The following is a 57,671-nucleotide window of genomic DNA, read 5'->3' on the forward strand; positions in this document are numbered from 1 at the left end:
GACCTTAGTACGAGGACCTTAGTACGAGAGGACCGGGTTGGACGGACCGCTGGTGAACCTGTTATGCCGCCAGGTGTACGGCAGGGTAGCTACGTCCGGGATAGATAAGCGCTGAAAGCATCTAAGTGCGAAACTAGCCACGAGATGAGACTTCCTCATAAGGGCCGTCGGAGATGACGACGTTGATAGGCCACAGGTGTAAAGGTTGAGAGACCAAAGCCGAGTGGTACTAATAACCCGAAGCTTTCCAATGCGGATAGTACTGTTGTCCTCTCTCTTTTTTGATCCTTTCTTCCAATAACATGTCAATGCCTGCCGGCATTGACAGTAGTATTTAGTATTTAGTAGTTAGTATTTAGACTATTGCATGCGTGGTACAGTGTCAAGTGTAAAAGAACAATATCTCATAAGGATCTTCAGGTGCCTATATCGGCGGTGTCCACCTCTTCCCATTCCGAACAGAGAAGTTAAGCCCGCCAGAGCCGATGGTATTGCCGTAACAGGTGGGAGAGTAGGTCGGCGCCTAATTTTACAAAGGAGCCCCGTTATCGATAGATGACGGGGCTTTCTGTTTTTATGCGTTTTTTCGTATATTCGGAGGGCTTTGAAGACCGCCACGCGTCATTGCGAGGAACGAAGCAATCTTCCCGCATGTCATGCTGAGCGGAGTCGAAGCATCTACATGTGGTACCCGTACAGATCCTTCGACTGCGCTCAGCATGACAAAGGTTCGATCACAGCATTACAAAGGGCGCCGCATATCCAAAGATTGCTTCCTCGTACCTCCTCGCAATGACGTAGGGCGCCATAGGTCTAACTACTAAATACTAATTACTCAATACTAAAAACTAATTACTAAATAAAATGAAACACCTTTTCTTTTCCATGTTGGCCGTATGTTTTATCTCCATAACACATGCCCAACGTATTCCCTTAGCTGATTCCGCGGTAACCACCAAACACCAGATCACCGCTAATGGACAAAAATTTTCCTATACAGCCAAAGCAGGCACCCAACCCGTTTGGGATAATGCCGGAAAAGTTTTAGCAACTGTTCACTATACCTATTACTACCGCGATGATATCCAAGATCGCAATAAAAGACCATTGGTAATTTCCTTCAATGGTGGCCCAGGTTCTGGCTCGGTATGGATGCATTTGGCCTATACCGGTCCACGGTTATTGAATATCGATGATGAAGGTTATCCCTTACAGCCCTATGGCGTCAAGGAAAATCCTTATACTATTCTCGATGTAGCGGATATCGTATTCATCGATCCGGTAAATACCGGTTTCTCCAGGATACTGGATGAAAAGGCAGATCGATCATTATTCTTTGGTATCAATGCCGATATCCGATATCTAGCAGAATGGTTGAATACCTTTGTGACAAGGAACAATAGATGGGCCTCTCCGAAGTATTTGATCGGGGAGAGTTATGGTACCACCCGCGTATCCGGACTTGCCCATGAACTTCAGAACAACCAATGGATGTACCTCAATGGCGTGATCTTGGTATCTCCAACAGAATTGGGGATAAAAAGGGATGGTGCATTGGAAAAAGCCTTACGTTGGCCGTATTATGCAGCAGCAGCCTGGTTCCATAAAAAATTACCTTCCGATCTGCAGAGCAAGGAATTGGAAGCGATGTTGCCAGAGGTGGAGCAGTTCACCATGGACGAATTGTTACCGGCTATCGCGAAAGGCTCTAGCTTAGATGCCAACAGTAAAGCAGCCATCATTAAAAAGATGGCCAGGTATTCCGGATTGTCGGAAACGGTCATTGCCCAGAACAACATGGATATCTCCACCAATCTGTATTGGAAAGAACTGTTGAGGGATCAAGGTATGACCATCGGTCGTCTGGATTCCCGCTATTTGGGAATCGACATGCGCGATGGCGGAGAACGCCCCGATTTTAATGCGGAATTGACTTCCTGGTTGCATTCTTTTACTCCAGCCATTAACTATTATTATGCCAATGAACTAAAGTATAAATCGGATGTGAAATACAATATGTTCGGCAATGTGCATCCTTGGGACAACAGCAATGATAATACTGGTTACAACTTAAGGCAGGCCATGGCTGCCAATCCATTCCTACATGTTATGGTTCAGTCTGGTTATTACGATGGGGCCTGTGATTATTTCAATGCAAAATATAATATGTGGCAGATGGATCCATCGGGTAAACTGGCTCCAAGAATGAGCTTCAAAGGTTACCGCAGTGGACATATGATGTACCTGCGAAAAGAAGACCTGATCAAGGCCAATGAGGACATCCGACAGTTCATCAAATTATCTACTCCGAAACCCGATCAAGCAGCGAAATATTAAATGAAAAAATACTTTTTTCTTCTTTTTCTTGCTATATCATCTGTCCTGACCCTAAATGCGCAGGACCTATTGGACGATCTACAACAGATCCAAACCAAGCTGGAAAAAGATATCACTCAGCAGCGCAAATCGTTGGAAGATCGGAAATCCGATCCAGCGAAAGTCATGAACCGCCTACTTGACCTTGGCGATTGGACCTATGTAAACACGAAATTACCCACGATTAAGAATCTATCCAGGGTCGATAAAATCGATGTTCAAGCAAAATATAACTGGTTGAACAATGAGTTCAAGACTGTCGAAGAGCTTTTGAGCGGATTGAACCAGAAGGAATCCAGCCATCTAAAAATCCAGAAATGGAAAGCGATCCTCTTGATCGAAGCTTGGCAATTGGAGGAGGCAGAGCAACTGATGAAAGCTATTCTGCCGCAAACAGCCAATGACCTGGATTATGCCATGGTATTGGGAAGGGCACTGATGCTTCAGAAGAAATATCCGGAAGCATTGCAACTTGCTAACGATCTGATCAAGCGTTTCCCCGATCAGGCAGCAGGTTATTTCCTCAAGGCGGATGTATTTTTCTGGGACCAGAAACCTAAAGAAGCAGAGGAAGTGTTGGTTAAAGGCTTGAAGTTGGATCCGTTCCATGCCGATGCTAGATTCTATTATGGATATGCCATTTGGAGACGAATTGACGCCACCCAACTGGATGCCATGGTTGGACAATGGGAAATCGCCCTAAAATTGAACCCATTGCATTTCCAATCGCATTGGCATCTCGGCAATGGACATACGAACCTTACTTATGCCGATTACCTGGATAAACAGGAAAAGGAAATTAGACAAGATCTTAATCAGGCGGATAGTCAGTTCACGGCCAATAAAATCAATGAATCCTATCAGGTCATCGATCGGATTAGTACTAAATATCCAAACTCTGTATTACCGGCTATGCATAAAGCATCGCTCCTATATAGCGATTTTGATGCATTAGATCGTTTGGAAAGATTAAGGCAATCGGAGAATCTATTTATCGAAATCCTACAAAAGAAAAAACACTACGGTCCGGCGCATAATGGATTAGCGGCTGTCATTAAATCCAAACGGATCCCTTACTTGAAGACGTATGATCGCATCATGCAATCCCTCCGGAATCCGAAGATCGATAACATGGAGGATTTCCTGGAAGTCTTTCCCGATGTGGCTTATTATCCTGGGAATGTAGCAAAAGGAATGGCCTGGAACCAGTTATATACATCAACGGTTTACTTTCCATTCCTCGTCAAACAGCACCGCTTATTTGTGATCCCACCATTGCACATTGATTTGGCCATTGCCATGAAAGCACCTTATTTCAGGTTCAATACTACGTTTGACAATAGGCAATGGATGGATATCAGAGGCGTGGGTTCAGGTGCTGCAGCCATTGAATATGTGGAACGTGGTGCTTTTGAGGAACGAAATGTATTGCTGCATGAATATGTACACCTGTTCCACGGCATGGTACTTACCGACGAGCAGAATAGAAAGATAAAATCACTCTATTACAGCGCGATGGAAAACGGTAGGACCTTGGACTACTATTCACAGAACAATGAATCGGAGTATTTTGCACAGACCTATCCGGCTTACTTTGAAAAAGTGAAAGTGCATCCCTTGGATTTTAAATCCATGAATACCTTGGCCGACCTGCAGACAAAGGATCCGGAAATGTATGCCTTCCTTGATCAACTGATCAAAAAGGAAAAGGCATACCTCGCAGGAGATCACAAAGCGATGGCTTCCAATTGGTCTCAGGTTTATTTGAATCTGGCAAATTATAGCAGTAGGAATGACTTGGATGAGGCAATTAGATTGATCGATACGGCCTTACAATTTGATGCAGCCTATCTTCCGGCAATCCTTGCCCATGCGGAATTCCTTACCTCCCAAAAGAAATTTGAAGAGGCAAACCAAAAACTGAACCAAGCAAAAGCACTGGATGCTGATTATGCGCCAATCTATTTAGCAGAAGCGCGATTATTGGGGGCAAAAGATCCTGAAAACGTCGATGGCCTGGCGAGATTATACCAAAAAGCCTATGAACTGGAAACGGATTATATGGAACAGGCAAGGATCTCTGCCACCCTCCGTAATTTTTATTTCTATCGGGGAAGGTTAGTTGAAGCCCTTGAAACGGCAGATGAATATATCAAAAGTGGATCAGAGATATCAACCTACCTGAGGGACAGGAAAGACGAGGCAAAAACCTTTGCTGCTTGGCAGCGGGCACTATTAGGCGATAAAGAACAGCTTAAGACTTTAGCGCACATCTCTGCGCAGAAACCACAGAACTATGGCATCCGGATGCAATACCTGGAAGCTTTATTGGCCAATCAGGAAGCTGATAAAGCCCTTGAAAACCTAGATAAGATCTACCCGACCTTACAAGCAACACAAGCCGGCCGAGCTGATTTTGAATTGCTGTATGCGGAAGCCTATACGCAGAAAGGAGACCTTAAATCCTTGTCGGATTTCTTAGCAAAATTGATGGTGAGGGACGGTGATCCTTCCAGGACTTCGCCCGAAAATAACCTGAAAATCACTAGGCTGTTAATAGCTCAGAATAGGGTAGCGGAAGCAGAGGCTTTCTTCAACAAAATGGAGGGAGAGCATTCTTCCCTATTTTATGCATCTGAAGAATTGACTAAGGCGCTTTTCTCCATGAAAAAAGGGGATAGAGAAGCCGCTTTACTTCAGGTCCAAAAAGCCTTGGATTTCTATCCTTATCAGATGGACGCCTTAAAGACCTTAAAAGAATGGTCGGCAAAGATGCCTGAGGCAAAAATTATATTGGATAATCATTTAAAAACCATGGAAATTCTTCCAAAATTATAGCATCTTTATCTTTTCAATTAACCATATGAATATATACGAACTTATTTCCATCACCATTTACATGCTGTTAATGGTCTCGATCGGATTTTATTCCTGGAAGAAATCCACATCCAATTCGGAGGAATTTCTGATCGGGGGTAGAAGAATGGGGGCAGCAGTTACTGCCTTATCTGCTGGTGCAGCGGATATGAGCGGTTGGCTTTTGATGGGATTACCGGGTGCTATGTACCTTTCTGGGCTATCCGCAGCATGGATCGCTATTGGTCTTACCATTGGGGCATTCTTCAACTATGTGATCGTAGCGCCTCGAATAAGGGTCTATACCGAAGTAGCCAAAAACGCCATTACCCTTCCGGTATTCTTTGAAAACCGTTTTCAGGATAAGACCCAACTGCTGAAGTTGGTTTCATCCATCCTGATCTTGGTATTCTTTACCTTATATACCTCAGCGGGAATGGTTTCTGGTGGACGATTGTTTGAATCGGCCTTTAATATGGACTACTATACCGGTTTGTTCCTCACTGCGTCGGTGGTAGTGCTCTATACTTTCTTAGGAGGTTTCCTGGCAGTGAGTCTAACAGATTTTGTGCAAGGGACGATCATGGTGTTGGCGTTGGTGATTCTTCCCATCGTATTAATATCCCAGTTGGGAGGATTAGGCACGACCATGGATATCATCGAAAACAAGAACAGCAATTACCTCGATCTGTTTAAAGGAACCACTACGGTCTCCATTGTCTCCCTTTTGGCTTGGGGCTTGGGTTATTTTGGGCAACCGCATATCTTGGTTCGTTTTATGGCAATTGACAGTGTGAAGGATATTCCGAAGGCCAGAAGAATTGGGATCACCTGGATGATATTTACCGTTGGGGGTGCCATGCTGGTTGGTCTTTTCGGTATTGCCTATCTCCAACAGTTCGACCAAGCTACCATGACCAAGTTTGATGGCTCGAAGGAAGCGGCAGAAACTATCTTTATCCATCTTTCCCGTGTATTGTTCCATCCATTGATCGGAGGATTTTTATTGTCCGCCATCTTGGCCGCCGTTATGAGTACGATTTCTTCCCAACTTTTGGTAACTTCCAGTTCCATGACCGAGGATATTTATAAGACTTTTTTCAATAAACAGGCTTCGGCAAAGAATATGCTTTTGGTGAGTAGGATTTCGGTATTGATTGTTGCTGTCATCGCTATTCTTTTGTCGCTGACACCTAAGGATAGTATCCTTAATCTGGTAGGTAATGCCTGGGCAGGTTTCGGTGCTGCATTTGGTCCGATCATTATTTTATCGTTGGTGTGGAAAAGAACGACAGCCATGGCAGGTCTTTTGGGCATGTTGGTTGGCGCAGCGACCGTTTTGATCTGGGTTTATGTTCCTCATGATTATAAAGCGGTATATGAGATCATCCCTGGATTTTTATTGGGATTTTTGACTATTGTGCTTGTTTCGTTAATAACCAAACCAGCATCGAAAGAGGTACAGGAGGAGTTTGATAAGGTAAATTCGATCTTAAAAGAAGGTTAATAAGGGTTTAAATAAACAAGATTTTTTCAATCAGTTAAAGGCTTGCCGAATATTGGCAAGCCTTTTATTTTTAAATTAGGATAATTGCCATATCTTTGAGCCGCAACCATATACATTATATGTCTCAATTAACTATTATCGATCTGGCCGCAAAACTTGGACTTTCAAAGTCTACGGTATCCCGTGCTTTTCGGAATAGTAACGACATCAACCCGGAAACAAAGGCACGTATCTTGGCAATGGCTGAAGAAATTGGGTTCTCACCTAATCTTCATGCCAGTAACTTGCGGGTTAGCAAGAGCCAAACAATTGCGATTATCATTCCTGAATTTGGAAATAAATTCTTCAGTCAGGCGATCAAAGGAATAGAATTGGTAACACGATCCAAAGGATATCATACCTTGATTTATGTGACAGACCATCAGGTTCAGAACGAAGCATCCATTATCCGTTCCCTTTCCAATGGTAGGGTAGATGGTATTCTGATGTCAGCTTCGGGCGAAGGCAATGATCATAGCCATTTGAACCTGTTGAAAGATAATAATATTCCCATTGTCTTCTTTGATCGGAATTATGATGATATCAATACCGTCTATGTGACGGGTAATGATGAAGAGGCCAGTTTCCTAGCTACCGAACATCTAATAAAAAATGGTTGTAAACGAATTGCCTATTTGGTCATCAATCCCAACATTTCCATAGGTAAAGTCCGAATGGATGGTTACAAACGGGCTTTAAAAAAACACAAGATTCCTGTAGATGATCAGTTGGTATTGGATACCGTGAACCAAGCGGAACTGAATACGGAAGATATCCGTGAATTATTGAGAGATGCAAAACCGGATGGCATCCTTGCCTCGGTAGAGCGTCTAGCCATTTCCACCTTACGTGTGGCGAAAGAAGAAGGAATTGCAGTGCCTGAAGATTTGAAGTTGATCTGTTTCTCTTGTTTGGATATTACCGATCTGTTGAACCCTTCACTTTCCGTGGTAAAACAACCTGCATTTGAAATGGGAAAAGTGGCGGCTACCTATTTATTTGAATCCCTTGCTAAACCGGTAAAATTAGAGGAACAGCAAACTATCATCCTGGATTCCAGTCTCATTTATCAAGATTCCAGTAAAAAAATATCATAAATTTCTTGCTTAATAAAAAATATCCTCTTATCTTCGAGTAGTTTCGGGAACATTCCCAACTAAACATTGAAATCAATTAAAATTATAAACCTACTGCAATCCATCAATTGTCGTAGCAAAGATTAAATATTAAAATCATCTTATTTTTAGGCTTGAACACCAACATCTTGTTTTGGTATTCCTGTTTGCTGAAGTATCCATGATTTTTTTGCACACATTCTGGGAACGTTCCCAAGGATGCCAAATCGTAAGCAAATGAGAAAGTTAATCATATTTCTTTTAATCGCTAATAGTTTATGGAGCTTTATGGCCTGTAAGAAGGCCGTGCCAACCGATGAACCCAATCCTGTAGCAGTAAGTACAGAAGGTTTATTGTCGGTAGAGCAAGGCTTTCTCTATTGGAATGATCAAGCTACTTTGCTATTTGATCCTTCCAAAGGGAATGCAGAATTAAAAGGCGAAAACGGAGATTTATACCTGCATATGGGTCTGATCACAGCCGCTAGTGCTGGTGCGCAGGATTGGAAAAATGTAATCAGCTCCTGGACGAGCAATGATGCTTCCTTCAAAATGACCAAAAGAAATGATGGTAAATATGCTTTTACATTAAATCCAAGTGTTCTCTATAAACTTTCCAATGGAAATGATGTCAAGTACTTAGCCTTATTGGTAAGAAATGGAACAGGCACTAAAGTAGGTCGAAATAAAGATGGTTCAGATCTATATATTCCAATAGCAAAGAAGGAAGGATTAGCCATCCGATTCAATAAACCTGTTACCCAACCTACCTACCTGCTAAAAACGGAGCAGGAAAGTTATGCTGTTCAGGAAGAGATCAGTTTTGAGATCATGGCTAACCAATCCGGGAAAATCAGCCTGAGTTTGGACGGTGTTCAGATCGGCGTTGAAGAAAACAGTAAAACCTTGAAAGCTAGCCATAAATTAACTAAAGTAGGTTTACATAATTTCTTGGCTAAGGTTGAGGCTAATGGTCAGCAAAGCACGCAAACTCTCCAAGTATTTGTAACTGGAACTTCCACTGTTGCGGAATTGCCAGCTGGTGTAAATCCAAATGGAGTAAGCATCGATAGAAGCAACAATACGGTCACCTTTGCACTGACCGCTCCACAGAAACAATCGGTTTTTTTGTTGGGTGATTTCAATCAATATCAGGCTTCTGAAAAATATGTATTAAATAAAACCCCCGATGGGAAGACTTTTTGGATCAGGTTGACCGACCTTAATCTGAACCAGGATTATACTTATCAATTTATGGTAGATGGCAAGCTTCGGATTGCTGACCCGTATAGCCATTTGGTTTTAGATCCTGCCCATGATGCTGGAATTAAATCCTCCTATAGGTCAAGTTTGCCTAATTATCCTGCGCAAGCTCAGGGTATAGTATCTGTGTTGAATTTAAAGGCATCCTCCTACAACTGGAAGATCAGCCAATTCAACAAACCCAATCCATACGATCTGGTGATCTATGAAACTTTGGTCAGGGATTTTGTCCAAAGCCATGATTATACAACATTGAAGGATTCTATCAGCTATTTTGAAAAATTAGGAGTTAATGCCATAGAATTGATGCCTATCCAAGAGTCAGAAGGGAATTCCACCTGGGGTTATAACCCATCCTTCCATTTGGCTCTGGACAAATATTATGGAACGCAGGACGAGCTGAAAGCATTTGTTGATGCCTGCCACCAGAAAGGGATGGCCGTGATCTTGGATGTGGTCTTGAACCATGCCTTTGGACAATCGCCCATGGTGCAATTATACTTTGAGAATGGAGCTCCAACGGCTTCCAATCCTTGGTTCAATCCAATCGCGATGCATCCTTTTAATGTAGGATATGATATGAACCATGAGAGCAATCTCAGCCAGACTTTTGTAAAAGACGTTTTAAAATATTGGTTAAGTGAATATAAGGTGGATGGGTTCCGTTTTGATTTATCAAAAGGGTTTACACAAAAGAACTCCGGCACTTCAGAATCGGCGGTCGGGGCATGGTCCGCCTATGATGCTAGCCGGGTTCAATTGTGGAAGATGTACAACAGCTACATCAAGACCATAGATCCTACTGCATATGTGATCCTGGAACACTTTGCGGATGACCGAGAAGAGAAAGAATTGGCAGAGGCTGGAATGTTCCTCTGGAACAACCTGAACCATGCATTCAATGAGGCTACCATGGGTTACAACAGCGATAATAAATCCGATCTCTCACGCTTATTTGCACAGAATCGAGGATTTTCCAATCCAAACCTCATCAGTTACATGGAATCCCATGACGAAGAACGGATCATGTTCAAAAACCTGCAGTATGGCAATACCTCCGGAAGTTATTCCATCAAGCAATTGCCTACCGCTATTGATCGAAATAGCATGGCAGCAAGCTTCCTACTGTTTGCACCAGGACCAAAAATGATCTGGCAATTCGGGGAATTGGGTTATGAAATCTCCATTGATCAAAATGGAAGAACAGGAGAGAAGCCAATCAAATGGGAATATTTCAACGATCCGATCCGGACCAAGCTCTTCAAGAACTATGCGAAAATGATCCGGATGAAAAAGGCAAATCCTATTTTCCGAAACGCGACTTTGCAGGCATCTTCCTTGAATGCTGCCGTGAAATATTACCTATTGGAAAGTGCTGGACAGAAAGTCCTGATCATCGGCAATTTTGATGTCGTGCAACAGCAACTTAACATCAGTGCTGCCATGGCAGGTACCTGGCACGACAATTTAAATAACCAGAGCAAAACCTTAACAACACAAAGTGGAATACAATTGGCTCCTGGGGAGTACTTTGTATTGAGCAATAACAAACTAAATTACTAAACAACAAAACACACAATTATGAGCAAATTATTTACTCGTGCCATTTTAAGCATCGGATTACTGATGTTGATGAGCATGTCTGTATTTGCCCAGACTGCAAGTTTGACCGGACGTATCACCGACTCGGAAGGACAGGCAGTTTTAGGTGCTACAGTCCAGGTTCAGGGAACTCAAGCGGCAACTGCTTCAGGTCCTGAAGGAGCCTACAGTTTTCAGAACATTGCCGTAGGAAACCAGACCATTACGGTAACCGCCATGGGCTATAAAACAGCTTCAAAAGCAATCGCGATCAAAGCTGGAGAAAACGTGCTGGACATCGTGATCGAAAATACGGCTAGCGATCTAGATGAGATCGTGGTGATTGGTTATGGTGTAGCGAGAAAGAAACAGATTTCCGGATCGGTAGCCAGTGTAGGTCCAAAGGATTTCAATAAAGGGGTGGTTAGCTCGCCAGATCAATTATTGGCGGGTAAAGTAGCGGGTCTAACCGTAAACCGTTCGGGTGGTGATCCAACGGCGGGAGCTACGGTACAACTTCGTGGACCTTCTTCCTTAACAGCAAGTTCATCTCCTTTATATGTGATCGATGGAGTGGTGGGTGCCAATATTGAATTGGTAGCACCCGATGACATCGTTTCCATGGATGTGATGAAAGACGCTTCATCCACCGCTATCTACGGTTCCCGCGCAGCAAATGGGGTTATCTTCGTGACCACAAAAAGAGGTAAGGCGGGAACCCCAGTTTTAAGTTATAGTGGATACGCCGCAACCGAAAGAATCGCCAACCAAGTAAATGTCCTGAGCGCTGCTGAACATGCGGCCTTTGTAGAAGAGCATGGCTTGGCTGTTTCCCCATCGGAAGCTGGGCACACCACCGATTGGCAAGAAGCCATCACCAGAACTGGATTTTCACATAACCACAACCTGTCCATGACCGGTGGTTCTGAAGGAACACGTTATAATGCATCCATCAATTATTTCAGCAATCAAGGTATTGTGAAAAGAAATGATCTTGAGCGTATTGTGGCAAGGGTTGGTCTGGATCAGAATGCCTTTGATGACCGCTTGAAATTGGCTTTGAACTTAGCCAACAGCTTGAATAGATCCAACCATGTTGACTATGGAATATTCAATGGTGCAGCTCGCTTTGTGCCGACTTCTCCGATCATGAGTGATGATCCAACTTATGCACCTTATGGAGGTTATTTCCAAGTGCCGGGAAGAACAGGCTACATGAATCCTGTAGCGATGTTGAACCAACGCGATGAGAACAGAAACAATAATACCTTATTGGCAAGCTTAAAAGCTGATTTAACTTTATACAAAGGGTTGACTTGGACCAATGTGCTTTCCTACCAACAAAATCAATATGATCGCAAGTACTATATGCACCGGACGGATTTTGATTCCAATGCATTGGGACAAGGTTTTGCACAACGCACGAACCTGAAAAACATCGATCAGATCTTAGAGAGTTATCTGAACTATAACCTTACGAAAGATCAGCATGCTTTTGATGCGATGGTGGGTTATTCTTACCAAAAAACCAAAAACAATGATGGTGTAATAGCACGTTCAACCGGTTTCCTTTCGGATGACTTAGGAGCAAACAACCTGAACCTAGGTACTTTGCCAAATGGATATAATCCTTTCCAAGATTATCCATACATTCTGGAATCCTTATTGATTTCCTACTACGGTCGTGTGGGTTATACTTTTGCTGATAAATATATCTTAAGTGCAGCCGTTCGCCGTGATGGATCTTCAAAATTTGGTGCGAACAACCGTTGGGCAACCTTTGGTTCCGTATCTGGAGCTTGGCGAATCAGCGAAGAGGCATTCATGAAAGATCAAACGATCTTTTCCGATTTGAAATTGAAGGCAGGTTATGGTGTTTCGGGTAACCAAAACATCGATCCTTACCGGCAGATCATCATTTTCGGTCCTCGTGATGGCCAATTCTATTACAACGGTGAATGGGTGAATGCCTACGGCGTAAACCAAAATGAAAACCCTGACCTGAAATGGGAAAGCGCTTCCATGTTTAACGCAGGAATCGATTTTGAATTGCTAAAAGGAAGATTCTCTGGTTCCGTTGAATATTACAACAAGGAAACCAAAGACCTCTTATACGAATATGATGTTCCTTCGCCTCCTTACCAATATAATAGATTATTGGCAAATGGTGCCTCCATGACCAATAAAGGGGTAGAGGTGGTGTTGAATGCAGTAGTATATCGCAACGAGAACTTCTCTTACAATACCTCCGTAAATTTTGCCCGTAACATCAATAAGGTGGGAAGTTTAGCTTCCAATATCGAGAACATCGGGGTATCACAACGCTTTGAAGGTGGTATCGGATTGGAAGGATGGACTGGTCAAACAGCATCTATCGTATTGCCTGGACATGCTTTGGGAACTTTCTATGTTGCCAATTACATAGGTTATGATGAAGCAACCCAAAAAACAATTTACCAAAAACCGAATGGTGAGCTGGTGACCCAAGATCAGATCTCCGCACCGGATGACTATATGGTCATGGGACAGGCTTTACCAAAATTCACATACGGATGGAACAACAACTTCCAGTTCAAAAACTGGGATTTCAACTTCTTCCTAAGAGGCATGTATGGTAACCAGATCTTTAATGCTACACGTGCAGATCTTTCCAGATTACAACAGGCAAATGTGACCAATATTTCCAAAGATGCTGTAGAAGAAGGAATCTTTGAAACACCATTGATTGCTTCTAGCAGGTTCTTGGAAGATGGGTCTTTCCTACGTCTTGACAATGCAACTTTAGGTTATACCTTCAAAACAGGAAACTTACGTCATCTCAAAAATGCACGTGTTTATCTAACAGCACAGAATTTATTTACGATTACGAATTATAGTGGAGTAGATCCAGAAGTAGGCTTAGGTGGTTTGGCACCAGGTATTGATAATAGAAATTATTATCCAAAAACTAGATCATTCTCTATGGGAGTAAACTTCACCTTTTAATCTGTAAGTCATGAAAAGAAATTATAGCAAACTCTATTTAATGGTAGCCCTAGGGCTAACCCTGGCGGGTCAATCTTGTACCAAATTTGATGACAAGATGTACTCGGCCTATACCGAAGATACTTTCCCAAAAACGCCTGAACAATTTGTGGCCGTTACGGGACCTGTTTATACCTCTGCCAGAGGATATTTCGACAATTATTTCAGTTTACAAACGGGAGGAGCAGACGAAGTGGTGGTGCCAACCCGTGGTGGTGACTGGTTTGATGGTGGAAAATGGCGCGATATGCATTTCCATACCTGGTCGTCTTCCCATGAGGTGGTGAGCAATACCTGGGATTGGGGTTTCAATGCCATCGGTACCTGTAACCGGGTATTGAGTATCCTGGAAAATGCACCGGATTCCGATACCAAAGCCCAAACTTTGGCTGAGATCAAAGTGATGCGTGCCTGGTATTATTACCTGATGATGGACGCCTATGGAAATCTACCTTTGGTTACTTCCTTTGATACGGGTACAGAATTGCCTAGTACCAAACCCCGTGCAGAAATCTATGATTTCATCGTAAAGGAATTGGAAGAGAACTTGGCGAATCTGAATGAGGAAAAATCGGAGGCTACTTACGCCAGACCGACGAAATGGTTTGCCCATGCTTTATTGGCAAAGGTATATTTGAATGCACAGGTTTATGCGGGTACTGCCCAATGGAATAAAGTTGTGGAGCATTCCAATGCGGTGATCAACTCGGGAAAATACAGCTTAGAGGCCGATTTTTTGGCCCAATTTAAGCCAGATAACGGTTCTTCCAGTACAGAACCTATATTCTCCATTCCATTTGATGCCACCCGAGCAGGCGGTAATACCCTTTTCTTGCGTGTATTACACTATGCCCACCGCCAAACCTTCGAGTTGAGTACCAACCCTTGGAATGGCTGGAGTACACAGCCTGCCTATTTCGACTATTTTGAAAACGATGATATCCGGAAGCAACAATGGTTATACGGCCAACAATATACTTCCACAGGCCAACCTTTGGTCTATGACAATGTCAACATTGTGATCGACCCTTACGGCTTTAACTTATTACCAGGATCAGATTTCGATATTGGTGGTGCAAATGATGGCGGTCGTTTGGCTGGAGCACGTTGTATCAAATACTACCCGGACAAAAACCAGTTGAACAATAATGCTGGAAATGATGTGGTGGTGATGCGTTTGGCAGATGTTTACCTGATGAAAGCCGAGGCAATTCTTCGTGGGGCAACCAACGGAAATGCGGGCGAAGCATTGACAGCAGCAAACATGGTTCGTGGAAGAGCATTCCCTAGCACGCCATCTAAACAATTCACTGCAAGTAGCTTGACCTTAGATGCCATCTATAGAGAGCGCGCGCTGGAATTTACTTTTGAGTTGACCCGTAGAACGGATATGATCCGTTTTGGAAGATGGGAGAATGCGCAATTGTTCAAACCAGCAAATGCTGCAGAAACCTATAAACGTCTTTTCCCTATTCCGGCAAAAGCCAGGGCGAACAATAACAACTTAACACAAAATCCAGGTTATACCAATTAACAGAAAGATCATGAAATTAAACATAAAGAATAGCTTATTGGCCATCGTTGGTCTCAGCATATTGTTCTTCGCTTCCTGTAAAAAAGTGGAGCATGGAATCGATGAACAGGTAGTCTCCATCAATCAGGGAACTACATCCAGCATTCAGGTTGGAAAACCGCTAAAAGTAGGATTCATCAGTAATATGGTTTCTGATTTTGAATTCGCCGTGGTGAAGGACTCCAGCTCTTCGGAAGCCTTATTTACCGAGCAGGTAAACCTGGAAGGGAATAAGATCGTTGAAAAGGAATTTGACCTGAAGTCGAACGATACTTGGGTGGGTGATGCCCTATTGAAGATCACTTACCAGGCAAATGGGCAAACGGTTAGCAAGTTCAAAGCGATCACCTTTACGGAAAGTAACCCTGTGATGTACATTGTAGGTGGTTCTATTGGTGCGGGATGGTCTCCAGAACTTTCCGTTGCCATGAAACTGCAAAATGCGGATAGCAAGACTAAATTTGAAATCTATGAATATATTGATGTGACCGGAGGTGGTTTTAAATTCCTACCAACCAACATCAATTGGGATGGTGCTTTTGGAAAGGGTGCTGCAGCAGGATCATTATTACAGGATGGCGGAGCAGGAAACCTAGAAGCTGCAAGCTCTGGTTTCTACCGTATCCGCATGGATGCAGAGGCACTTACCTATGAATTGCTGAAAACCAGTTGGGCTATCGTTGGAAGTGCAACACCAGGTGGTTGGGAAGCAGATACGGATATGTCTTTTTCGAACAGCAAAGGTACATATGTATGGAAAGTCAAGGCAAATCTAACAGCAGGTGAATTGAAGTTCAGGGCAAATGATGCTTGGGATATCAACTTGGGTGGAAGTTTGACCGAGCTTACGCAAGATGGTCCAAACTTGGCCATTGCTGCTCCTGGGGTTTATGATATCGAATTGAGTCTACACCCATCTGGATATACCGCTAAGATTACTAAAAACTAAACGATAGGGAGCCCAGCTCCCTATTCTTACCTATTTAATATGAGAATCTATCTTTTGAGCAGCATATTTATGCTGTTGCAGACCCTTTTTGTCTTTGGTCAGGAGAAAATCCAGCGCATAGAACCCATCAATTGGTGGGTAGGGATGAAGGATTCCAAGCTACAATTGATCCTTTATGGACAAGGTGTTGGGAAGTTGACGGCCAAATCGCCAAAGGCAGGATTTCGTCTATTGAAACAACATCAAGTAGAAAATCCCAACTACCTGTTCTTGGATATGGAAATTGCTGCAGACGCGAAATCTGGAGAATATCCTATCCAATTGTTCGATCGTGATAAACAAGTGTTCAGCTATGGCTATCAACTGATGGATAGAAACCAAGAGCAGGTAAAAGCACAAGGCGTAAATGCCTCCGATTTTATTTATCTCATCATGCCCGATCGCTTTGCAAATGGAAACCCAAAGAATGACCGAATAAAAGGAATGCGGGAGATGGCGGTCAATAGAGATTCCATGTATTATCGACATGGCGGCGATCTGCAAGGACTCATCGGCAAACTCGATTACTTGAAGGACCTGGGAATTACAGCCGTATGGTTAACTCCAGTCTTAACTAATGATATGCCCCAAGCGTCTTACCATGGATATGCCAATACCGAAAATTATCAGGTAGACCCTCGTTTTGGAAGTAACCAAGATTACCAGAACCTGGGGGCTGAACTGCATAAAAGAGGGATGAAACTGGTTCATGATGTGGTTCCGAACCATGTTGGTATTTACCATTGGACGGTCATGGATAAACCGTTTTCCGATTGGCTACATGAATGGCCAACCTTTACCCAAACTACCTATAAGGATCAAACCATTTTTGACCCTTATGGAGCCAAGGAGGACAAAGAACTAATGGAAAAAGGATGGTTTGTGAAAACCATGCCGGATATGAATCAACAAAATCCCTTCGTCGTAAATTACATCACCCAGAGTCATATCTGGTGGATCGAATTTGCAGGTGTAGATGGGTTCCGAATTGATACCTATCCCTACAATGACCTACAGTTCATGGCAAATTGGACGGATAGGATCCGAAAAGAATATCCAACCTTCAGTTTCTTTGGAGAAACCTGGGTACCAGGTATTGCCAACCAGGCTTATTTCCTGGGTGGACAACAAGTTGGTCAACCTGTGGACACTAAATTGGAAGGAGTTACGGACTTTCAGTTAAACTATGCCATTTCCGATGCCCTTAAAGAGCATAAGGATGGCGCCAATAGGTTATATAGTACATTGGGCGCCGATTACCTTTATCCCAATCCCTATGCACATGTCCTGTTTTTGGATAATCATGATAAGGATCGCTTCTTTTCTGTTGTTGGTGAAAACGTGGAAAAATATAAATCAGCGATGAGTTGGTTGTTGACTTATAGGGGTATTCCACAGATCTATTATGGTGCTGAAATCCTGATGAAAAACTTTAATAATCCTGATGGGTTGTTAAGGGAAGATTTTAAAGGTGGGTTCCCAGGTGATAAAGTGGATAAGTTCCAACAGACTGGAAGAACAGCGCAGGAAGAAGACATATTTAGGCATATCCAAAAATTGGCCAATTTTAGAAAGAATAGTCCTGTCCTTCAAACTGGAAAACTCCAGCATTATGTCCCAATTGACAATATCTATGTTTATTTCCGATACAATGATTCCCAAAAGATCATGGTTATAATGAACCTCAAGAGCGAAGCTAAAAGCATCTCCTTAGATCGTTTTGATCGCATGATTGGATCAAACAGCCTATTAGATTTGCTATCCGATAAAAAAGAAACTGGAGGTGACATTATTAGCCTGAAACCATTTGAAACAAAAATTTACAAGCTCCAAAATAAATAAATGAAGAAGATCACTGCATTATTAGAGAAAGCCGAAGCCGTCATATTTGATTTGGATGGAGTGTTGGTGGATACCGCCGTATTTCATTATCAGGCATGGAAACGATTAGCCGATAAGCTAGGAATCCCTTTCGATATTGAAAAAAATGAAGCATTGAAAGGTATCAGTAGAATGGACTCCTTAGACAAAATTTTAGCTTGGGGAGAGGTCCAAAAAACTGACGCAGAAAAACAACAATTGGCCGAACGGAAGAATGAATGGTATCTCGAATTGTTGGATACGATGAAAACCGGCGATGTACTTCCAGGGACGATTGCCTTGCTAAGTTGGTTAAAGGATAACCATAAGAAAATTGCATTAGGTTCTGCCAGTAAAAATGCGTCTGCCATTTTAGAGAAAACCGGTATAATGGAATATTTCGATGTGGTTATTGATGGTAATTCCGTCAGTAGGTCGAAACCAGATCCCCAGGTTTTCCTCTTGGGAGCCGAAAAATTGGGCGCAGATCCAGCAAACTGTGTAGTCTTTGAAGATGCGCAATCGGGTATCGAGGCAGCTATAGCTGCCGGAATGCAAGTTGTGGCCGTGGATAAAGATGCGGTATTAAGAGATTATGATGAACGAGTTAATAGTTTAGTGGAGGCGATTTAAGTATTCCTACTTATGAAAGATTATATTATTAAAGACGCTTGGCAAATCATCGAAGATGAATTTAGACCGGCATATCAGGAAATTTCCGAGAGTCTATTTTCCATTGGAAATGGACGGATGGGACAGCGGGCGAATTTTGAAGAAGATTATTCGGGGAAATCCCTTCAAGGTTCTTATTTGGCAGGGGTATATTATCCGGATAAAACCCGTGTAGGATGGTGGAAGAATGGCTACCCAGAATATTTTGCCAAGGTGATCAATTCGGTCAATTGGATTGGTGTTCATGTGCTGATCGATGGGGAAAGATTGGATCTAGCCAAGGTAAAAGTGGAACGATTCGAACGGGTACTTGACATGAAGAATGGTCAGTTGATCCGAAGCTTTGAAGCAGAGATGGAAAACGGGGCTAGAATCGAAGTTAAAAGTATCCGGATGTGTCATTTGTTCTTATCCGAAACTGCTTCATTGCACTATCAGATCAAGGCGTTAAACCGGGATATGGACATCAGTTTAAGTTCCTATCTTGATGGGAATGTGCTGAATAGGGATAGTAATTACGATGAGAAATTCTGGGATTACGAAGGTCATGAATTAGGAGGGAATTTCCAGCATTTAACCATGCGAACCAAAAAGACTGGATTCTTAGTGCGTACGGATCTTGCTTCGAAGTTCGAATACCAAGAGAAAGCAATCAATAAGAAAAAGAAAATTGATGCAGTGGCGAAAGTTGGTGAAAAGATCAACCAACATGTGGTGAAAGATGCTACCTTAAGCTTGGTAAAATATGTGGCGATACATTCCAGCACGAATCACTCGGAAACAGAACTGGAATCTTTGGGGATAGAAAGATTGAGCTGGCTTTTTGAAAAGGATTTTTCAACGCTCATGAAAATGCAGGAAGATGCCTGGTCAAAGATTTGGGAGGATGCGGATATTGAGATAGAAGGGGATGTATCGGCGCAACAGGCCATCCGATTCAACATTTTCCAATTATACCAAACCTATACGGGCGAAGATGCCCGACTGAACATAGGTCCTAAGGGGTTCACGGGCGAAAAATATGGTGGGGTGACTTATTGGGACACGGAAGCCTATTGTTTGCCGTTCTACATGGCTACCAAGGGCGAGGATGTAGCTAAAAACCTGCTGATCTATCGCTTCCACCACCTGGAAAAAGCCATTGAAAATGCAGAAAAGCTGGGCTTCAAAAATGGAGCAGCCCTTTATCCCATGGTGACCATCAATGGTGAGGAATGCCATAATGAATGGGAAATCACCTTTGAGGAAATCCACAGGAACGGCGCCATTGCTTTTGCCATATTTAATTACATCCGATACACGGATGATGTGGGCTATTTGGCATCCCATGGTTTGGAAGTATTGATCGGTATTGCTCGATTCTGGGCACAACGTGTCAATTGGAGCGAGGATAAGAAAGCTTTCGTGATGCTGGGGGTCACAGGACCAAATGAATACGAGAACAATGTGAACAATAATTGGTATACCAATACCATGGCATCATGGTGCTTGGAATATACCTTGGAAAGTTTGCATACCGTTCAGGATCATACGCCGGAGAAGTTCCATGAGATTTTCAAAAAGCTGAAATTAAAGGATGCTGAATTGGAAGAATGGAAATCCATCATCGAGAAGATGTATTATCCCTATGATGCTAAAAGAAAAGTATTCTTGCAACAAGATGGTTTTTTGGATAAGGAACTGATACCTGTGACGGAATTGGATCCAAAAGAAAGGCCACTGAACCAGAAATGGAGCTGGGATAGGATCTTAAGATCTTGCTATATCAAACAGGCAGATGTATTGCAGGGCCTGTATTTTCTAGAGGATAGGTATGATCTGGAAACCATTAAACGGAATTATGCGTTCTACGAACCCCTCACCGTACATGAGAGTTCTCTGTCGCCTTGTGTGCATGCCATCATTGCAGCGAAAATCGGAAATCCCGAGAAGGCCTATGAGTTCTATCTAAGGACAGCGCGGTTGGATCTGGATGATTATAACAACGATACGGAGGATGGGCTTCACATCACTTCGATGGCCGGAACTTGGATGTCGATCGTGGAAGGGTTTGCAGGTATGCGCGTTAAAAAAGGGATGTTATCTTTTCAACCATTTATTCCTAAAAACTGGAAGCGGTTTTCTTTCCATATCCAATTTCGGGGGGTACACCTTAAAATTACGGTTACACAGGGGAATTTTGAAGTTCAAAACAAATCTGGAAAGGAAATAAATATTATATTTAATGGCGATGTGATTAATATCGCTCCCCAACAATTAACCAAACAACGAACATGAAAAGTTCTCTAAGCAAACCTAGATTGTCCTTAGCGCAGATTATCCATATGAGCATAGGATTTATGGGAATACAGGCCGGATTCGCCCTTCAGAACGGAAATGCCTCACGCATCCTACAGGACTTTGGTGCAGATGTGGAACATCTTTCCCTATTTTGGTTGGCTGCGCCCATTACAGGAATGATTGTTCAGCCGATCATAGGCCATTACAGCGATAGAACGTGGAACGGTCTGGGGAGAAGGAGACCCTATATTCTTGTTGGTGCCATCCTAACGAGCATTGCCTTGTTGCTGATGCCCAATATTGCTTGGTTTACTGCCATCTTACCGCCATTGATGGTTGGAGCTGGTATGTTGATGATTATGGATGCCTCCATCAACGTGACTATGGAACCCTTCCGTGCTTTGGTCGGTGATAACCTTCCAAGTGAACAGCGAAGCTTGGGATTCTCCGTCCAGACGTTTATCATAGGGCTTGGAGCTGTCATTGGATCGATGCTGCCTTATGCGCTTACCAATTATTTCGGCGTATCGGGGAAGGCCGTTGATGGTTCAGTCCCTTTAAATGTTATCTATTCCTTTTATTGCGGGGCAGCCTTATTGATCATAACCGTTTTGTGGACAGTTTTCAATACCAAAGAATATTCGCCAAAAGAATTGGCAAGTTTTGAAGGGGTAGCGGAAGTGCAGGAGGTGGAAACAGACAATAAGGGATTCTTTGCAAGTTTGAGGGAGGATTTCAAACAGATGCCGCTTACCATGAAAAAATTGGGCTGGGTACAGTTCTTCTCATGGTTTGCTTTATTCACTATGTGGGTATATACCACACCGGCCATTGCAGAGCATGTCTTTTATTTGAAAGGAGCCGACAAGAAACAATTGTTTGCCGATGCAGGGAATTGGGTAGGCGTATTGTTTGCGGTTTATAACGCGGTATCTGCCATCTACTCGCTTTTCTTGGCAAAAATAGCATCCAAATTGGGACGGACGCATACCCATGCGCTGGGTTTGGCCATCGGTGGAATCTCGCTTGTATCCATGTTCTTTATTCGGTCGGAGTACTTATTGATCCTACCTATGATCGGAATCGGGATAGCTTGGGGAAGTATTCTTGCTATGCCTTATGCTATCCTAAGCGATAGCCTTCCGGCAAAAAAGATGGGTGTTTATATGGGGATTTTCAATTTCTTCATCACCTTCCCTCAGATTATTTCCGGATTTTTTGGAGGTATGATCATTAAGCACCTTTTAGGAAACCAACCTATTTTAGGCCTAGCATTGGCTGGAGCCTGCATGCTTATTGCCGCATGGATAGTAAAAAGAATTAAGGAGTAATTTAAAATTACTCCTCCGATTTTTCTAGAATAGTTGACTCTTTTTGTAATTCCTGCAATAAGGAATCTTTACTTATACCTTGTTGCGTTTCTAATTTTAAATTTAAATAAATATCATAAACCTGATACTTATCCTTTCCATAAATACTGTCAATCACTTCAGCTAAGGCATACTGTTTTATATCTAGCTTATAAATCCGATCGTTTTTACTAATCATATCAAATTTTTCAATAGAACGATCTCTGAAGTTGGATTCATTGACCTCCAATTGTATATGATTTTCATTTAATTTGATTAGTGGATTGTTGAGCTGGATGATAACCAATCCCAAAGAAAAAGCCATTAAATTCCATAGGGCATGCTGTAGAAAAGCAGCAAAAAAATTAATGCGAACGCGGATAAAACCCAAACTAATTCCGCCTATCAATTGGGAAAGGACGATGAATAGGGAAAGAAAATAAAATAAGAAATTATTATTATCAAAATTGCCTAAATGCACAAACCCGAAGAGGATTACGCTACTGTAAAAAATCCATCGGTAATACTTACGCCATGTATTTCGGGAAATAATAAAACCATAGAAACCTTTATACTTGATCAAAAATCGAAATAGGATCTCTTCAACTAATGGTACGAAAATAACACCCATCCAAAATACGTTCCAAGGTGTTTCGAATGTATTATCCATTGTACTTACCATGGGATTGATGTAATCAATCAACATGTAGATAGGAAAGATGAGGATTAAAATGGATACATCTAAAAGAAAGATGGTGAAAAAGACTTTAGTACGGGCAGATGGATGGATAGGCCATAATCTGCGATCTGAAGGGTTTTTTATAAAATGCCAATAGTGGCGAAGAATCTTTAGCATATAAATAATAACGAATTTAGCATAAAAAAAGGCAGTCCTATTAGAACCGCCCTTTATTAAACAATTGTATTTAATCTAAAATCGGAGTTAATTTATACCCTTGTTTTTTCAACAATTCGATCATACCATTCTTGCCTACCAGATGCCCAGCACCTACAGCAAATAAATAAGCCTTTTCTTTCATCATATTTGGCATTTTTTCCATCCAGGTATGATTACGTTCATCTAGAAATTTCGCTTGTTCTTCTTCACTTAAATAACCAGATTTCAAAGTCAGGTTCTCGATTTCCTTTAGGTTCTCTGAAAAATAGGCCTGTACCAATTTCTTTGTCGATGCTTCCAATCCTCCCTCTATAGTTAGGTAATTGTAGAAATCCTCAGGCGAAAACAGGTTGTTCAATAGGTTGAATTGGAATTCAACGGTTTCTAGTTCCGCAATAGGCTTACCATTAACTGCAGGTAAATTGCGGATCTCATTTTCCATCATCTTAACCGTTTTAAAGTCCGAACAGGCAAATGAACGCATGGAAAGGATAGATATCACTGCTGCAGGAGCCACCTGATCAAAAATAGCAGGAGGAATTTGATAGCTGGTCATGATGCTATCGATTACCTTCTTTTTTGCTGGGTCAAAATCTTTAAAGAATTCCAGGTTTGGTTTCATGAACTCCTGTACCTTGGTCATATTTTCAGGATTCGCCATATCGATTTCGAAGGCAATGGCTTCAGCTTTTTGAGCAACTTCCTTCACCTTATCTTCCATTTTAAAATCCTCGGCACATGCCATGTGCAAGGTTCCGAATAGATAAGAATCCTTTGTCAATCCATTTCCTGAAATCTTCCATAGTAAAGTGTTCTCCTGTGCAAAAAGTGCCACAGAAAAAAGCAAAGCAAATGCGGTTGTGAATAATCTCTTTAAAGTTAGTCTCTTCATATCAATGTTGTTGTTTTTAATCATTAGTAGGTATTCGGCATGATTTGTTACAAAAATATATATCTAAAAATTATTTCAATACCGAGAAGTTGATTTTGCTCGGATGTTCCGGATCTACATACAGCCTGTGGGTATTTTTAATGTAATCACTGGCCTTTGCCTGATAGATATCCATAAACTGATTCGGATTCCGATCCGCTAATGGAAACCAGGTATGTTGAATCTGAACCATGATTTTATGGCCTTTTTTAAAGGTATGGGCTACATCTGGTAAATTGACTTTTACATTCGTGATCTCATTCGGCGTGAATGGTTCTGGTTTACTGAAACTGTTCCTGAACTTCCCACGAAGGATCTCCCCACGGACCAACATCTGGTAGTTGGGCATCACGATATCTTTGCTCACCGGTGAAGTGGCCGTACTGGTATCCGGATAAACATCAATAACCTTTACAATAAAATCAGCATCGGTTCCTGTCATGGAAACATGAAGATCAGCGATGATGGAACCCGCCATGGTCAGGTCATTTTCCAGAACCTCCGTTTCAAAGACCAATACATCCGGCCGGTTCGATACAAAGCGTTGATCGGCAACCATGTATTCCCGAGTTCTATTGCTGATGATGCCTTCCTGAAAAGGAACCGGTTTATTCGGGTCAGATTGGTATTCTATAAAGGGATGGCTCTTTGCAGGTTGCTTAGGACTTAATTTCCCATCCGCCTGTAAGAATAAACTGGAGGTTGTGGTGTTCTGGCTTGGCCAAGTATCAAAGGTTTTCCATTCATTGGAACCAGTGAAGAATACATTTGCCTCGGCAGCCTTAAAATCTCCCTTCCCCTTTAAGTAAAACTCAAAGAAAGGCAATTCAAATGTTTTTTGATAATGTGTACTGGTTTCTTCGCCAAACCGAATATCCCCAAAAGAATCTCCTTTTGATCGAACCCAGCCTCCATGGAACCAAGGTCCCATTACCAGAATGGAACTATTGTTCTTATTCCTCTTCTCGATCTGTTTATAAGTTTCAAAAGCGCCATAGGTATCCTCCGCATCGAAAGTTCCGCCAACGACCATAACCGCTGGTTTTACATCGTTTAAATGCTGGGTAATGGTCCTGGCCATCCAAAACGTATCCAAGGTGGAATGTTTCGCGAGGTTATCCCAAAATTTTACGGTATGGCTGAGGTATTTGTTCTTTAATCCTGAAAGCGTTGGGTTATCCATAAAGAATTTCGAATAATCCTTTGATGCCAATTCAAAACCTTTGGGACCTTCCTTATCGGTGATCGGTTTTGGTCTTGGGGCATCAAAGACGTGCATGAATCGGAAAGCATCCATCAGAAATAAAGCTCCGCCATGATGGAAATCATCCCCGATAAACCAATCGGTTACCGGTGCCTGCGGCGAAACGGCTTTCAAAGAAGGGTGAGATCCGATCAGTCCTGCTGTTGCATAAAAACCAGGATAGGAGATTCCGTACATGCCCACCTTTCCATTATTGTTCTTCAGGTTTTTCACCAACCAATCGATCGTATCATAGGTGTCTGTACTTTCGTCGATCTGATGCTTATTCTCCTTGGTCCTTGTCGGGCGGATATCTTCAAAAGTACCCTCGCTCATCCATTTTCCACGAACATCCTGATACACGAAAATATAGCCAGCCTTCATCATGTCAGGAAAATTTCCCAGGCTATTCTTATAACTGTCCTTCCCATAAGGAGCTACGGTGTATGGGGTTCTATTTAAAAGGATGGGATATTTTTGGGATTGATCCTTCGGAACATAGATCGCGGTGAACAATTTGACGCCATCCCGCATCGTAATATATTGTTCAATTTTGTCATAATGTGTTTTTACGTAATCGGCATCGGTGGATTGTGCCCGGATTTGTAGCCCGAAGAAAGAAATCAGGATACAAAAGATCAGTAATCTTTTCATTTGCTTAGGTGTTTTAAAGAACAACAAGATAGGAATTTTCAAGGGATTTTGGTTAAATTCGTAAGAAACAAAAACAGCATAATCATGAGCATTAAACAAGGCTTTTTAATTGAGATGGAACATGAAACCAATAATACCAAAAGGTTATTGGAGCGTGTATCGGATGAGCATTTATCCTACAAACCACAGGATAAATCAATGTCCTTAGGCGACTTATTGGGGCATATCGTAGAACTGCACAGCTGGGTAGCTGCGGGCCTAACCAAGGACAGCTTTAACTTAATGACGGATTATAGACCGTTCAAACCTACTTCTGTAGCAGAGATCAAAGAAAGATTGGAAGCAGATTATCAAAAGAACGTAGAAACCGTAAATGCTTTTGATGATGAGGAATGGTCAAAAAAATGGAAGCTGCATGTAGGTGATCATGTTATCTCGGAGGTTCCTAAGATCGGTGCTTTCAGGTTCATCATCCATAACCACCTGATCCACCATCGCGGACAGGCGACCGTTTATTTACGATTATTGGATATCCCAGTTCCTGGATTGTACGGTCCTTCGGCGGATGAACATAAAAAATAAGGCTAACCGCTGATAGAAAGCCAGAAATTTAACATTTCTGGCTTTTTTAATATATTGACTATTAGATTTTTATAATATATTTTACTTTTTTTTCATTTTGGATGTAATAGATCGGACCTGTTGCCTGTCTTGTTAGTAAATAAGCGATAAAACAATGAACCAAGAAACCTTTAAACATACGGTATTTGTCCATAAGGATAAGCTCTACCGCTTTGCGAATAGGTTTTTGGAACATCAGGAAGATGCTTTTGATCTGGTGCAGGAGGTGATGATGAAACTGTGGGAAATGAGGCAGCAATTATCGGGACTGCATTCCATTGAGGGCTATGCGATGAACATGGTCAGGAATATGGCCTACAATAAGATCGAAAGGTTGGGAAGGCAGGCGAAATACCTTGGACAATTGCAGGATGAGGTGCAGGTGGAAAAGTATCCGTCGCTAACGCAGGAATTGGTGCTCAAATACATCGATAGCCTTCCAGAAAAGCAACGATTGGTGATGTACCTGAGGGATATTGAAGAATATGAGATTTCGGATATCGCTGATTTGACAAACCTGGAAGAGAATGCTGTTCGAGTAAACCTTTCCAGAGCAAGAAATACCGTTAAGGAACGATTAACAAAAGTTTTTGATTATGAGAAACGAAGAATTGGATCGATTAAAGGCTAAGTACTGGGCCGGGGAAACCAGCCTGCAAGAGGAACGCCGATTGAAGGAATTGGAGGGGGAGAAGTATTTCCAATCGCTAAAGAATTCTCCAGAAACCATGGATTGGAACTTCGAAGATTTCTCGGAAAAGCTGGAGGAATCAGCAGATCAACCGGAAGAGTTCGCGGAAAAAAACAGGGAAACGGATAGACCAATAATAAAAAAACTTTTTCCTTTATTGGCTGTTGCTGCCAGTTTATTGATCGCCTTTTTTGTGGTGAACCGATTCCAAGATCAGGAACAAGAAAATAGGGATAGGATTGCACAGGTGCCAACTACTGAAAAGGAAACAGTTCAACCCTTGGAAAGGGAAACAGTTCAGCCTATCGATAGTGAGCAGGTTCAACAAGTAGAAAAAGAAAGCACAATGCTATCTTCTCCAAAAGGAACAACCAAAGGCACCGATACCAGATTGGCAAACAAGGTAAAACAAATTGCCAAACCCAAAACACAAGCAGCTATCGAAGAAAAACCAGAAGAGGAAATGTATGTGGAGGTAAATGGTGTTCGGATCTATGACGAGGAAAAAGCCTTAGCCGTTACCGAAGCAGCCATTCAGTTAGCTACCACGAACCTGAAAGCTGGAATGAAAGGAATTGAAAAAGTAAAATACTTACATATTGAAATCTAAAATGAAAATGATGAAAACGTTAATGTTAGTGATGAGTCTCTTCTTGGCGACGATGGCTCAAGCCCAGATCTCTAAATTGGATAAGATCTTCGAGCAATATAAAGAACATAAGGGGGTTACATCCATCAAGATCGGCAAACCGATGTTCAAGATGTTGAACAAACTAAAGATCGATGACGCTGATGTGGAAGTGATCAAGCCCTTATTGGGAAAAATAAACTCCATTAAAATGTTGGTGCTGGAAGGGGAGAATAAAGGAATACAATCCGAAGTTTCCAATGCGATCAAGAACCTGAAATACGAAGAATTGATGGTGATCAATTCCGAAGGGAACCAGATCAAATTCCTGGCAGAAAATGTAGAAGGAGATTACCTGTCGAATCTATTGTTGAGCATTAACTCCGATGAGGATACCGTATTTATGATCTTGGATGGCTCCTTAAAATATGATGACCTGAATGCTTTAGTAAATACCGATAAATAATAAATCTAACTAACCATGAAACGTATAATAGGAATTTTAGTTGCCGCAGTTATTTTAATAGGAACACAGAGCTGTTTTGTAAAAAGGGGATCGAACATGGCTTTTGTCGATCGGTCGGATCTATCCAGGGATGCAGAAGTGGTGTCCATCAGTGTGCCAGGAATATTGATGAAAAGTTTTATCCGTGGGGAGATCAAGGAACTTAAAGAAGAAGATCCCATGTTGGCTCTCGCCTTGAAAAAGATCAAGAAGATTAAGTTCATGGCTGTAGAAGGAGGTCAGGATGGTGAACGGGTTTATAAGAATTTCAGCAAGTACCTGGCTCGGAATAATTATGAGGAAATGATGAGCATCCACAGTGATGGGGCAAGGATATCCATAAACACCTTGATGAAAGGGGATAAGATCAAGAAGATTTTATTGGGGATCAATGAAGATGGTGACCATGTCTTTGTAGACCTGAAAACCGATATCGACCTGAATGAATTGAACCAATTGGTTGAATACTACGAAACCAATAAAAAAGATATTTAAGGAAAATTTGTTTGTTGTTTAGTTTAATAAAAAAGTCCTTGCCGTAATAGCAAGGACTTTTCCATTTCTTATATGTTCGATTACTTCGCTAATTCTTCAGCGATAGCTTTTCCGATTTCAGCTGGAGATTCTACTACACGGATACCACACTCACGCATGATCGCCATTTTCGCAGCAGCAGTATCATCTGCACCACCAACGATTGCACCAGCGTGACCCATACGACGTCCCGGAGGCGCTGTTTGGCCAGCGATGAAACCAACTACTGGTTTAGTACCATTTTCTTTGATCCAACGAGCAGCTTCCGCTTCCATACCACCGCCGATCTCACCGATCATGATGATACCTTTTGTTTCTGGATCGTTCATCAATAATTCTACCGCTTCTTTGGTTGTTGTACCAATGATCGGGTCACCACCGATACCGATAGCTGTAGTAATTCCTAATCCTGCTTTTACCGTTTGATCTACCGCTTCGTAAGTCAATGTTCCTGATTTGGAAACAACACCTACAGAACCTTTTTTGAAGATAAATCCTGGCATGATACCGATCTTCGCTTCTTCAGCAGTGATGATACCTGGACAGTTAGGACCGATTAAACGGGAGTTTTTGTCGCTCAAGTAAGATTTTACTTGAATCATATCTTTCGTAGGGATACCCTCTGTGATACATACAATTAAAGCGATTCCTGCAGCAGCAGCTTCCATGATCGCATCAGCAGCGAATGCTGGTGGAACAAAAATAATAGAAACATTTGCGCCAGTAGCATCTACAGCATCTTGTACCGTGTTGAATACCGGACGGTCTAAGTGACTTTGTCCGCCTTTGCCTGGTGTAACACCACCAACTACGTTTGTACCATACTCAATCATCTGAGATGCATGATAAGTACCTTCGTTTCCGGTAAAACCTTGAACGATTACTTTGGAATCTTTATTAACTAATACACTCATTTTGTCTTATTTTTTGCAACGCAAATCTACTATTTTGATATGACTTCTAAAAATTGTATGGCTAGGTATTTTGTTATTTTTTGATAAACTTTAATTTATTGATGAAATCCCAAAGCACGATGCCGATTGTTACGGAGACATTGAAAGAATGTTTGGTGCCAAATTGGGGGATTTCAATCGTGCCATCAGCCTGTTGAATCACTTCTTCCTCTACACCATGCACTTCATTTCCAAATACTAAGGCATATTTCTGTTGATGATTGGGTTCAAAGGTTTCTAAAGAAATACTATTGTCGGTCTGTTCTACCGCATATACCTGAAATCCTTCGGCTTTTAGTTGATTGACGGCGTCAATGGTTTCTTTGTAATATTCCCAAATCACCGATTGGGTTGCGCCTAAAGCTGTTTTTTCGATCTCCCGATGGGGAGGTGTGCCGGTGATCCCACATAGCAGGATGCGGTCGATCGCCAAAGCGTCTGCTGTCCTGAACGCCGATCCCACATTATGCATGCTGCGTACATTGTCTAAAATGATAGCTATTGGGTTTTTTTCCTGCGATTTAAAGGTGTCTACATCAACTCGATTCAGCTGATCCATGGATAATTTGTGCATGTGCAAAGATAACAATTTCGAAAAATTAAAAATGATTTTGAATATTAGATTATGAATGTTATTTTTGCAGTCCGAATTTAGTATAAAAGATTAATAATATTATATAGCTAAGAGAAATGGCAAATCATAAATCTTCGATTAAAAGAATTAGAGCAAACGCTGCGAAGCGTCTAAGAAACCGTTACCAAGCAAAAACTACTCGTAACGCCATCAAAAAATTACGTTTAACAACTTCAGCTGAAGAAGCTAAAGCTTTATTACCTCGCGTGGTATCGATGCTTGACCGTTTAGCAAAGAAAAATGTTATTCACAAGAAAAAAGCTTCTAACAACAAATCTAAGTTAACCAAGTTCGTTAACAAGTTAGCATAAGTTTAGGCTTTTTCCTCAAAGATATTTAGGGATGCAAACAGCATCCCTTTTCTTGTTGCTATACTATTTCTCTAGTAGCGCATCCACTACCTGTTTCAATTTCGTCTGATCTGCTTTATAAGGGCTTAGATCATACAGTTCTACTTTACGGAAGTCTATTGGGTGGCTTTCACTCTGTAGATAGATGAATCCTTCCGACAATAATTTACCATCCGTTTTTTGTGCAGGATCGTAATTGATCACATTACTGCCTCCGATCTGCGGTTTGTTGTAGGAAAGAACCACCTGGTTATCGAGGATATGTTGGATAACAGAATCACCCAATACCAAAAACTCCGCCGTTACCCATTGATCGCCATGATAGGTTTTGGAAGTGGAGCTCAAACAGTGTGGGGTAAACAATTTATCTTTGATCACTACATTGGTTCCAGGCGTACATAGGTTGGAGTTCGTACGTTCATTTTTACCATCTCCGCCCAATAATTGGCCTTCAATGGAAATCGGGAAATCCTGATCTTTCAACATGGTCTTCGGATCTTGGCCATGCAACATCGCACCACTGTTTCGCCATGCCCATCCTTCACCTCCTTTTGTCTGATCACCTACAAAACGGTATTCCACTTTTAACAGGTAATAGCTGTAAGGCTTTTTGTAGGCAAGGTGACCATACTGTTGATTAAAGTCTGAATAACCATCGTACCTAACCTTTAATAAGCCATCTTCTACCCGGAAAGTGTTGGCGTAGTTTTCGCCTACTTCATGCAATTTGATCTTTGGCGTCCAATCTTTGATGTCTTTACCATTAAACAATTGGATCGGCTTAGGTGTCTTTACGCCATTGTTCGCCACTTGTGAGTTGGCCGAACAGGCGCATAAAGAGGCAATTGCAATTGCAGCAATAAATTTGTTAAATTTCATGGGGTTTAAGTTATAATAGTAAATTTCTATTTTTCACGTATTCACTCGGACGAACACCGATCACTTTGTTGAAGGTATTGCTGAAAGTGGGTAGGCTATTGTATCCAACCCGAAGCGCCACCTCATTCACACTTAATTTATCATCCAATAACAATTTTAGGGAGGTCAACATCCGTAGGATCGTGAAATACTGGATATACGACATGCTCAGTTCCTTTTGGAATAACCGGGCAAGTGTTCGTTCAGAAATATCAAAGTGTTCTGCTAAGGTCTTAAAACTGATGTTTTCGGCAATGTTCTGCTCCAGGTAAGCAATGATGTGTTTGAGCTTATCATTTTTGGGATAGGGCAGAGCCAATGGAAGTTCTGTTTGGGAAATTTCCGGAAGGATTAATTTGAAGGCCTTTGCAATGGAATATTTAGGTTCTTCATCCGGAAAGATATTTCCGTTCCATCGATTGGTGAACATGATCAGTTCGATCAGTAGATCATTCACTGGATAGATATTCACTTTATCAAAAAAGTCCGTGTCGGTATCAAAAGGTGGAAAGTAGAGATTCCGCATCACCACTTCCGGGTTACTCGGATGAATGCTGTGCCTTACATCAGCAGGAATCCAGATATAATGCCTGGCCGGCAAAAAATAAGATTTCTCTGGGGTCTTCAAAAATACGACACCACCTTCGGTGTATAAAAATTGACCTTTATGGTGCGAGTGTTCCACAACCATTCCTTCGCCCATTACGGCATGATGGCAATAGATACTGTTTTCATAGGTATCTATATCCGTCATATAATATTTGTCAAGGTATTCCTTTTGCATGCAGACTATGCTGTAAATGAACGATAAATTTCCTGTTTTTATTTGATAAAACCAAAATAGGAGTATATTTATGTGTTAAGCTAGCTATAAGGAGAATAAACACAGTAAGTAATCGGTTACTTTTTGTTTTGCCTCAAAAAGTAAGTGTCTAATTTTGATAATTTTTAATTTAAAATATTGATTAATATTGCCTCGCTCTTAGAAGGAGTGAATAATACCAAGCATATGATTGAAAGAATTCGTTTAGAGAAATTAAGAGATAAAGTCACCACAGCCGAGGAAGCTGTAAAATTAATTGAGAATGGTATGGTGGTTGGCTCAAGTGGATTCACCAAAGCCGGCGACAGTAAAGTAATTCTACCTGCTTTGGCAGAACGCGCTAAAACTGAGGATATCAAGATTACCCTGATGACCGGTGCTTCCTTAGGTCATGGAACCGATGGGAAATTGGCCGAAGCGGGAGCCTTGAAAAAACGCATGCCTTTCCAAGTGGATCCGGTATTAAGAAAGAAGATCAATTCCGGGGAAGTATTATTCATTGACCAGCATTTGAGTGAAAGTGCGGAACTATTGCATAATAAAAATCTTCCGGATGTGGATATCGCTGTGCTGGAAGTCGCTTTTATCGATCGGGATGGAAGTATAGTGCCGACCACCTCCGTGGGTAACTCGGTGACTTTTGCTGCTTTGGCAAAGAAGGTGATCTTGGAGATCAACACCTCTGTTCATGAAGATGTATATGGTATCCATGATATCTACCAAGCAGAAAATTATCCACATAGAAATGTGATTCCTATTGTGGCACCTTGGAATAAGATCGGAAGGAAGACGATTCCTTTGGATCCAGAGAAGGTAGCAGCAATTGTTTTTACCAATCAACACGATAGCCCGGCGGATATTGCGGAACCAGATGAGAAAACATCCAACATCGCCAAACACATCTTGGCATTCTTTGAAGAGGAAGTTCGATTAGGGCATTTGACCGATCGATTATTGCCTATCCAAGCTGGAATCGGAAAGGTGGCGAATGCGGTATTGACCGGTTTCAAACACAGTAATTTTTACGATCTGACGATGTTTTCGGAAGTATTGCAAGATTCTACCTTTGACCTGATGGATGCTGGAATCCTTTCCTTTGCATCTGCATCATCGGTGACGGTGTCTGCGGCATGTTATGATCGGGTGTTCAATAATTTACAACGTTATAGGGATAAGTTTGTGATGCGTCCGCAGAATATTTCCAATACACCAGGATTGATCCGTCGTTTAGGGATCATTGCTATTAATACAGCGATTGAATTTGATATCTATGGAAACGTGAATTCGACCCATATTGGTGGTACGAAGATTATGAATGGTATTGGTGGATCCGGGGATTTTGCAAGAAATGCTTACCTGAGTATTTTCGTTACGCAGGCAGCGTCGAAAGAGAATAAGATTTCGCATATTTTGCCGATGGTTTCGCATACGGATCATACGGAACATGATGTGGATATTTTGGTGACTGATATAGGCTTGGCGGATCTAAGAGGATTGGCGCCTAGAGAAAGAGCACAGAAAATTATTGATAATTGTGTGCATGAGGATTATAAGGAGGAATTGCAGTCTTATTTCGATAGGGCATGTGAAAGGGGTGGACATACGCCACATTTGTTGGAGGAGGCCTTTAGTTGGCATATCCGTTTCAATGAAACGGGATCGATGAAGAAGTAAAGTATACGTCATTGCGAGGAAAATACGTCATTGCGAGGAGGTACGACAAAGCAATCTTTACACTAGTAGAAAGATTGCTTCGTTCCTCGCAATGACGCAAAACTCCTCGCAATGACGCAAAGTTCCTCGCTATGACGAGTTAAAAGATTGCTTCGTTCCTCGCAATGACGTTTTATCTCCTTCCAGGAAGATAAATCTGGAATCCCAAACCAAATCCAATACCACTGGCCTTATCGCCCGAATTAATATTCGCTTTGGAATAATTATATCCAAAAGTACCTTCCAATGCCACAGTCTGCGTAATAAAATGCGCATAACCCACATTTGCACCTACATTCAATCCAACTCCGCTACCGGCAGAACTTCCAGCAATACCAATATCACCTTGTCCAAAGAAACGACCGGTCGCACTAGCACCTCCTGGGAAATAATAACGGATAAATGGTGAAATACCATATCCCCATTCATTATCCAAATCCTTAACAGCTTTTAAGTTTAGATTAGCCTGCGCACCAATGGCGATACCATCAGCAATAAAATATCCGGCTCTAGGCATCAAGGCAAAGTTGAACGTATTGGACTCAAAGGCATAACCAATATTACCAATCGAACCACCTACCATCCAATTGCCTTCTTTAATAGGCTTCATACCCACATCAGCAGAAGCTTGAGGGGTAGTGTTGATTTGTGCATTGGATATGCCGAACATACCTAATGCAACAGCAAGGGTAAGTAATGATTTTTTCATGATGTTATATGTTTTAATTTGTACTTATAAAACAAGCCATGAATCAAAATGTTTGGATTTTATCCTTGCCAGTAAATTACCAGTTAATATATGTAGAGGTTAAGCTTCTTTTTTTGATGTAGAAATCCAGGGCCTTCCAAGCTTCGAAAGGACGGTCGGTCGATAACACATCCGCACCTCTCTCCACCAATTCCGCATACCGTTGGTAACCCGATTTATCCGCAGCCCTATCCAAGTTGCCCATAGTGCCCAAAATCGATTTGATGCCGTGCTGACGGAGCAGGCTGTACAAGGCAGAATCAGGTTCAGTAGTTCCTACAAAAGCGATCAAACGGTTGTCCGGAATCCCCATATCGCTCAGTCGGGTAAGGTCATCCTGGTTCTTGATCGTGGCAGAGATCATCAAGTCTGGAGCCAATTTATTCACGGCCGAAGCCTGATTGGCCGAATAGGTAATGATGATGGAACTCGCTTCCGCTTTCGTCTCTCTGATCACCTCCAGCACTCGTTCATAGGGAACAGATTTTTTGATGTCCAAAGTGAATAATACCCTTCCATTTCCCCAAAGAAGTACATCCTTTAACATAGGAATCACATAGTCCGTCACCCGACCATCATTGTCCTTCAGTTTCAGCTCCTGCAATTGCGCAAAGGTTTTGTTAGACACTTTTCCTTTCCCGGTACTGGTTCTGTTCAACGTCTCATCATGCATCAGTACCAGTACAGAATCCTTGGTCATGGCGATATCGATCTCCATAATGGCGGGCATTTCACCTGCAACCTTTCCGATGGTGGTCAGGCAATTTTCAGGATAGCCATCATGAGGACCACCGCGATGGGCACTCACCAATGGAATGGAACCTTCCTCGTAAGTAAGAAATTCATACAGCTCATCCACCGTGTTTATATTGAACCAATTATGAACCTTAGGCGTTTCATCTGTCATTACAGGTCTTTCGCCACGAAAACAGCCCATCGTTAACCCGATAAACAAAACGGAAAATAGCCCCTTAAATATTAATTGCTTAGGATTCATTGGTGATCATAATTTTGTACCAAGGCTACCAGATCCTCCAACGAGGTATTGATCTGATCCACCTGTATATGTGCGCGGTTATAGAACGGTTCCCGTTCTTCCAATTTTTCTTCGATAAAATGTAAGAGGTCTTCCCCTTGAAGCCCCTTTAATGCCGGACGTTTATGGACATCCGATTTGCTCAGCCTACTCCATAAGGATTTTGGGCTGTGCTTCAGGTACAATACGGTACCATTATCCAACAGCCAGTCCATATTGTCGAAATAGCAGGGGGTTCCGCCTCCTGTCGAGATAATCCCTTCTCGGTTTTGGCTGGCATGCAGGGTTTCCTGTTCCAATAAACGAAACTGAGTCTCCCCATGAAGGCTGAAATATTCAGGAATGGACATCCCTATTTTTTCCACCAGTTCATGGTCTAGATCGATAAAGGGAACATCCAATGCTTTCGCCAATTTCTTTCCCCAAGTGGTCTTCCCACTGCCCATAAAACCAATAAGATAAACTGGTTTATTCATTATTCGGCTTTATCTAAATAGTTTTTGATGATCTCTTCCTTGCTCGGGAAATTGATGGACGACCATTTTTTAATCACCGTACCGTTCAGCATCAACATCACCCCAGGATTGGAGCGAACCATACTTTTCAATGGAACAGCATCCACATAGAAGGTCTCCAAAACAAGATCCATTTGATCGTTCAGGTAATTGACCTCATCGGTGGATGATGCCGTAGCCAAGATCGCGCGGATATTATAATCTTCCGAAAGATCCCGAATGGTATTATTGATCTTATCCAACGCTTTCAGGTCTATAGGAGACATTTTAGAAACGTTCGTACTGGTAACTATAAAATTGTAATAAGGATTGTTGATGATCTCTTCCGTCAGGTCATTGCCATCCATATCCGAGATGATCAAGTCTGGAATTTTTACCTCATACCCTTTTTTGATCAAGGTAGTTTTTGGATCCCCAACGATTTCCCAGTTTTTATCCTCCCACATTTTCTGAGCAATATAATCCTTATCGTTTACCTTTTTGGTTTCATTGGTTGTCTTGTTTTTCATCTCATAGATATGCTCATACACATCCGGTTCTGCACCTTCAGGAATCTTCATCTGCTCTGGGATGTTATTCCCTTCTTTGTAAGGAAGAAAATCCACAAACGGCAAATAGTACAAGGTAAAAATCCCTATTCCAAAAGAAACGATGATGATGAAAAGCGTCAATAGGTTCCTCGTAAATAAACTTTTTATCGTGGGTTTGATCTGCCCTCTATAAATAAAGATGATGATAATCAGGGCCAAAAGCACCAGGTCTTTATAAAAAGATTGCCACGGCGTTAATGGAATCGCATCACCAAAACAGCCACAGGATTTTACAGCACCGGAATAGGCGGAATAAAAAGTCAGGAACGTGAAGAAAATAATCAGTAGGAGCAATCCCCAAGCCACCTTCCGTCCAGCTACACCGATCAATAACAGACCACCCAGGATGATTTCCAGTGCACATAGGAAAATAGCGATCCAGGAACTGTAATCATTGAGGAAACTCATGTTGAACACATGGAAATATTCCTGCAATTTATACCCGAAACCCATCGGGTCATTGGCCTTGATCAAGCCGGAGAAAATAAACAATAAACCCACAATGATGCGGGAAATCCATAACAGGATATTTGGTTTTGCAGGTTTGCTCTGCGTGTAGGGCTGTGTAAAAGTCATTTGAAATCGTTATTTGGCCAATCCGAGTTTGATTAAAGCGAATACGGCGTAGTTTAACATATCTTGATAATTGGCTGCCAAGCCTTCCGAAACAAGGGTCTGTCCATTGTTGTCTTCGATCTGTTTGACACGTTGTAATTTCATCAGAATCAGGTCGGTCAAGGACGAAACCCGCATATCACGCCAAGCTTCTCCATAATCATGGTTCTTCGCCAGCATCAGGTCCCTGGTTTCCGTCACTTTCTCTTGGTACTTGCGGGCAACTTCCTCCACCGGAAGTTCCATCGGGTCTTCATCGGTCAGTTCCAGCTGCATCAAGGCGATAAGACAATAATTCACGATCCCGATGTATTCATCGATGATCCCTTCCCCAACTTTGGAAACTTTTTTCACCTCCAAGGTACGGATGCGTTGGGCTTTGATAAAGATCTGATCGGTGATGGAAGAAGGACGCATGATACGCCAGGCAGTACCATAATCCTTGGTTTTTTTTAAAAATAATTCCTGACAGTGATGGATAATATGATTGTATTCCGTTGTGGTGTTCATAAAAAAATATTGATAGCTCAATTTCACAAATATAGTTAGAATATACTAAATCCCTTACCTTTGGGATATGAAACATCCGCTTAATATGAAAAAACCAGAGATACGGGAGGTCAATATCATCCGATACATTCAGCCTTTTAGAGAAGGTGGATCCTTGCCGGGGTTGGTGGATGCCGATGATGGATTCAGTTATGTGATCAAGTTTCGTGGCGCGGGACAGGGTAAGAAGGCCTTAGTGGCCGAATTTATCGGAGGCGAATTGGCGAGGTTCCTGGGTCTTCGCGTGCCTGAAATGGTGTATGCCTGTTTGGATGAAGGCTTTGGAAGAACGGAGCCAGATGAAGAGATCCAGGACCTTTTGAAATTTTCGGTAGGAAAGAATCTTGGCGTGAGCTTCCTGAATGGCGCCATTACCTTTGATGCCAATGCGGATCAGATCAGTGCCGAAGAAGCTTCCAAGATAGTCTGGTTGGATGCCTTATTAATGAACGTAGACCGTACAGTCAAGAATACCAACATGCTGGTCTGGCATCAGGAGCTATGGCTGATAGACCATGGGGCTGCCCTGTATTTCCATCACAGCTGGGATAACTGGGAAGATCATATCGAAAAACCTTTTGTACAGATCAAGGATCATGTACTTCTCCATTTTGCTTCGGAGGTGGATCAGGTGGATGCAACCTATACATCACTTTTTACCAGAGGAAATATACAACCTATTTTGGATGCCATTCCTGATGAATGGTTGATCGACGAGGTTCGCGGACTGTCCGCTGATGATGTTCGAGAGGTCTATGTGGAGTTTTTAACCCGGAGAGCAGCGGCTTCCGCTGTCTTCGTAAACCAGATCCAGCATGCAAGATAGGACCTTATATGAATATGCCGTGGTACGTTTGGTACCTCGGGTAGAACGTGAAGAGTTCGTCAATATCGGTGTGCTGTTGTACTGTCGAAAACAGAAATATGCCGAATTGTTGTTCCATATCGATGAAGAACGATGTAGGCTATTGCACAAAGAAATAGATTTTGAACAGATCTATTCCCATCTAAAAAGTATACAGCATATCTGTAAAGGAAATAAGGAGGGGGGAGCCTTGGCGATGTTGGATCAGACGGAAAGATTCCGCTGGATCACGGCTAAACGCAGTACCCTCATCCAATGTTCTGCTGTGCATCCCGGTTTTTGTCTCGATGCCGCAGAAACCCATCAGGAACTGATGGAAAAACTTGTTTACCCCTAAACCCAATTTTTTTTATGCAAGAATTTTACCAACATATCTTTCAAAAACAGCAAGCTGTTCAGGATATGCCAAGTAACAAAAGAATAGGCCAATGGGCCATTGCACTGCTGCATCTGTTGTTCCCCGAACGTAGTTCCAGCAACTTTTCGGCCGTAAAAGATGTAGAAGAAGCATTCAAGCAGTCTGAACTCGATCTTTATGAACTCCTGTTGAAGACCAAGGCTTGTGGAACCTGCGATATCAAAAGGATTTCCCAAGAGTTTTTTGAGCAATTGCCGCATGTGTATGAAACTATGCTGACCGATGCACAATCGATCATGGATGGAGATCCGGCCGCCAAAAGCCTGAATGAGGTAATCCGTACGTATCCCGGTTTTTTTGCTATTGCGATCTACCGTTTGGCACATGAACTCCATAAACAGGAGATCCCTTTGATCCCAAGAATCCTGACGGAACATGCCCATTCCAAAACAGGGATTGATATCCATCCTGGGGCTAAAATAGATGAGTACCTGCATATCGATCATGGAACGGGAATCGTTATTGGGGAGACCACGGTTATTGGTAAGCACGTCAAATTATATCAAGGGGTTACCCTTGGTGCCTTGAGTGTAGAGAAGAATCTAGCCAATACACAAAGGCATCCGATCATTGAAGATCATGTGATCATCTATGCAGGAACGACCATTCTAGGCGGCGAGACCGTAGTTGGCCATCATTCGGTCATCGGTGGTAATGTATGGCTCACAGCAAGTATTGATCCCTATACCACGGTATATCATCAGGCAAATTCAAAATTTATAGACAGTAAACCCATCAAATAATACTAAACGTAAATAGCATGGCAGGAATAATAGAGACGATAGGAAATACGCCATTAGTGGAGATCACGAGATTTCATGACAACCCAAAAGTAAAGATCTTTGCTAAACTGGAAGGGAATAATCCCGGTGGATCGGTAAAGGATCGGGCGGCATTGAACATGATCCGTTCTGGCCTGGAGCGGGGAACCATTACAAAGGATAGTAAATTGATCGAGGCAACCAGTGGAAATACCGGTATTGCCTTAGCGATGATCGCAAGTATGTATGGACTGGAGATGGAACTGGTGATGCCTTCGACATCGACCAGGGAAAGAACCTTGACCATGGAAGCATTTGGTGCGAATGTGACTTTGTTGGAGACCATGGAGATCTGTAGGGATTATGCAGAGGAAAAGGCGGCAACAGGTGAATATGTGATTTTGAACCAGTTCGCTAATCCGGATAATTATGAAGCGCATATTAAGACAACTGGGCCGGAGATCTGGCGGGATACCAATGGGGGGATTACCCATTTTGTGAGTGCAATGGGAACAACAGGGACTATTATGGGTTGTTCGATGTTTTTGAAAGAGAAGAATCCGGAGGTGCAGATTGTGGGTTGTCAGCCTACGGAAGAGGCTAGTATTCCTGGGATCAGGCGTTGGCCAGAGGCTTATCTGCCGAAGATTTTTGACGCGAGTAGGGTGGATAGGGTGATTGATATTTCGCAGGAGGATGCTACGCAGAAGGCCAGGGAACTGGCAAGGAAAGAAGGGGTATTTGCGGGCATGAGCTCCGGTGGAGCTTTTCATGCTGCATTGAAGGTAGCGAATGAGATCGAGGAAGGGGTTATTGTTTTTATTGTTTGTGATAGAGGGGATAGGTATTTGAGCTCGGATTTGTTCGGGTAAAAACGTCATTGCGAGGCTTACGTCATTGCGAGGAACGAAGCAATCTTTCAACCCATGTCATCCTGAGCGAAGTCGAAGGATCTACATTTGATACCCGTACAGATCCTTCGACGCTGCTCAGGATGACACGACTCGAAAGATTGCTTCCTCGTGCCTCCTCGCAATGACGAAAAATCTACCTCCTCAATTCTATCCCATACTGCGTCTTATCCCTACTCCAAACCTCAAAAATCGGATCCCCTTTCGAACTCAGCCCACTATGGTTCCATTTACTTCCTTCCACTTTCCCATCAAAACCCAACTTCGCGCCAACCCTTGAATTATCCCTGGAAAAAAACAAAATCTCCTCCGTATACTTCCCATCCTTAAACACATACTTTCCACCACCAGTACCATAAAAACCCTTCTCCGCTGGATTAATCGCTATCCATTGAAAATACCCATCCACCAAGATCTTGATCGTCTTCCTATCCCCAACCGGAATTTCCGAAACCTTATCGCCCTGCTTCCTACCAGTAATCCGCCATAATCCATCCAGGTCCTGTTTCCCTAAATTCATCCTATCCATCTTCACCGATCCCATTTCCAAAAACTTTGGCTTCCATACGGCATTTGTCTTTTTAACCGTCCCAATCTCCTCCGGTTTCAGGTCATTATATTCCACCTTCACTTCAATCCCATCTGCTTTCATGGTAAATGGACCACCCCAAGTACCCAAATACTTATTATCCTCGTAAGTGATATACGAACAATAGCCATCACTCAAAAGCCAAAGGTGATTAACATTTCCATCCTTCCGATGGAACGCCCCATTCATTTGTATCTCTCCCTGTGCAAAAGCTGTCACAGCGAACAACAGGGTCATCAATAGTACATAGATTCTTTTCATAACGCTTTGTTTTTGATTATCAACTAAATATAATTAAAACCACTAAAACCGCAAACAGTTTTAGCTTCGTTTAAATGGTAAAGTAATTTTGGTTTCCAAAAGTAAAGCCTAATTTTGTCGGCATATAATTCAATTCCCTTGCAGACAAAGAATTTCATCTACCTCGTAATAAGCTTTCTTTTCCTTTCTATTGGTCAGGCTAAAGCACAATTAGATTCCATCCGATCCGATTCCCTTCAGCAACAGCTTAATAAAGATTCCTTAACGTTCGATCTTCAACCGATCGTCAATTGGAAAGACAGCATAAAAACACCCCTGAACCCCGTTCGGGAAAAGAAATTCTGGCGAGCAGGTACGGAATGGTTCCTGGCACAGGCGTTTCCAGCTTCCTTCAACCGTTTCATTACCAAAGATCCTTATTCCTATATCAGTTTTCAGAATTTCCTGGATCATCAACGCTTAAGTGCCTGGGACTGGGATGATAACCAGTTCACCACCAATCAGATCGATCATCCCTTTCATGGGCAGATCTACTTCAATGCCTTTCGGAGCAACGGCTATAACTTTTACCAATCCAGCCTGGCCACTGTTGCGGGTTCCTACATCTGGGAAACGGCAGGGGAGACCCAACATCCCTCCATCAACGACCTGGTGAATACCACCTTTGGTGGGATTCTCCTCGGGGAAATGATGCATCGGGTATCCAGAAACATCCTGGCAAGAAGTAGGAATGGGCATAATCGTATAGGCAATGAAATCGTGGCGACCTTGGTCAACCCGGTCAGCGGTTTGAACAGGTGGTTGGATGGTAAATGGGGAAAGAAGGTGGATGATTATTTCGTGGTGGATTCTTCCATCATTTCTGCCGAAGTCGATGCCGGGATCCGTCGTTTTGATGCCAAAGACGGGGATTTCCTGAACAAGGGCAAGAATGCTTTTTATGGCAGGCTACGGTTTAAATACAGCAACGGGGATCATAATTACAAAAGACCATTTGACCAGTTCAGCGTAAACCTGGAGTTGGGAAATGGGGATAGTTCCTTTATCAATGCCGTGAATGTTCATGCCTTATTGTACGGTGCCAAATTTTTCAAATCCCAACGTGGAAACCATTATGGTACTTTGAACGCGCATTATGATTTTTATAATAACGATGCCTTTTTCTATGGGGCGCAAAGTCTGAACTACAATTGGCTATCGGAATTCCGATACAAGAAAGGTAATCGGTTGAATCTGAGTGTGGGGGCAGGGGCAGTGGTGCTGGCTGCAGTGCCGGATCCTTACCTGCTTTATGGTGCAAGCCGGAACTACAATTACGGTCCGGGGGCTTCTTATCGTTTCAAGGGCGAACTGATGCTGTTGAACACCTTTCTGCTGAGTGCAGATTATAACGGTGGGGTATTCTTCACCATCTCGGGAACAGACTCATATTACGTGCTCCATGGCTTGAATGTGGAAGGCAGCCTACGCTTGTATAAACGCTGGTCCATCAACCTAAGTTCGGGTTATTTTAACCTTCAGGGACATTTCCGGGATCAGCAGTATCCCGATTTCAACAGGGAATATCCTTACGGCAAGCTTTCCATCGGCTATAATATTTTCTTTTAGAAGACAGGTTACCTTCGGTGTAAAACCATACTGAAACTAATGTAAAAGTATGTAAAATGTATGCTTTATATACTTTTGTTATACTATAACCTTGCTTTAAGCCTACTTTAACCCCGATTCCTACCCAAAATCAAACCTATTTTGAAGCAGTAGGTTAGAAGCCACCTGGAGAAAATGGATAATATATGTTCTCGAAAGAAAACAATCTTGCTAAATAAAAATACAAAAAAAGAGCTGTACCAAATGAATGATACAGCCCTTTTTCTATTTTATAACTAATTCGTAAAGCTTATTTGCTTTCTAATGCTTCGAATTTATCGAAATCAATCTTTTTAGATTTGATTTTGATGGTGTTTTTCAACTGATCGAACACTTTCAATGCTTTTACCTCTTCGAACAAACGGTTTGCCTGTTCTCTGTCTGCTAATAATTGCATAGCAAATTGTTGCAATTGCTCATCAGTAGGCTCTTCATTGATGTTGTACATCTTGATCTGTGCATAGATACGTTCTTTTGCTAAATCAACCACTTCGTCGTATTTCACTTCTAGGTTGTTTGCTGTAACGATGCGGTTCTCAATGATCGTCCATTTCAAGTTGCTCAAGAAATCAGCGAATCCTTCTTCGATTTCTTCTGGTTTCAAGTTAGGGTTAGTAGCTTGTAACCATTTTTTCAAGAACTCCTCAGGGAATTTAGCATCAACTTTCTCCATTCCGAACGTATATAGATCGTTGCGAAGACGTTGTGCCGAGTTTTGTTTGAATAGGTTTTCTACCTCTTCTTTAACTTTCTCGTTGAATTGCTTTTCGGTGGTTACTTCACCAGCAGGGAACAATTTATCGAAGAACTCTTGGTTCAGATCAGACTCTTCCAAACGGTTGATGTTCTTAACGGTCAACTCGAATTTTGTTTCATCCAAGTTTTCTGCCTCATCTTCGGTAACACCTAAGATACGTGCTAAATCAGCTACTTTGAACGCTTTCTTCACATCGATCTTTACGCTGTCATCTTTTTTCAAACCAACCAATGATTTTTTGATTTTAGCATCTTCGATGATGTCCGTACGTACAGAAGTTGTTTTTTCGATACCATCTTCTTTATCTTGTTTCAAGGTAGCGTATAATACGTCACCTTCTTCAGATACTTCAGGATTGGTCATTTTACCGTAGCTACGACGTAGGTTTTTAATACGTTCTGTTAAAGTAGCTTCGTCTGCTTTGATATCGTATTCAGTGAATTCAGTTTCTGCGGAGAATGGAGTTTCAAATTCTGGAGCTAAACCAATTTCGTATTTGAAATTGAACGTATCCTTGAAATCCCAATTGTAAGAAGCATCTTTATCCTCATCTGTAGGAAGAGGTTGACCAAGAACTTCTAATTTTTGTTCGCCAATATACTCAGCAATTTTATCGTTGATGATTTTATTGATTTCGTCGAACAAAATTGATTTACCATACATACGTCTGATGTGACCAGTAGGTACCATTCCTGGGCGGAATCCAGGTAATTTAGCCTTTTTTGCTTGATCCTTGATTGCTTTATCAACTTGCGGGTTGTAATCCTCAGGAGCTATTTCCACTTGGATGTTAGCGTTGATGTCATCAATTTTCTGATGTGAAATATTCATATTCGTTCTTTAGCTTTTCGCAATTTAAAAAAAAATCCTCCTGATGGTTATTTTCAGGAGGATATCAAGTGCGGAAGAAGGGACTCGAACCCCCACGCCTTGCGGCGCCAGATCCTAAGTCTGGTGCGGCTACCAATTACGCCACTTCCGCAGTTAGGATTTTATTGAGCCACAAAGATAGAAACCTATCCAATATATGTCAAGTCTTTTTTTGCCTTTTTTCAACTATTTACTGTAAGTGGTTGTTTGTGAGCACGAAAATTTATATTCCTGAAAAAATATGAAAATAATATTTGAAAGATTCGATTATATTACTTTACTTTGAAACACAAAGTACTTTTATGAACCAGCAAGATTTAATAAAAGAAATAGGTCAGATCCGTTCGATGATGGAAAAATCATCGAAGTTCATGTCCATCAGTGGGCTCTCCGGCGTGTTGATCGGTTGTATCGCTTTACTAGGGGCAACCTTGGCCTACTTTACGGTTTATGGCACGATCTCCCAATTTGGATATCGCGATAATTATGTCCTGGAGGAGGATGTATTGTGGAAACTGATCTTGATTGCATTTGGCGTACTCTTACTTTCCATTATCCTAGGACTGAGCATGGCGAAGGCAAAGGCAAAGAAAGCGGGACAGACCATTTGGAACCCGACGAGCAAGGCGCTTTTGAAAGCTATGGCGATCCCCTTGATAGCTGGAGGCTTATTTACCTTGATCTTGATCAGTAAAGGCGTATTTTCTTTGGTCGCTTCTAGTTTGTTGATTTTTTATGGACTATCTTTGGCCGCGGCATCCGTTTTTACCTTTAGGGAGGTGCGTGTACTGGGGATCCTGGAAATCATTTTAGGGCTATTGGCGCTGGCATTTCCGGGTTATGGTATCTGGTTCTGGTCTTTGGGATTTGGTGTGTTGCACATCATCTATGGATTGATCGTTCATAAGAAATACGAAAAGTGAGTTTAGATTTAACGCTATATGATAAGGTTTTAGAAAATAGGATTAGGCTTCAGATTATGAGTATTCTGATGGCCAACGATTCCTATGATTTTAACTCCTTGAAAGAATTGCTTGATGTGACAGATGGGAATCTGGCTTCGAATCTGAAGAGTCTGGAGAAGGAGGCCTATATTACGGTGACCAAAACTTTTGTTGACCGTAAGCCGAATACTCGTTATAGTAAGACAGATAAAGGAGCGAAAGCCTTTGAAAATCACTTGATGGCCTTGGAGAATTTGATAAAACAACAGTATAAATAATTTTTTTTGTAGAACAACTTTGAAATACAAAGTACTTTTTAAAATATTAAAATAAAATGAGAGGACTTCGCTTAAAATTTATGCTTTGGCTGTACACGCATTCATCGAGGATTTATGCCCAGATCTTTAAAGCCAATAAAACGCCATGGGGGATTAAGAAAGAAGAGTTTTTGAATTATCCTGAGGGTTCTATTGGGTATCAATTGGGAGTATTCTATCAGGAGAAGGGATTTGATGTGATGCCTACCTTGGAGAACCATGATGTTTTTCATGTACTGACCGGTACAGGAACAGATATTCAGGATGAGATTGCCATGCAATATTTATTGTTCGGGAATGGAAAGGTGAGTTTGTATCTGTTGGGGATGCTGTTTGTGGGAACATTTGTTTTCCCGGAGCATTTTAGGTATTACAGAGAATCGTATCAGAAGGGCAAGTTTTATGGAAGGTTCTATGATGTGGAGTTTAAGGAGATGCTGCATTTTAATTTGATAGGATACAGGTCCGTCATTGCGAGGAGGTACGAGGAAGCAATCTTTCGATTAGGGTGAAGATTGCTTCGTTCCTCGCAATGACGCGGAAAATAAAAAAACAAACAACTAATAAAAAAACAAACAACTAATAAAACACAATAACTAATAAAATAAACGCATGGAAAGTTCAAATATCAACCCAGAAAACAGGCCAACACCAACGCCTGCGCTATTTGATCGAATTACGCAATCCGTAATTCTCAAAATATTCATCATCTTTTTTCTTACCCTCATCATGCTCATCCCTTTAAATATGATCAATGAATTGATCCAGGAAAGAAAAGGGCGGGAAGCAGTGGTTTCCCAGGAGATTGCCATGAAATGGGGGCAGGAACAGGTCATTTCGGGGCCTATCCTAGCTGTACCTTACGATATTACAAATGAAACAGTGGAAACAACATCAGACGGCACAAAAAGAACGGTTTACAATAACGTTACCAACTATGCCTTCTTAATGCCCAATCAGGTAAACATCCAAGCACAGGTAGAACCCGAATCCAGAAAAAGAGGGATCTATGAAACCGTTGTCTATACCACCCAAGTAAAGGTCAATGGCGACTTTGCGGGCTTTGATCTGACCACCTTAAAAATCGATCCCAATTTGTTGAAATGGAAAGAAACAAAATTATTGGTCGGAATCGAAGATTTTAAAGGCTTATCCAAAAATCCGGTAATGACCTGGGGGAATGAATCCAAGGAAATGTTCAAGAACAACCTGGATCTAAAATTGTTCAATGGCAATCTTCAGATAGATCTTCCCTTGGAGAATGCGGAGGCTGCCAAACAAAAATTCAGTTTCCAATTGGATCTTCGAGGATCAAAATCCTTGAATTTCCTGCCGCTTGCCAAACAGACACAGATCAAAGCAGCTGGTAAATGGGCAAATCCAAGTTTCAACGGCAGTTACCTTCCCAATGAAAGGGAGGTGAAAGACAGTTTCACGGCTAGTTGGGATATCCCGGCATTCAACCGGAAATTACCTGCACAATGGCTGGGAGAACCCTTTACCATCTACCATTTTTCAGGTTTGGACCTCAATACGGAAGATCATTCAGCCGCCTATCCACCGGGATCCTACATGGCCGAATCGGCAGTTGTTGCAGCCGCAGAAGCTGCCCATGCAGCAGGTTCAAACCTGGAGATTTCAAGTGATCTGGATATGGTACAGATCAATTTCCTACCATCGGTAAACAATTATAAAAAGACCGATCGGGTGGCTAAATATGGTGTTTTGGTGATCGCATTGACTTTTGTTTCCTTGGTTTTCATGGAAGTGATCAAGAAACAGCGGGTGCATCTTATCCAATATATCCTGATCGGATTTGCCATGGTGCTTTTCTATGGTTTATTATTGGCCATTTCCGAACACTTAGGATTTAATATAGCCTATTTAATAGCTTCCTTGGCGACCTTGTTGCTGATTGCAAGCTTTATCAAAGCTATTACCAAGAATACCAAATCAGCACTGCTGTTCGGGGTCATCCTGTCGATTTTCTACCTATTTATCTTTGTGCTTTTACAGCTGCAGGATTACTCGTTAATCGTTGGAACAGTAGGTATCTTCCTTATTTTGGCTGTTCTTATGCGTTTGTCAACCAAGATTGATTGGTACCAATTTGAAAGAAAATGATAAGATTAGGCAAAGAATCGATCAGGATGTACCTGAGCAGTATCTGGTGCTTATGGTTCAGCCATAGGCGTTGATTTAATGGTTAATATTTCGCTTTGCCTGCCAACTTTAGTAAATTGGCAGGCAAAATGAAATCACTATGCGAAAGATAACCATTATTGGCGCATGCTTATTAATCAGTAATATGGCTATGGCACAACGAACCAAGGATCTTCCAGATAAGATGGATAGGCAGAAACTTGCTGTAAAAACAATGTATACCCCAGGATTGGAACCCTTATCGCCCAAAAAACTTTGGGAATTAGGTAGGGTGGCTGCAGAAGGCCTTTCAAAAGATGGAAAGACATTGGTTTATTCAGTTTCGAACTACCAATTTGATGAAAATAAATCCGAGAAGAACCTTTATACCATTCCGGTAAATGGAGGTGTCGCCAAGCAGTTCACTTCTGAAGCTGGCTCGGAATCCGTTCTGAAAGTGGAAGAAAATGGGGATGTGCTGTACACATTTAAAGGGCAGATCTGGAAAAAGAATATCGATGGTTCAGATGCGAAACAGCTTACGAATATAGAAGGTGGTCTTGAAAATGTGAAGCTCTCTCCAGATGGGAAGAAGATCATGTTCAGCAAAGCGGTCTTGATCAAACCTTACCATTCCGTGGATAAATATAAGGACCTGCCAAAATCAGATGTATATATCTATGATAATTTGGATTACAGGCATTGGGACAGTTGGATGGATGGCCGTTTCAACCATCCCTTTGTAGCCAGTTATGATAATGGACAGATTGGGGAGGCGAAGGATATCCTGGAAGGGGAAGCTTTCTATTCGCCACAGATGCCATTTGGTGGTGCAGAAGATTTCGCTTGGGCTCCGGATAGCAAATCTGTTTTTTATGTGTGCAAGAAGAAATTCGGAACCGATTATGCCCAGAGTACCAATACGGATATCTATCAATATGACCTGGCTAGCGGAACAACCAAAAATTGGACAGAAGGCATGTTGGGCTATGATACCCATCCTGAATTCAATCCAGATGGTAACTTGTTCTCCTGGTTGAGTATGAAGACCGATGGCTATGAAGCGGATAAAAACGATATCTATATCCTGGAACCTGGTTCCAACCGTAAGGTAAACCTGACGGCCCACTGGGATGGAACGGTGAATTCCTTTACATGGAGCAAAGATGGTAAGAAAATATTCTTTACCGCACCTGTGAGTGGTACCGTTCAGGTATTTGAATTGGGCGTGGAAAAAGGAGTATGGAATAAAATGCAGCCAAAGATCAACCAAATCACGAAAGGTGATTTTGATATTACAGGCATAGTAGGAGAGACCAAGGATGGTCTGGTATTGACATCTACCAAAATGACCCGTGCAACGGAGGTGTTTTTCTTTCCGTTCAAAGGCAAGGAATTGAGACAGATCACGACCGTGAATGATGCAGATTATAGCAAAATGGCGGCAACGAAGGTGGAAAGTAGGGTAACGAAGGCGAGCGATGGAAAGGATCTATTCTCCTGGGTGATCTATCCACCGGATTTCGATCCGAACAAGAAATACCCAACCTTGTTGTTTTGTCAGGGAGGACCGCAATCTGCGACTACACAATCGTATTCTTTCCGTTGGAACTTCCAATTATTGGCTTCTCAGGGCTATATTGTGATAGCACCAAACCGTAGGGGAATGCCAGGCTGGGGCGTGAAATGGAATGAGGATATTTCTAAGGATTGGGGTGGACAGGCTATTCGGGATTACCTATCGGCTATTGATGACCTTTCGAAAGAGAAATATGTGGATAAGGATCGTTTAGGTGCTATTGGCGCTAGTTATGGCGGTTATTCGGTGTTTATGTTGGCAGGTGTGCATGAAGGAAGGTTTAAGTCCTTTATCTCGCATTGTGGGTTGTTTGATATGGAGTCTTGGTATGGGACGACAGAGGAGTTGTTCTTTGCTAACCATGATTTGGGAGGACCCTATTGGGATAAGGCAAATGCAAAAACGTATACGGATTATAACCCGATGAGGCATGTGAATAAATGGGATACACCAATTTTGATTTTCCAGGGGGGTAAGGATTTTAGAGTGCCGATCGGGCAAGGGCAGGAAGCTTTCCAAGCAGCGCAGTTGAAGGGGATTAAGAGTCGGTTTGTGTATTTACCGGAGGAAAACCATTGGGTGTTGTCTGGGCAGAATGCGCAGGTATGGCAACGGGAGTTTTTTGGCTGGTTAAGTGAAACTTTGAAGTAGAAGGAGGGGGAAGTACGCGTCATTGCGAGGAGGTACGACGAAGCAATCTTTGGACTAATCGAAAGATTGCTTCGTTCCTCGCAATGACGTAACCCTCGCAATGACGTAACCCTCGCAATGACGTAACCCTCGCAATGACGAATTATTTCATTAAAAATTACTTCGTATCCCTCTTTCCGAAAATCGAGATCTTAAGATATTTCCCTGGATTCTTCTTCAAATCCTCAATCAACTGATTCAAACTCTCCGAAGAATTCGCCAGATTATTATACAACTTCTCATCATTCAACAACAAGCTCAACGATCCTTCCCCACTATTGATCTTATCCGTTATCATCCGCACCTGCAACATCGCTTGATTTGCATTATCCACTGTTTCCTTAATTTCCGTTTTGGAAAGATCATCAGAAAGGTTATCAATATTAGCCAGAATCGAATTGATCTTACTGTTATGCTGCTTAAAATTACTGGTAATCGACTCTAAATTCGCCAAGATATTGGTCAAACGAGCTCGCTCGCTACCCACCATCCCATCAACATCGCCCGTAATCTTCTCCAAATTCTTTAAAGAAACTGAAATACTATGTACCGAACTTTTGAAATCACGTTGGAAATCGGCATCCAATACCGAGTTAACCCCCGTTAGCACCGAATCCAATTTAACCACCAAATTCTCGATCTTCTTCTGTAGCGGTTCTACTTTTTCCATTAGGTTCGCCTGTACATCTGAAAGCAAAGGATCGCCGTTACGTGCCATGGTCGTACTATTCCCCAATTCAAAAACAATGGCTTTACTCCCCAATAAATCCGCAGACACAATCCGTGCTACCGTATTGGATGGAATATCCACTTTATCATCAATCTTGAATTCTGTTTTGATCTTGCCGTTCGGCTGAAGGGTCAATTTTGAAACCCGACCGATCTGGTAACCATTCACCAACACCGGTTTGGAAACAGCCAATCCATCCACATTATCATATTCAGTGTAAAAAATGTTTTCACTACTAAAGACATTATTGCCCTTTAGGAAGCTGTATCCAATAAACAACAAGGCTATGGCGATAATGGTAAGTGCGCCAACTTTAGTTTCATTAGAAATTTTCAAAATGATCCGATTTAAGAGTATCTATAAATATTTAACCACCAAGTTAAGAAAAAGTTTATCTTTCAAAAGCTTTTCGGTAGGTATTTATTGCATTAAACAAATCTGTGACAATGGCTTCCTGCCCAGCAGCAGAGTTCATGTAGCGTTCCTCTTCGGGATTACTGATGAATCCGATTTCCGTAAGTACCGCTGGCATACCCGCAGTGGCCAAAACAGCCAAGGACTGCTCTTTAACACCTCTATCAGTGCGGTTGGACCCTTTGAACTGGTCCTGCATATAGCTTGCTAATCGGATACTCTGCTCCCTATATTTCCTTTTGATCAAGGAGAAGATGATATAGGATGATGGATCCTTTGGGTCGAAACCACCATAGTTTTCCTTATAGTTTTCCTCCATCAGGATGGAAGCATTCTCTCGGATGGCCACATCCTGCTGACCTGTACGGCTAAAACCTAAAACCAAGGTCTCTGTTCCGGCGGCTGATGTGTTCAATGTTTTTTGGGTCACATATTTTCCTCTACTGTTTTTTACCCTTCTACTGGTAGTACCTCCAGAGTTACAGTGGATGGAAATAAAAAGATCGGCATTGTGCTTATTGGCAATAGCAGGTCTTTCGTATAGCTTCGGGTAAATATCCGTTTTGCGGGTATAAACCACTTTTACACCTGGCAGTTCCTGTTCTATACGTTTGCCTAATTTTAGGGCTACCTGCAGCGCGATATCTTTTTCCTTCGATACCCGACCGACAGCACCTGAATCATGACCACCATGTCCTGCATCAAGTACAATCGTCCGCATCTTTTTTACGGTACCACTTTGATTTGGATTTTGCGGGTCTTTAGGAGTAAAGGAAGCTAAGACGATGACTGATAAACAGATGGCCATACGTCCGGCTGCCTTAAAAATGTTTTTTTTCGTGTTTTTAAAAGTGTCCAATTTCAATGTATCTTAATGCTATAATCCAGAACTTGTTTTATAGCGTTTCACTGCATCAACAATGTTGCCAACAATTTCTTCCTGTCCTTTTGCGGATAACATGTAGTTTTCTTCATCTGGGTTGGAAATAAATCCAATTTCGGTTAAGGCAGAAGGCATACTCGCAAATGCCAGTACCGCTAAAGATAATTCCTGAACGCCACGGTTTGGTCTGCCCTGCTTTACATATTCATTCTGGATATAAGAAGCAAATTTAATGCTCTTGTCCCGATAAGTTCTTTTCAATAAGGAAAATATGATATACGAAGAAGGATCTTTAGGATCAAAACCACCATAGTTTTCCTGGTAATTTTCCTCCATCAAGATATCCGCGTTCTCTCTTACCGCTACGTTGGATTCCCCTTTCTGTAATCGGTTATAACCACATACAAAGGTTTCTGTTCCACTCACATTAGGTCTGCGGATTACCCGACCTTTCGAATCATAATCGGCCGAGTTACAGTGAATGGATAAAAAGAGATCCGCCCGATTGCGGTTGGCAATGGCGGAACGCTCATGGAAAGGAACATCCACATCTGTTTCCCGCGTAAGCATCACCTTTACACCCGGTAATTCTTTTTCAATAGCATCTTTCAGTTTTTTTGATACTTGCAAAACGATATCCTTTTCGGCAGAAATCTTTCCTCTGGCGCCAGGAATTCTCCCGCCATGACCCGGATCGATAACGATCAATCGCATCGCTTTATTGCCAGAAACTTCGGTTGAAATGGGTTCCTTTGCGGAGTCGCCCTTACTGGTTCCGACGTAAATACTTAGAAATAAGATAGGTAGTGTAATGCCTAAAATGCTTAGGACTGATTTTGTTCTTTGATTAAGATTCATTTCCAACTTCTCCTTTTAAATATCCAACAAAGTGCTTTTTAAAGTTATTTGTTAAATATGTTTAACTTTATCAAAATCCTAATTATTGTAATAGATTTTTGACTATTTTTGCCATCAAGAGTTTAAAATTAGCACAAAAATAACATTCATATTTCATTTTGAAGGCTTTAAGTTGTTTTTTCCTTACCCTTTTTCTTTTTTTTTGTGGGCTGTCTTTGGTAAAAGGGCAGGTGGAAACCAATTCCAGAGGGACAACTGTTACAAACGACACCTCCAAAAACGAACTCCAGGATACCAGTAAAAACAATTTCAAACAGGTTTCAGGACAAGATACGGTGCATATGCAAGATGATGGCGGTCTGGAAACCGTGGTTACCATCTCGGCCAATGATTCTTCCTGGAACGAGGTCAGCAAAAACATCCTGCACCTGTTCAAAGGTGCCAAAGTGAAATATGAAGGCTTCGAATTAGCAGCCGACTATATCCGTTTGGATAGAAATACCAATATCTTGTTTGCTTCCGGTGTGATCGATCATAACGGGAAATATGTTGGAAGGCCAGTCGTGATCATGCCTGGAGAATCGCCGATTGCTGTCGATTCCCTGTTATATAATTACAAATCCCAAGTGCCGAAAACCTATGGCGTGATGACCGAGGTGGATGGGGGTTATATTCAAGCCCGGGAAGTACGTAAGAATATCTATGACGAGATGTCCTTGTACAAAGGATTGTACAGTACCTGTGATCTGCCTTATCCGCATACCCACTTTGGTATACAGATCAGCAAAGGGGTGATCACCCAAAAACAGATTATTGCCGGACCATCCTACCTGGTGGTTGAAAATATACCCTTAAAATTTATTGCTATTCCATTCGGATTTTTCCCTAAACAGGATAAGAAGAGTTCCGGATTTTTATTCCCATCCTTTGGTGAGGATGCCTCCCGTGGTTTTGCCATGCGTGATCTGGGATGGTACCTGACCTTCAATGATTATTGGGATTCGGAAATCAGAGGTAACCTGTATTCCAAAGGAACCTGGGAAGCTAGTGTAAGGACCCAATATTTGGTGAACTATAAATTCAGTGGTAACTTCAATATCCGTTATGGTTCCTTCGTGGAAGGGGTAGAAGGTACGCCAAGTTATGGACGTAGTAAAGATTTTAACTTTACCTGGAACCATACCCAAAGGCAGGAGGCTAATCCGGGGACTTCCTTTACGGCATCTGTAAACTTTGGTACCCGTTCTTATTTGCAGAATTCTGCTGCGGGTGGAACATACGATCCTCGCGCATTGACCAATAACCGATTGAACTCTTCCATCGCTTATGGAAAAGTATTTGCCGATGGTAAGGTCAATTTCACATCCAACCTTCGCCATGAGCAGGACCTGACCACTGGTCGGGTAACCTTGGATCTACCAACCATCAGTTTGAACGTGGCCACCTTTAATCCTTTCGATAGTAAAGATCGTGTTGGGGAACAGAAATGGTACCAGAAACTAACGGTAGGTTATAGTATGCAGGCGCAGAATAAGATCGTTACGTTTGATACGCTTTTGTTTAGAAAAGAAACGCTTCAGGACTTTACCAATGGGATGCAACATAATATTCCGGTTAGTTTAAGTTTGAATGTGCTGAAATATTTCCAATTCAATACCTCCGCCAATTACACCGAACGCTGGTATTTGCAGTCTGTTCGTAATCGTGTAGCAAATGAGGTGTTTGGATACAGCACGGTAAAAGATACTATCCAAGGCTTCAAAAGAGCCTACGATTATAACCTTTCCAGCGGATTGTCAACCAAGGTATATGGTATGTATCCTAAAATGGGTAAGATCGAGGGTATACGCCACGTGATTACACCATCGGTGAACTTGAATTATCGCCCTGATTTTGGAAGGGAAAGATATGGCTATTACCGTAATTTCATTGATGAAAATGGCGTGAACAGGAACTATTCCATCTTTGAAGGTTCACTTTATGGATCGCCAAGTGAAGGTCGTTCCTTAGGGATTGGATTCTCGGTAGATAATAATATTGAAGCAAAAGTTAGGGATGATAATGATACCACAGGTAATGGATTCCGAAAGATGCCTATTATCCAAGGTTTAACCTTCTCGGGTAACTATAATATGGCGGCAGATTCCCTGAAACTATCCACCATCAGTTTCTCGGGACGTACCTCATTGTTCAAGGAAAAATTGAACCTGAATTTCAATGGTACATTTGACCCTTATACCTACGATCCTTATACAGGAAGAACCATTAATCGCTATGCGATCAAAGATGGTAAGCTTGCTCGTTTGACCAATTTCGGTCTTTCCTTTGACTATAGTTTTAATCCGGAGGCGAATAAAAACCGGAATAACAATATGGATTCCCTGCGGAACAGCATGCCGAATCTAAGTCCGGAACAGGCGCAGGCACTTTCACGCATCAGTACCGATCCGAATGCCTTCGTAGATTTCAATATTCCATGGAATGTTGCTGCATCCGTTTCTTTCAATTATGCTCGGGTTTTTGATAGCCAAGAGCAAAGAATGCGCAGTGTGTTGACCAATACGGTCAATGTACATGGGGATTTCAATGTGACGCCGAAATGGAAGATTCAATACAATACCGGTTTCGATTTTGTGCAGATGAAGGCCAGTTTGACCAACATCAGTATTTATCGGGATCTACATTGTTGGGATATGTCGGTCGGATGGGTTCCATTTGGGCAATACAAAAGTTATAACATAACCATCAGGGCAAAGGCATCGATCCTTCAGGATCTGAAGTTATCGAAACGCCAGAGTCATTTTACCTTTTAGAAAAACTTAAATCTTAAAAGCCATGAAAGCTGAGATTATTACCATTGGTGATGAGATTCTGCTGGGGCAAATCGTGGACACGAACTCGGCATGGCTAGGACAGCAATTGTTCGACCTGCAGATTCATGTTCAACAGATAACCTCTATAACAGATAGTGAATCCCATATTCTTCAAGCTTTAACAGCCGCTCAAAGCAGGGCAGATGTGATCATCTGTACAGGTGGATTAGGCCCAACCAAAGACGATGTAACCAAAGCGACCGTCGCCAAGTTTTTCAATACCACTTTCGTCCATAATGAAGAAGTTATGGTTCATGTGAAGCAGATTTTTGAACGCTTCAACCGGACCATGCCGGCCATGAATTATGGTCAGGCTGATGTGTTGGCCAATGCGGAAGTCCTTTTCAATGATTGGGGAACAGCGCCTGGAATGTGGGTGGAGCATGAGGGGAAGGTGTTTATTTTCCTTCCGGGAGTACCTTTTGAAATGAAAAACCTGATGACCCATCGGGCTATTCCTAAGTTGAAGGATTTTCACAGTGAGGAAAAGTTGGTGCTGCGCTATATATTAACCGTTGGAATAGGGGAGT

48 protein-coding genes, 1 tRNA gene and 2 rRNA genes (1 of these 51 running past the window's edge) are annotated in these 57,671 nt (G+C 42.1%); 33 read left to right on the top strand and 18 right to left on the bottom strand.

What is annotated here, in order from left to right:
- From CRJ00_RS18980 to CRJ00_RS10610, 14 genes are all read left to right on the top strand, one after another.
- Positions 1 to 252, top strand: a 23S ribosomal RNA gene (locus CRJ00_RS18980); the annotation flags it as partial.
- Between the two features lie 164 nt (positions 253 to 416).
- Positions 417 to 528: ribosomal RNA gene (rrf, locus tag CRJ00_RS10550) — 5S ribosomal RNA — on the top strand.
- A 336-nt stretch (positions 529 to 864) separates the two neighbouring features.
- Positions 865 to 2,337 (top strand): S10 family peptidase, encoded by a 1,473-nt coding sequence (locus tag CRJ00_RS10555; protein WP_099366839.1) that lies wholly within the window; start codon positions 865 to 867, stop codon positions 2,335 to 2,337.
- Positions 2,338 to 5,214, top strand: coding sequence for a tetratricopeptide repeat protein (locus CRJ00_RS10560; RefSeq protein WP_099366840.1), 2,877 nt, complete (start codon positions 2,338 to 2,340; stop codon positions 5,212 to 5,214). It abuts the gene before it with no gap.
- A gap of 25 nt (positions 5,215 to 5,239) precedes the next feature.
- Positions 5,240 to 6,739, top strand: a complete 1,500-nt coding sequence (putP, locus tag CRJ00_RS10565) for a sodium/proline symporter PutP (protein WP_099366841.1) — start codon at positions 5,240 to 5,242, stop codon at positions 6,737 to 6,739.
- Positions 6,740 to 6,858: 119 nt separating this feature from the next.
- Positions 6,859 to 7,875, top strand: coding sequence for a LacI family DNA-binding transcriptional regulator (locus CRJ00_RS10570; protein WP_099366842.1), 1,017 nt, complete (start codon positions 6,859 to 6,861; stop codon positions 7,873 to 7,875).
- A gap of 255 nt (positions 7,876 to 8,130) precedes the next feature.
- A complete protein-coding gene (locus CRJ00_RS10575; protein ID WP_180268475.1) occupies positions 8,131 to 10,719 on the top strand; it encodes an alpha-amylase family glycosyl hydrolase in 2,589 nt (862 codons plus the stop codon).
- Positions 10,720 to 10,737: 18 nt separating this feature from the next.
- Positions 10,738 to 13,722 carry a SusC/RagA family TonB-linked outer membrane protein gene (locus CRJ00_RS10580; RefSeq protein ID WP_099366844.1) on the top strand — a complete coding sequence of 995 codons (2,985 nt, stop codon included), beginning with the start codon at positions 10,738 to 10,740 and terminating at the stop codon, positions 13,720 to 13,722.
- A 10-nt stretch (positions 13,723 to 13,732) separates the two neighbouring features.
- Positions 13,733 to 15,295: a RagB/SusD family nutrient uptake outer membrane protein gene (locus CRJ00_RS10585; RefSeq protein WP_099366845.1), complete on the top strand. Its 1,563-nt coding sequence runs from the start codon at positions 13,733 to 13,735 to the stop codon at positions 15,293 to 15,295.
- Between the two features lie 10 nt (positions 15,296 to 15,305).
- Positions 15,306 to 16,283, top strand: a complete 978-nt coding sequence (locus tag CRJ00_RS10590) for a SusF/SusE family outer membrane protein (RefSeq protein ID WP_099366846.1) — start codon at positions 15,306 to 15,308, stop codon at positions 16,281 to 16,283.
- Between the two features lie 39 nt (positions 16,284 to 16,322).
- On the top strand, positions 16,323 to 18,164 hold the full coding sequence (locus CRJ00_RS10595) for a glycoside hydrolase family 13 protein (protein WP_099366847.1): 1,842 nt from the start codon (positions 16,323 to 16,325) through the stop codon (positions 18,162 to 18,164).
- On the top strand, positions 18,165 to 18,815 hold the full coding sequence (pgmB, locus tag CRJ00_RS10600; protein ID WP_099366848.1) for a beta-phosphoglucomutase: 651 nt from the start codon (positions 18,165 to 18,167) through the stop codon (positions 18,813 to 18,815).
- Positions 18,816 to 18,827: 12 nt separating this feature from the next.
- Positions 18,828 to 21,131, top strand: a complete 2,304-nt coding sequence (locus tag CRJ00_RS10605) for a family 65 glycosyl hydrolase domain-containing protein (protein WP_099366849.1) — start codon at positions 18,828 to 18,830, stop codon at positions 21,129 to 21,131.
- Entirely contained in the window at positions 21,128 to 22,465 is a 1,338-nt protein-coding gene (locus tag CRJ00_RS10610; protein WP_099366850.1) for an MFS transporter, read from the top strand. Before CRJ00_RS10605 ends, CRJ00_RS10610 begins: the two co-directional genes overlap by 4 nt.
- Positions 22,466 to 22,472: 7 nt before the next feature.
- Here the strand turns inward: CRJ00_RS10610 and CRJ00_RS10615 are convergent, their stop codons facing one another.
- The 3 genes from CRJ00_RS10615 to CRJ00_RS10625 all read right to left on the bottom strand — a co-directional run bounded on the left by CRJ00_RS10615 (position 22,473) and on the right by CRJ00_RS10625 (position 26,209).
- Positions 22,473 to 23,339: a CPBP family intramembrane glutamic endopeptidase gene (locus CRJ00_RS10615; RefSeq protein ID WP_099366851.1), complete on the bottom strand. Its 867-nt coding sequence runs from the start codon at positions 23,337 to 23,339 to the stop codon at positions 22,473 to 22,475.
- A gap of 70 nt (positions 23,340 to 23,409) precedes the next feature.
- A complete protein-coding gene (locus CRJ00_RS10620; RefSeq protein ID WP_167554259.1) occupies positions 23,410 to 24,273 on the bottom strand; it encodes a TraB/GumN family protein in 864 nt (287 codons plus the stop codon).
- A 70-nt stretch (positions 24,274 to 24,343) separates the two neighbouring features.
- The gene (locus CRJ00_RS10625) at positions 24,344 to 26,209 is read right to left on the bottom strand and encodes a CocE/NonD family hydrolase (RefSeq protein ID WP_099366952.1); all 1,866 of its coding nucleotides are present in this window, start codon (positions 26,207 to 26,209) and stop codon (positions 24,344 to 24,346) included.
- A gap of 84 nt (positions 26,210 to 26,293) precedes the next feature.
- On the opposite strand from CRJ00_RS10625, the gene CRJ00_RS10630 reads away from it, so the two are divergent.
- The 5 genes from CRJ00_RS10630 (at position 26,294) to CRJ00_RS10650 (ending at position 29,149) form a co-directional block, all read left to right on the top strand.
- Positions 26,294 to 26,791 carry a DinB family protein gene (locus tag CRJ00_RS10630; RefSeq protein ID WP_099366853.1) on the top strand — a complete coding sequence of 166 codons (498 nt, stop codon included), beginning with the start codon at positions 26,294 to 26,296 and terminating at the stop codon, positions 26,789 to 26,791.
- 154 nt (positions 26,792 to 26,945) lie between these two features.
- Entirely contained in the window at positions 26,946 to 27,461 is a 516-nt protein-coding gene (locus CRJ00_RS10635; RefSeq protein ID WP_099366854.1) for an RNA polymerase sigma factor, read from the top strand.
- Entirely contained in the window at positions 27,427 to 28,131 is a 705-nt protein-coding gene (locus tag CRJ00_RS10640; RefSeq protein ID WP_099366855.1) for a hypothetical protein, read from the top strand. Before CRJ00_RS10635 ends, CRJ00_RS10640 begins: the two co-directional genes overlap by 35 nt.
- A gap of 7 nt (positions 28,132 to 28,138) precedes the next feature.
- Complete coding sequence (locus CRJ00_RS10645; protein WP_257213752.1) at positions 28,139 to 28,615, top strand: DUF4252 domain-containing protein; 477 nt, start codon at positions 28,139 to 28,141, stop codon at positions 28,613 to 28,615.
- A 15-nt stretch (positions 28,616 to 28,630) separates the two neighbouring features.
- Entirely contained in the window at positions 28,631 to 29,149 is a 519-nt protein-coding gene (locus CRJ00_RS10650) for a DUF4252 domain-containing protein (protein ID WP_099366856.1), read from the top strand.
- An 80-nt stretch (positions 29,150 to 29,229) separates the two neighbouring features.
- Here CRJ00_RS10650 and sucD read toward each other — a convergent pair whose 3' ends face one another.
- Complete coding sequence (gene sucD, locus CRJ00_RS10655) at positions 29,230 to 30,102, bottom strand: succinate--CoA ligase subunit alpha (RefSeq protein ID WP_099366857.1); 873 nt, start codon at positions 30,100 to 30,102, stop codon at positions 29,230 to 29,232.
- Between the two features lie 73 nt (positions 30,103 to 30,175).
- Positions 30,176 to 30,715: an RNA methyltransferase gene (locus CRJ00_RS10660; protein WP_099366858.1), complete on the bottom strand. Its 540-nt coding sequence runs from the start codon at positions 30,713 to 30,715 to the stop codon at positions 30,176 to 30,178.
- 116 nt (positions 30,716 to 30,831) lie between these two features.
- Between CRJ00_RS10660 and rpsT the strand changes: the two genes are divergently transcribed.
- Positions 30,832 to 31,086: a 30S ribosomal protein S20 gene (rpsT, locus tag CRJ00_RS10665; RefSeq protein WP_099366859.1), complete on the top strand. Its 255-nt coding sequence runs from the start codon at positions 30,832 to 30,834 to the stop codon at positions 31,084 to 31,086.
- Positions 31,087 to 31,149: 63 nt separating this feature from the next.
- On the opposite strand, the gene CRJ00_RS10670 is transcribed toward rpsT, so the two are convergent.
- Together CRJ00_RS10670 and CRJ00_RS10675 are read right to left on the bottom strand one after the other, a co-directional pair.
- Positions 31,150 to 32,004, bottom strand: a complete 855-nt coding sequence (locus CRJ00_RS10670) for a 3-keto-disaccharide hydrolase (protein WP_099366860.1) — start codon at positions 32,002 to 32,004, stop codon at positions 31,150 to 31,152.
- 10 nt (positions 32,005 to 32,014) lie between these two features.
- On the bottom strand, positions 32,015 to 32,827 hold the full coding sequence (locus CRJ00_RS10675; RefSeq protein WP_099366861.1) for an AraC family transcriptional regulator: 813 nt from the start codon (positions 32,825 to 32,827) through the stop codon (positions 32,015 to 32,017).
- Between the two features lie 225 nt (positions 32,828 to 33,052).
- Here CRJ00_RS10675 and CRJ00_RS10680 point away from each other — a divergent pair, with 225 nt between their 5' ends.
- A complete protein-coding gene (locus CRJ00_RS10680) occupies positions 33,053 to 34,540 on the top strand; it encodes a succinate CoA transferase (RefSeq protein ID WP_099366954.1) in 1,488 nt (495 codons plus the stop codon).
- A 172-nt stretch (positions 34,541 to 34,712) separates the two neighbouring features.
- Here the strand turns inward: CRJ00_RS10680 and CRJ00_RS10685 are convergent, their stop codons facing one another.
- From CRJ00_RS10685 to CRJ00_RS10705, 5 genes are all read right to left on the bottom strand, one after another.
- On the bottom strand, positions 34,713 to 35,288 hold the full coding sequence (locus CRJ00_RS10685; RefSeq protein ID WP_099366862.1) for a hypothetical protein: 576 nt from the start codon (positions 35,286 to 35,288) through the stop codon (positions 34,713 to 34,715).
- Between the two features lie 76 nt (positions 35,289 to 35,364).
- Complete coding sequence (locus tag CRJ00_RS10690; RefSeq protein ID WP_099366863.1) at positions 35,365 to 36,324, bottom strand: glycerophosphodiester phosphodiesterase family protein; 960 nt, start codon at positions 36,322 to 36,324, stop codon at positions 35,365 to 35,367.
- Positions 36,321 to 36,839, bottom strand: a complete 519-nt coding sequence (locus CRJ00_RS10695; protein ID WP_099366864.1) for a shikimate kinase — start codon at positions 36,837 to 36,839, stop codon at positions 36,321 to 36,323. Before CRJ00_RS10695 ends, CRJ00_RS10690 begins: the two co-directional genes overlap by 4 nt.
- Positions 36,839 to 38,044, bottom strand: a complete 1,206-nt coding sequence (locus tag CRJ00_RS10700; RefSeq protein WP_099366865.1) for a BT_3928 family protein — start codon at positions 38,042 to 38,044, stop codon at positions 36,839 to 36,841. Before CRJ00_RS10700 ends, CRJ00_RS10695 begins: the two co-directional genes overlap by 1 nt.
- A 9-nt stretch (positions 38,045 to 38,053) precedes the next feature.
- Positions 38,054 to 38,593: a DUF1599 domain-containing protein gene (locus CRJ00_RS10705; protein ID WP_099366866.1), complete on the bottom strand. Its 540-nt coding sequence runs from the start codon at positions 38,591 to 38,593 to the stop codon at positions 38,054 to 38,056.
- A gap of 85 nt (positions 38,594 to 38,678) precedes the next feature.
- On the opposite strand from CRJ00_RS10705, the gene CRJ00_RS10710 reads away from it, so the two are divergent.
- From CRJ00_RS10710 to cysM, 4 genes are read left to right on the top strand one after another with little or no spacing between them, the layout of a single operon-like run.
- Entirely contained in the window at positions 38,679 to 39,458 is a 780-nt protein-coding gene (locus CRJ00_RS10710; protein WP_180268476.1) for a HipA family kinase, read from the top strand.
- Complete coding sequence (locus CRJ00_RS10715) at positions 39,448 to 39,834, top strand: DUF3037 domain-containing protein (protein ID WP_099366868.1); 387 nt, start codon at positions 39,448 to 39,450, stop codon at positions 39,832 to 39,834. The genes CRJ00_RS10710 and CRJ00_RS10715 overlap by 11 nt, the downstream gene beginning before the upstream one ends.
- Positions 39,835 to 39,848: 14 nt before the next feature.
- On the top strand, positions 39,849 to 40,658 hold the full coding sequence (locus CRJ00_RS10720; RefSeq protein WP_099366869.1) for a serine O-acetyltransferase: 810 nt from the start codon (positions 39,849 to 39,851) through the stop codon (positions 40,656 to 40,658).
- 17 nt (positions 40,659 to 40,675) lie between these two features.
- Positions 40,676 to 41,548, top strand: coding sequence for a cysteine synthase CysM (gene cysM, locus CRJ00_RS10725; protein ID WP_099366870.1), 873 nt, complete (start codon positions 40,676 to 40,678; stop codon positions 41,546 to 41,548).
- 175 nt (positions 41,549 to 41,723) lie between these two features.
- Here cysM and CRJ00_RS10730 read toward each other — a convergent pair whose 3' ends face one another.
- On the bottom strand, positions 41,724 to 42,437 hold the full coding sequence (locus CRJ00_RS10730; protein WP_099366871.1) for a hypothetical protein: 714 nt from the start codon (positions 42,435 to 42,437) through the stop codon (positions 41,724 to 41,726).
- A gap of 114 nt (positions 42,438 to 42,551) precedes the next feature.
- Here CRJ00_RS10730 and CRJ00_RS10735 point away from each other — a divergent pair, with 114 nt between their 5' ends.
- On the top strand, positions 42,552 to 44,045 hold the full coding sequence (locus tag CRJ00_RS10735; protein ID WP_257213753.1) for a DUF3943 domain-containing protein: 1,494 nt from the start codon (positions 42,552 to 42,554) through the stop codon (positions 44,043 to 44,045).
- A 289-nt stretch (positions 44,046 to 44,334) separates the two neighbouring features.
- Here CRJ00_RS10735 and CRJ00_RS10740 read toward each other — a convergent pair whose 3' ends face one another.
- A complete protein-coding gene (locus CRJ00_RS10740; protein WP_099366872.1) occupies positions 44,335 to 45,672 on the bottom strand; it encodes a trigger factor in 1,338 nt (445 codons plus the stop codon).
- A 69-nt stretch (positions 45,673 to 45,741) separates the two neighbouring features.
- Positions 45,742 to 45,823: transfer RNA gene (locus tag CRJ00_RS10745), tRNA-Leu, on the bottom strand.
- A 190-nt stretch (positions 45,824 to 46,013) separates the two neighbouring features.
- Between CRJ00_RS10745 and CRJ00_RS10750 the strand changes: the two genes are divergently transcribed.
- The 5 genes from CRJ00_RS10750 to CRJ00_RS10770 all read left to right on the top strand — a co-directional run bounded on the left by CRJ00_RS10750 (position 46,014) and on the right by CRJ00_RS10770 (position 51,344).
- On the top strand, positions 46,014 to 46,634 hold the full coding sequence (locus tag CRJ00_RS10750; RefSeq protein ID WP_099366873.1) for a hypothetical protein: 621 nt from the start codon (positions 46,014 to 46,016) through the stop codon (positions 46,632 to 46,634).
- Complete coding sequence (locus tag CRJ00_RS10755) at positions 46,631 to 46,933, top strand: winged helix-turn-helix domain-containing protein (protein ID WP_099366874.1); 303 nt, start codon at positions 46,631 to 46,633, stop codon at positions 46,931 to 46,933. Before CRJ00_RS10750 ends, CRJ00_RS10755 begins: the two co-directional genes overlap by 4 nt.
- Positions 46,934 to 47,013: 80 nt before the next feature.
- On the top strand, positions 47,014 to 47,484 hold the full coding sequence (locus CRJ00_RS10760) for a hypothetical protein (RefSeq protein WP_180268478.1): 471 nt from the start codon (positions 47,014 to 47,016) through the stop codon (positions 47,482 to 47,484).
- A gap of 100 nt (positions 47,485 to 47,584) precedes the next feature.
- Complete coding sequence (gene creD / locus CRJ00_RS10765; RefSeq protein ID WP_099366876.1) at positions 47,585 to 49,096, top strand: cell envelope integrity protein CreD; 1,512 nt, start codon at positions 47,585 to 47,587, stop codon at positions 49,094 to 49,096.
- A 139-nt stretch (positions 49,097 to 49,235) separates the two neighbouring features.
- On the top strand, positions 49,236 to 51,344 hold the full coding sequence (locus tag CRJ00_RS10770; RefSeq protein ID WP_099366877.1) for a S9 family peptidase: 2,109 nt from the start codon (positions 49,236 to 49,238) through the stop codon (positions 51,342 to 51,344).
- A 157-nt stretch (positions 51,345 to 51,501) separates the two neighbouring features.
- On the opposite strand, the gene CRJ00_RS10775 is transcribed toward CRJ00_RS10770, so the two are convergent.
- The 3 genes from CRJ00_RS10775 to CRJ00_RS10785 all read right to left on the bottom strand — a co-directional run bounded on the left by CRJ00_RS10775 (position 51,502) and on the right by CRJ00_RS10785 (position 54,268).
- Positions 51,502 to 52,449, bottom strand: coding sequence for an MlaD family protein (locus tag CRJ00_RS10775; protein WP_099366878.1), 948 nt, complete (start codon positions 52,447 to 52,449; stop codon positions 51,502 to 51,504).
- Positions 52,450 to 52,504: 55 nt separating this feature from the next.
- A complete protein-coding gene (locus tag CRJ00_RS10780) occupies positions 52,505 to 53,335 on the bottom strand; it encodes an N-acetylmuramoyl-L-alanine amidase family protein (RefSeq protein ID WP_099366879.1) in 831 nt (276 codons plus the stop codon).
- 69 nt (positions 53,336 to 53,404) lie between these two features.
- The gene (locus CRJ00_RS10785) at positions 53,405 to 54,268 is read right to left on the bottom strand and encodes an N-acetylmuramoyl-L-alanine amidase family protein (protein WP_099366880.1); all 864 of its coding nucleotides are present in this window, start codon (positions 54,266 to 54,268) and stop codon (positions 53,405 to 53,407) included.
- A 230-nt stretch (positions 54,269 to 54,498) separates the two neighbouring features.
- Here CRJ00_RS10785 and CRJ00_RS10790 point away from each other — a divergent pair, with 230 nt between their 5' ends.
- Positions 54,499 to 57,081, top strand: a complete 2,583-nt coding sequence (locus tag CRJ00_RS10790; protein ID WP_257213754.1) for a putative LPS assembly protein LptD — start codon at positions 54,499 to 54,501, stop codon at positions 57,079 to 57,081.
- A gap of 22 nt (positions 57,082 to 57,103) precedes the next feature.
- A protein-coding gene (locus CRJ00_RS10795; protein WP_099366882.1) for a competence/damage-inducible protein A crosses the window boundary here: on the top strand, positions 57,104 to 57,671 show its beginning. Its footprint extends 683 nt past the window's final position; the window shows 568 of its 1,251 coding nt (coding positions 1–568); it begins with the start codon at positions 57,104 to 57,106; the stop codon falls past the right edge of the window.

Source organism: Sphingobacterium sp. 1.A.4 (assembly GCF_002734245.1).
Classification (GTDB): domain Bacteria; phylum Bacteroidota; class Bacteroidia; order Sphingobacteriales; family Sphingobacteriaceae; genus Sphingobacterium; species Sphingobacterium tenebrionis.

Bases quoted from the DNA above. Each gene is read 5' to 3' on its own strand.
- CRJ00_RS10555 (WP_099366839.1), top strand. From the start codon at position 865: ATGAAACACCTTTTCTTTTCCATGTTGGCCGTATGTTTTATCTCCATA.
- CRJ00_RS10560 (WP_099366840.1), top strand. From the start codon at position 2,338: ATGAAAAAATACTTTTTTCTTCTTTTTCTTGCTATATCATCTGTCCTG.
- putP (WP_099366841.1), top strand. From the start codon at position 5,240: ATGAATATATACGAACTTATTTCCATCACCATTTACATGCTGTTAATG.
- CRJ00_RS10570 (WP_099366842.1), top strand. From the start codon at position 6,859: ATGTCTCAATTAACTATTATCGATCTGGCCGCAAAACTTGGACTTTCA.
- CRJ00_RS10575 (WP_180268475.1), top strand. From the start codon at position 8,131: ATGAGAAAGTTAATCATATTTCTTTTAATCGCTAATAGTTTATGGAGC.
- CRJ00_RS10580 (WP_099366844.1), top strand. From the start codon at position 10,738: ATGAGCAAATTATTTACTCGTGCCATTTTAAGCATCGGATTACTGATG.
- CRJ00_RS10585 (WP_099366845.1), top strand. From the start codon at position 13,733: ATGAAAAGAAATTATAGCAAACTCTATTTAATGGTAGCCCTAGGGCTA.
- CRJ00_RS10590 (WP_099366846.1), top strand. From the start codon at position 15,306: ATGAAATTAAACATAAAGAATAGCTTATTGGCCATCGTTGGTCTCAGC.
- CRJ00_RS10595 (WP_099366847.1), top strand. From the start codon at position 16,323: ATGAGAATCTATCTTTTGAGCAGCATATTTATGCTGTTGCAGACCCTT.
- pgmB (WP_099366848.1), top strand. From the start codon at position 18,165: ATGAAGAAGATCACTGCATTATTAGAGAAAGCCGAAGCCGTCATATTT.
- CRJ00_RS10605 (WP_099366849.1), top strand. From the start codon at position 18,828: ATGAAAGATTATATTATTAAAGACGCTTGGCAAATCATCGAAGATGAA.
- CRJ00_RS10610 (WP_099366850.1), top strand. From the start codon at position 21,128: ATGAAAAGTTCTCTAAGCAAACCTAGATTGTCCTTAGCGCAGATTATC.
- CRJ00_RS10615 (WP_099366851.1), bottom strand. From the start codon at position 23,339: ATGCTAAAGATTCTTCGCCACTATTGGCATTTTATAAAAAACCCTTCA.
- CRJ00_RS10620 (WP_167554259.1), bottom strand. From the start codon at position 24,273: ATGAAGAGACTAACTTTAAAGAGATTATTCACAACCGCATTTGCTTTG.
- CRJ00_RS10625 (WP_099366952.1), bottom strand. From the start codon at position 26,209: ATGAAAAGATTACTGATCTTTTGTATCCTGATTTCTTTCTTCGGGCTA.
- CRJ00_RS10630 (WP_099366853.1), top strand. From the start codon at position 26,294: ATGAGCATTAAACAAGGCTTTTTAATTGAGATGGAACATGAAACCAAT.
- CRJ00_RS10635 (WP_099366854.1), top strand. From the start codon at position 26,946: ATGAACCAAGAAACCTTTAAACATACGGTATTTGTCCATAAGGATAAG.
- CRJ00_RS10640 (WP_099366855.1), top strand. From the start codon at position 27,427: ATGAGAAACGAAGAATTGGATCGATTAAAGGCTAAGTACTGGGCCGGG.
- CRJ00_RS10645 (WP_257213752.1), top strand. From the start codon at position 28,139: ATGATGAAAACGTTAATGTTAGTGATGAGTCTCTTCTTGGCGACGATG.
- CRJ00_RS10650 (WP_099366856.1), top strand. From the start codon at position 28,631: ATGAAACGTATAATAGGAATTTTAGTTGCCGCAGTTATTTTAATAGGA.
- sucD (WP_099366857.1), bottom strand. From the start codon at position 30,102: ATGAGTGTATTAGTTAATAAAGATTCCAAAGTAATCGTTCAAGGTTTT.
- CRJ00_RS10660 (WP_099366858.1), bottom strand. From the start codon at position 30,715: ATGCACAAATTATCCATGGATCAGCTGAATCGAGTTGATGTAGACACC.
- rpsT (WP_099366859.1), top strand. From the start codon at position 30,832: ATGGCAAATCATAAATCTTCGATTAAAAGAATTAGAGCAAACGCTGCG.
- CRJ00_RS10670 (WP_099366860.1), bottom strand. From the start codon at position 32,004: ATGAAATTTAACAAATTTATTGCTGCAATTGCAATTGCCTCTTTATGC.
- CRJ00_RS10675 (WP_099366861.1), bottom strand. From the start codon at position 32,827: ATGCAAAAGGAATACCTTGACAAATATTATATGACGGATATAGATACC.
- CRJ00_RS10680 (WP_099366954.1), top strand. From the start codon at position 33,053: ATGATTGAAAGAATTCGTTTAGAGAAATTAAGAGATAAAGTCACCACA.
- CRJ00_RS10685 (WP_099366862.1), bottom strand. From the start codon at position 35,288: ATGAAAAAATCATTACTTACCCTTGCTGTTGCATTAGGTATGTTCGGC.
- CRJ00_RS10690 (WP_099366863.1), bottom strand. From the start codon at position 36,324: ATGAATCCTAAGCAATTAATATTTAAGGGGCTATTTTCCGTTTTGTTT.
- CRJ00_RS10695 (WP_099366864.1), bottom strand. From the start codon at position 36,839: ATGAATAAACCAGTTTATCTTATTGGTTTTATGGGCAGTGGGAAGACC.
- CRJ00_RS10700 (WP_099366865.1), bottom strand. From the start codon at position 38,044: ATGACTTTTACACAGCCCTACACGCAGAGCAAACCTGCAAAACCAAAT.
- CRJ00_RS10705 (WP_099366866.1), bottom strand. From the start codon at position 38,593: ATGAACACCACAACGGAATACAATCATATTATCCATCACTGTCAGGAA.
- CRJ00_RS10710 (WP_180268476.1), top strand. From the start codon at position 38,679: ATGAAAAAACCAGAGATACGGGAGGTCAATATCATCCGATACATTCAG.
- CRJ00_RS10715 (WP_099366868.1), top strand. From the start codon at position 39,448: ATGCAAGATAGGACCTTATATGAATATGCCGTGGTACGTTTGGTACCT.
- CRJ00_RS10720 (WP_099366869.1), top strand. From the start codon at position 39,849: ATGCAAGAATTTTACCAACATATCTTTCAAAAACAGCAAGCTGTTCAG.
- cysM (WP_099366870.1), top strand. From the start codon at position 40,676: ATGGCAGGAATAATAGAGACGATAGGAAATACGCCATTAGTGGAGATC.
- CRJ00_RS10730 (WP_099366871.1), bottom strand. From the start codon at position 42,437: ATGAAAAGAATCTATGTACTATTGATGACCCTGTTGTTCGCTGTGACA.
- CRJ00_RS10740 (WP_099366872.1), bottom strand. From the start codon at position 45,672: ATGAATATTTCACATCAGAAAATTGATGACATCAACGCTAACATCCAA.
- CRJ00_RS10750 (WP_099366873.1), top strand. From the start codon at position 46,014: ATGAACCAGCAAGATTTAATAAAAGAAATAGGTCAGATCCGTTCGATG.
- CRJ00_RS10760 (WP_180268478.1), top strand. From the start codon at position 47,014: ATGCTTTGGCTGTACACGCATTCATCGAGGATTTATGCCCAGATCTTT.
- creD (WP_099366876.1), top strand. From the start codon at position 47,585: ATGGAAAGTTCAAATATCAACCCAGAAAACAGGCCAACACCAACGCCT.
- CRJ00_RS10770 (WP_099366877.1), top strand. From the start codon at position 49,236: ATGCGAAAGATAACCATTATTGGCGCATGCTTATTAATCAGTAATATG.
- CRJ00_RS10780 (WP_099366879.1), bottom strand. From the start codon at position 53,335: ATGGCCATCTGTTTATCAGTCATCGTCTTAGCTTCCTTTACTCCTAAA.
- CRJ00_RS10785 (WP_099366880.1), bottom strand. From the start codon at position 54,268: ATGAATCTTAATCAAAGAACAAAATCAGTCCTAAGCATTTTAGGCATT.